Annotated in this window: 48 protein-coding genes; 20 read left to right on the top strand and 28 right to left on the bottom strand. The window is 72.2% G+C overall.

The window, feature by feature from the left end; genetic code table 11:
- The 9 genes from ABD844_RS12670 to ABD844_RS12630 form a co-directional block, all read left to right on the top strand.
- Positions 1-314: helix-turn-helix domain-containing protein (locus ABD844_RS12670; RefSeq protein ID WP_344876320.1), on the top strand; the 314-nt coding region annotated here is incomplete at its 5' end.
- Positions 315-450: 136 nt separating this feature from the next.
- Positions 451-1398 (top strand): DUF6772 family protein, encoded by a 948-nt coding sequence (locus tag ABD844_RS12665; RefSeq protein ID WP_344876318.1) that lies wholly within the window; start codon positions 451-453, stop codon positions 1396-1398.
- Positions 1399-1406: 8 nt separating this feature from the next.
- Positions 1407-1742 (top strand): hypothetical protein, encoded by a 336-nt coding sequence (locus tag ABD844_RS12660; protein WP_344876316.1) that lies wholly within the window; start codon positions 1407-1409, stop codon positions 1740-1742.
- A gap of 35 nt (positions 1743-1777) precedes the next feature.
- Complete coding sequence (locus ABD844_RS12655) at positions 1778-3292, top strand: ABC transporter substrate-binding protein (RefSeq protein ID WP_344876314.1); 1515 nt, start codon at positions 1778-1780, stop codon at positions 3290-3292.
- Positions 3285-4328 (top strand): LacI family DNA-binding transcriptional regulator, encoded by a 1044-nt coding sequence (locus tag ABD844_RS12650; protein WP_344876312.1) that lies wholly within the window; start codon positions 3285-3287, stop codon positions 4326-4328. Before ABD844_RS12655 ends, ABD844_RS12650 begins: the two co-directional genes overlap by 8 nt.
- Positions 4325-5251: an ABC transporter permease gene (locus ABD844_RS12645; RefSeq protein ID WP_344876310.1), complete on the top strand. Its 927-nt coding sequence runs from the start codon at positions 4325-4327 to the stop codon at positions 5249-5251. The genes ABD844_RS12650 and ABD844_RS12645 overlap by 4 nt, the downstream gene beginning before the upstream one ends.
- Positions 5248-6105, top strand: a complete 858-nt coding sequence (locus ABD844_RS12640; RefSeq protein ID WP_344876308.1) for an ABC transporter permease — start codon at positions 5248-5250, stop codon at positions 6103-6105. The genes ABD844_RS12645 and ABD844_RS12640 overlap by 4 nt, the downstream gene beginning before the upstream one ends.
- Positions 6102-7067: an ABC transporter ATP-binding protein gene (locus ABD844_RS12635; protein ID WP_344876306.1), complete on the top strand. Its 966-nt coding sequence runs from the start codon at positions 6102-6104 to the stop codon at positions 7065-7067. Before ABD844_RS12640 ends, ABD844_RS12635 begins: the two co-directional genes overlap by 4 nt.
- Positions 7060-8004: an ABC transporter ATP-binding protein gene (locus tag ABD844_RS12630; RefSeq protein WP_344876304.1), complete on the top strand. Its 945-nt coding sequence runs from the start codon at positions 7060-7062 to the stop codon at positions 8002-8004. Before ABD844_RS12635 ends, ABD844_RS12630 begins: the two co-directional genes overlap by 8 nt.
- Positions 8005-8070: 66 nt before the next feature.
- Here ABD844_RS12630 and ABD844_RS12625 read toward each other — a convergent pair whose 3' ends face one another.
- The 8 genes from ABD844_RS12625 to ABD844_RS12590 all read right to left on the bottom strand — a co-directional run bounded on the left by ABD844_RS12625 (position 8071) and on the right by ABD844_RS12590 (position 15699).
- Positions 8071-8994: an NAD(P)H-binding protein gene (locus tag ABD844_RS12625; RefSeq protein WP_344876302.1), complete on the bottom strand. Its 924-nt coding sequence runs from the start codon at positions 8992-8994 to the stop codon at positions 8071-8073.
- A gap of 27 nt (positions 8995-9021) precedes the next feature.
- Positions 9022-10356, bottom strand: a complete 1335-nt coding sequence (locus ABD844_RS12620; protein ID WP_344876300.1) for an NAD(P)/FAD-dependent oxidoreductase — start codon at positions 10354-10356, stop codon at positions 9022-9024.
- An 89-nt stretch (positions 10357-10445) separates the two neighbouring features.
- Entirely contained in the window at positions 10446-11390 is a 945-nt protein-coding gene (gene sigJ / locus ABD844_RS12615) for an RNA polymerase sigma factor SigJ (RefSeq protein WP_344876298.1), read from the bottom strand.
- A gap of 41 nt (positions 11391-11431) precedes the next feature.
- Positions 11432-12109, bottom strand: a complete 678-nt coding sequence (locus ABD844_RS12610) for an SRPBCC domain-containing protein (protein ID WP_344876296.1) — start codon at positions 12107-12109, stop codon at positions 11432-11434.
- A 119-nt stretch (positions 12110-12228) separates the two neighbouring features.
- Positions 12229-12672 carry a hypothetical protein gene (locus tag ABD844_RS12605; RefSeq protein WP_344876294.1) on the bottom strand — a complete coding sequence of 148 codons (444 nt, stop codon included), beginning with the start codon at positions 12670-12672 and terminating at the stop codon, positions 12229-12231.
- 208 nt (positions 12673-12880) lie between these two features.
- The gene (locus ABD844_RS12600; RefSeq protein WP_344876292.1) at positions 12881-13537 is read right to left on the bottom strand and encodes a maleylpyruvate isomerase N-terminal domain-containing protein; all 657 of its coding nucleotides are present in this window, start codon (positions 13535-13537) and stop codon (positions 12881-12883) included.
- A gap of 101 nt (positions 13538-13638) precedes the next feature.
- Entirely contained in the window at positions 13639-14265 is a 627-nt protein-coding gene (locus ABD844_RS12595) for a DUF305 domain-containing protein (protein ID WP_344876290.1), read from the bottom strand.
- A 261-nt stretch (positions 14266-14526) separates the two neighbouring features.
- A complete protein-coding gene (locus tag ABD844_RS12590) occupies positions 14527-15699 on the bottom strand; it encodes an MFS transporter (protein WP_344876288.1) in 1173 nt (390 codons plus the stop codon).
- Between the two features lie 81 nt (positions 15700-15780).
- On the opposite strand from ABD844_RS12590, the gene ABD844_RS12585 reads away from it, so the two are divergent.
- A complete protein-coding gene (locus tag ABD844_RS12585) occupies positions 15781-16326 on the top strand; it encodes a CGNR zinc finger domain-containing protein (RefSeq protein ID WP_344876286.1) in 546 nt (181 codons plus the stop codon).
- 59 nt (positions 16327-16385) lie between these two features.
- Here ABD844_RS12585 and ABD844_RS12580 read toward each other — a convergent pair whose 3' ends face one another.
- Entirely contained in the window at positions 16386-16766 is a 381-nt protein-coding gene (locus ABD844_RS12580; protein WP_344876284.1) for a nuclear transport factor 2 family protein, read from the bottom strand.
- A 62-nt stretch (positions 16767-16828) separates the two neighbouring features.
- The gene (locus ABD844_RS12575) at positions 16829-18043 is read right to left on the bottom strand and encodes a trans-sulfuration enzyme family protein (protein ID WP_344876282.1); all 1215 of its coding nucleotides are present in this window, start codon (positions 18041-18043) and stop codon (positions 16829-16831) included.
- A gap of 205 nt (positions 18044-18248) precedes the next feature.
- Here ABD844_RS12575 and ABD844_RS12570 point away from each other — a divergent pair, with 205 nt between their 5' ends.
- The 5 genes from ABD844_RS12570 to ABD844_RS12550 all read left to right on the top strand — a co-directional run bounded on the left by ABD844_RS12570 (position 18249) and on the right by ABD844_RS12550 (position 23285).
- Positions 18249-19772, top strand: a complete 1524-nt coding sequence (locus tag ABD844_RS12570; protein WP_344876280.1) for an alpha/beta hydrolase — start codon at positions 18249-18251, stop codon at positions 19770-19772.
- Positions 19756-20826 carry an acyltransferase family protein gene (locus ABD844_RS12565; protein ID WP_344876278.1) on the top strand — a complete coding sequence of 357 codons (1071 nt, stop codon included), beginning with the start codon at positions 19756-19758 and terminating at the stop codon, positions 20824-20826. The genes ABD844_RS12570 and ABD844_RS12565 overlap by 17 nt, the downstream gene beginning before the upstream one ends.
- Complete coding sequence (locus tag ABD844_RS12560; RefSeq protein WP_344876276.1) at positions 20823-21902, top strand: sensor histidine kinase; 1080 nt, start codon at positions 20823-20825, stop codon at positions 21900-21902. The genes ABD844_RS12565 and ABD844_RS12560 overlap by 4 nt, the downstream gene beginning before the upstream one ends.
- A complete protein-coding gene (locus ABD844_RS12555; RefSeq protein WP_344876274.1) occupies positions 21899-22576 on the top strand; it encodes a response regulator in 678 nt (225 codons plus the stop codon). The genes ABD844_RS12560 and ABD844_RS12555 overlap by 4 nt, the downstream gene beginning before the upstream one ends.
- A gap of 112 nt (positions 22577-22688) precedes the next feature.
- Positions 22689-23285 carry an NAD(P)-dependent oxidoreductase gene (locus ABD844_RS12550; protein ID WP_344876272.1) on the top strand — a complete coding sequence of 199 codons (597 nt, stop codon included), beginning with the start codon at positions 22689-22691 and terminating at the stop codon, positions 23283-23285.
- A gap of 206 nt (positions 23286-23491) precedes the next feature.
- Here the strand turns inward: ABD844_RS12550 and ABD844_RS12545 are convergent, their stop codons facing one another.
- A complete protein-coding gene (locus ABD844_RS12545; RefSeq protein ID WP_344876270.1) occupies positions 23492-24223 on the bottom strand; it encodes a serine hydrolase domain-containing protein in 732 nt (243 codons plus the stop codon).
- A gap of 175 nt (positions 24224-24398) precedes the next feature.
- Here ABD844_RS12545 and ABD844_RS12540 point away from each other — a divergent pair, with 175 nt between their 5' ends.
- The gene (locus ABD844_RS12540) at positions 24399-24728 is read left to right on the top strand and encodes a MiAMP1 family antimicrobial peptide (RefSeq protein WP_344876268.1); all 330 of its coding nucleotides are present in this window, start codon (positions 24399-24401) and stop codon (positions 24726-24728) included.
- Between the two features lie 81 nt (positions 24729-24809).
- Here ABD844_RS12540 and ABD844_RS12535 read toward each other — a convergent pair whose 3' ends face one another.
- Genes ABD844_RS12535 through ABD844_RS12525 form a run of 3 tightly spaced genes read right to left on the bottom strand, consistent with a single transcriptional unit; the run spans position 24810 to position 28494 of the window.
- Positions 24810-27299, bottom strand: a complete 2490-nt coding sequence (locus ABD844_RS12535; RefSeq protein ID WP_344876266.1) for an FtsX-like permease family protein — start codon at positions 27297-27299, stop codon at positions 24810-24812.
- The gene (locus ABD844_RS12530; RefSeq protein WP_344876264.1) at positions 27296-27988 is read right to left on the bottom strand and encodes an ABC transporter ATP-binding protein; all 693 of its coding nucleotides are present in this window, start codon (positions 27986-27988) and stop codon (positions 27296-27298) included. The genes ABD844_RS12535 and ABD844_RS12530 overlap by 4 nt, the downstream gene beginning before the upstream one ends.
- A complete protein-coding gene (locus ABD844_RS12525) occupies positions 27985-28494 on the bottom strand; it encodes a PadR family transcriptional regulator (protein ID WP_344876262.1) in 510 nt (169 codons plus the stop codon). Before ABD844_RS12525 ends, ABD844_RS12530 begins: the two co-directional genes overlap by 4 nt.
- A 284-nt stretch (positions 28495-28778) precedes the next feature.
- Between ABD844_RS12525 and ABD844_RS12520 the strand changes: the two genes are divergently transcribed.
- On the top strand, positions 28779-29126 hold the full coding sequence (locus ABD844_RS12520; protein WP_344876260.1) for a hypothetical protein: 348 nt from the start codon (positions 28779-28781) through the stop codon (positions 29124-29126).
- Positions 29127-29233: 107 nt separating this feature from the next.
- On the opposite strand, the gene ABD844_RS12515 is transcribed toward ABD844_RS12520, so the two are convergent.
- From ABD844_RS12515 to ABD844_RS12495, 5 genes are all read right to left on the bottom strand, one after another.
- Positions 29234-30115, bottom strand: coding sequence for a hypothetical protein (locus ABD844_RS12515; protein ID WP_344876258.1), 882 nt, complete (start codon positions 30113-30115; stop codon positions 29234-29236).
- On the bottom strand, positions 30112-30612 hold the full coding sequence (locus ABD844_RS12510; protein WP_344876256.1) for a SigE family RNA polymerase sigma factor: 501 nt from the start codon (positions 30610-30612) through the stop codon (positions 30112-30114). The genes ABD844_RS12515 and ABD844_RS12510 overlap by 4 nt, the downstream gene beginning before the upstream one ends.
- Positions 30613-30764: 152 nt before the next feature.
- The gene (locus ABD844_RS12505) at positions 30765-31094 is read right to left on the bottom strand and encodes a hypothetical protein (RefSeq protein WP_344876254.1); all 330 of its coding nucleotides are present in this window, start codon (positions 31092-31094) and stop codon (positions 30765-30767) included.
- Between the two features lie 116 nt (positions 31095-31210).
- Complete coding sequence (locus ABD844_RS12500; protein ID WP_344876252.1) at positions 31211-31888, bottom strand: response regulator transcription factor; 678 nt, start codon at positions 31886-31888, stop codon at positions 31211-31213.
- A 62-nt stretch (positions 31889-31950) separates the two neighbouring features.
- Complete coding sequence (locus ABD844_RS12495) at positions 31951-33723, bottom strand: phosphatidylglycerol lysyltransferase domain-containing protein (RefSeq protein ID WP_344876250.1); 1773 nt, start codon at positions 33721-33723, stop codon at positions 31951-31953.
- Between the two features lie 160 nt (positions 33724-33883).
- On the opposite strand from ABD844_RS12495, the gene ABD844_RS12490 reads away from it, so the two are divergent.
- Positions 33884-35245 carry an FAD/NAD(P)-binding protein gene (locus ABD844_RS12490; RefSeq protein ID WP_344876248.1) on the top strand — a complete coding sequence of 454 codons (1362 nt, stop codon included), beginning with the start codon at positions 33884-33886 and terminating at the stop codon, positions 35243-35245.
- A 22-nt stretch (positions 35246-35267) separates the two neighbouring features.
- On the opposite strand, the gene ABD844_RS12485 is transcribed toward ABD844_RS12490, so the two are convergent.
- The 8 genes from ABD844_RS12485 to ABD844_RS12450 form a co-directional block, all read right to left on the bottom strand.
- Positions 35268-36878 (bottom strand): helix-turn-helix domain-containing protein, encoded by a 1611-nt coding sequence (locus ABD844_RS12485; RefSeq protein ID WP_344876246.1) that lies wholly within the window; start codon positions 36876-36878, stop codon positions 35268-35270.
- Positions 36875-37963, bottom strand: coding sequence for an S-methyl thiohydantoin desulfurase family protein (locus tag ABD844_RS12480; RefSeq protein ID WP_344876244.1), 1089 nt, complete (start codon positions 37961-37963; stop codon positions 36875-36877). The genes ABD844_RS12485 and ABD844_RS12480 overlap by 4 nt, the downstream gene beginning before the upstream one ends.
- 40 nt (positions 37964-38003) lie before the next feature.
- Entirely contained in the window at positions 38004-38714 is a 711-nt protein-coding gene (locus ABD844_RS12475) for an SDR family oxidoreductase (RefSeq protein ID WP_344876242.1), read from the bottom strand.
- A complete protein-coding gene (locus tag ABD844_RS12470; RefSeq protein ID WP_344876240.1) occupies positions 38711-39805 on the bottom strand; it encodes an S-methyl thiohydantoin desulfurase family protein in 1095 nt (364 codons plus the stop codon). The genes ABD844_RS12475 and ABD844_RS12470 overlap by 4 nt, the downstream gene beginning before the upstream one ends.
- A complete protein-coding gene (locus tag ABD844_RS12465; protein ID WP_344876238.1) occupies positions 39802-40872 on the bottom strand; it encodes an S-methyl thiohydantoin desulfurase family protein in 1071 nt (356 codons plus the stop codon). The genes ABD844_RS12470 and ABD844_RS12465 overlap by 4 nt, the downstream gene beginning before the upstream one ends.
- A gap of 2 nt (positions 40873-40874) precedes the next feature.
- Complete coding sequence (locus tag ABD844_RS12460) at positions 40875-42437, bottom strand: hydantoinase/oxoprolinase N-terminal domain-containing protein (RefSeq protein WP_344876236.1); 1563 nt, start codon at positions 42435-42437, stop codon at positions 40875-40877.
- 28 nt (positions 42438-42465) lie between these two features.
- Positions 42466-43782, bottom strand: coding sequence for a purine-cytosine permease family protein (locus tag ABD844_RS12455; protein ID WP_344876234.1), 1317 nt, complete (start codon positions 43780-43782; stop codon positions 42466-42468).
- A 147-nt stretch (positions 43783-43929) separates the two neighbouring features.
- The gene (locus ABD844_RS12450) at positions 43930-45264 is read right to left on the bottom strand and encodes a serine hydrolase domain-containing protein (RefSeq protein WP_344876232.1); all 1335 of its coding nucleotides are present in this window, start codon (positions 45262-45264) and stop codon (positions 43930-43932) included.
- 194 nt (positions 45265-45458) lie between these two features.
- Here ABD844_RS12450 and ABD844_RS12445 point away from each other — a divergent pair, with 194 nt between their 5' ends.
- Both ABD844_RS12445 and cynS read left to right on the top strand, forming a co-directional pair.
- Positions 45459-46631 (top strand): NAD-dependent formate dehydrogenase, encoded by a 1173-nt coding sequence (locus tag ABD844_RS12445; protein WP_344876230.1) that lies wholly within the window; start codon positions 45459-45461, stop codon positions 46629-46631.
- 100 nt (positions 46632-46731) lie between these two features.
- A complete protein-coding gene (gene cynS / locus ABD844_RS12440) occupies positions 46732-47175 on the top strand; it encodes a cyanase (RefSeq protein WP_344876228.1) in 444 nt (147 codons plus the stop codon).
- Positions 47176-47213: 38 nt separating this feature from the next.
- Here cynS and ABD844_RS12435 read toward each other — a convergent pair.
- On the bottom strand, positions 47214-47623 hold a 410-nt coding region (locus tag ABD844_RS12435; RefSeq protein WP_344876226.1), incomplete at its 5' end, for a hypothetical protein.

Genomic DNA, 47623 nt, shown 5'->3' with positions numbered 1-47623 from the left:
CGGCGGGCCGGCGCGGGCGTGCCGGGCTGGCCGCGGCCGAGGCCGTCGCGCTGCGCGCCAGGTGCCAGGACGCGCGCACGCCTCTGCTCGACGACCTCGACCTCGGCGACGTGCTCAGCGCCAGGGAACGCCAGGTCGCCCTGCTGGCCGTCCGGCACACGAGCAGGCAGATCGCCGCCCGGCTCGGCCTGGCCGTACGCACCGTGGACAACACGCTGGCGCGGGTTTACACCAAGCTCGGGATCTCCGGCCGGGGCCAGCTCAGATCCCTGCTGACGGTCACCGACCAACCGTGGCTGGGCCGGGATTCTTGAGGTGTGTCCAGATGAAGCGTTAGATGTCCACTTTGTAACGAAGTATTGACGTCCCAGGATGTGGAGGGTTAACTTCCTTGGACCTTCAGGATTAACGTTCACGTGAACGTTAATTCTCTCGTTCTAGGAGGACGACTTGGTAAGCGATGATCTACGTCGCGCGCTGATCGCGGCCGATCCGAAGCTGTCGAAGTTCAACCCGCTGCCCCGCATCCTCGCCTTCGACGAGTTCAACACCGGCACCCACGGCTGGACCGAACTCATCGGCAACCACGACGGCCACGGCAACCTCGACACCGTCGACAAGCACATGCGCGACTTCCGCCCGCCGCAGCTCAGCTCGTGCGACTTCTTCGACACCGGCACGCACGGCGCGATGAGCGGCACGTACGCGCTCAAGGTGGCCACCAGGCCGGTCACCGGGCACACGGCGGTGGCCATCCGCCGGCTGACGATGGCGCAGCGCGGGATCGTGCAGTTCGAGACGTACTTCACCTACAAGAGCGAGGCGGCGACGGCGGAGTCGAGCCTCGGCAACACCTTCGGCGACATCGAGTGGGACGGCAACCTGCACCCGTCGGAGGCGCAGTTCGGCTGCTTCACGATCGCGACCGACCTGTGCGACGGCGACGGCATCCGCTACCACACGGTGATGCGCTACCAGAACACCGACCTGGACAACAAGCTGACCAGGCGCTGGGTGTACCCGGTGGTGCCCGAGCCGACGCCGCGGGAGAACCTGCACAACCAGGACAACCTGGTGGCGACCGAGGACTTCACCGCGCCGAACCCCGACGACTGGCACGCGCTCGACGAGGACCCGCAATTCCTCTGCTACAACGAGGTGCCGACCAAGGTCAACTGGCACTATCTGCGCTGGCAGTTCGACACCCGCTCGCGGACCAACGTCGAACTCCAGGTCAACGACCGGGTGATGGATCTGCGTAACGTTCCCGTGCCGCAATATCCGGACAAGTATGACGGCTTGGAGAACCTGCTGAACTTCTACGTCAGCGTGCGCACCCATTCTCCCGTCCGCAACTTCCTTTTCCTTGATTCCGCCCTGATCTCCGTGGATTGGTGAGCATCGGCATGAAGAACGCTCAGACCGCCGTACTCGAGCGGAACACCACTTTCACCGCAGATTTCACCACCGAACCGTACGAGTGCGGGTGGGCGGCCGAAGCCCGATGGTTCGTACGTACGCTGGAGCTCGAAGGCGAGCAGCCCAGCCTGCACCTCGTCACCCAGGTCTCCCCCGACGGGCTGCACTGGTGCGACGAGGAGACACCCGAGCTGGTGACCACCGAGCCGGGAATGGTGTCCTGGCGCGTACGCGAGTTCGGTCACTGGCTGCGACTGAGGGCTTCACTTCGCGGGGGCGATCCGAAGGCGAAAGTCCTGATCTACCTGGCACTCAAGAGCTGACAGAGCCTGACAGAGCTGACTAGAAGGTAAGCGACATGGACGATGTAGGCAGGCGCCAATTCCTCACCCTCCTCGGAGGCGCTGTCCTGATCGCAGGATGCGCCCCCGGCGGGCCCGGCTCGGGCTCCGGCCAGGACTCCCCGCTCAGCGCCGCGTTCAACCAGGCCATCAACGACCTGGACCCGCACGGCCCGAGCGCGGTCGACGAGGCGTCGCTGCTGGCCAACCGGCAGATCTACGACACGCTCGTGACCAGGAACGGCACCGAGCCGGCGCCGAGCCTGGCCACGTCGTGGACCCGGCCCGACGACAAGACGTGGGTGTTCACCCTCCGCGAGGACGTCACCTTCCACGACGGCAGCAAGTTGACCTCGGCCGACGTGAAGGCGTCGCTGGACCGGCTGGTCAAGTCGACAGGCCCGCAGAAGCCGCTGTGGGCCGCGGTCGACTCGGTCGAGGCGCCCGACGCGCGAACCGTCAAGATCACCACCACCGAGCCGCTCGGCGCGATGCTGGTGAACCTGACGCTGGCGTTCATCCTCCCCGCGGCCCAGATGGGCAGGTCGGGCTTCTTCCGCAAGCCGGTGGGCAGCGGGCCGTTCGCCGTGGAGTCGTTCACGCCGTCGTCGCAGCTCGTGCTCACTCCCGTGCAGGACTACTGGGGCGGCGCGCCCACGCTGCGGGGGCTGCGCCTGCCCTACATCCCCGAGGCGTCCACGCGGATGACCGCGCTGCAGAACGGCGAGGTGGACGTCACCTGGATCATCCCGCCCGACGAACTCCAGCGCCTGCGCCAGGTGTCCGGGATCTCCGTCGAGAGCACGCCGGGCCTCAACTACTTCCTGACCTGGTTCAACTGCGGGCGCAAGCCGTTCAGCGACCCCAAGGTGCGCCGCGCGCTGCACCACGCGCTCGACGTCAAGGGCATCGTCGCCAACCTGTACGGCGAGGCCGCCACGGTCATGGACGCGCCCATCCCGTCGTCGGTGTTCGGCCACGCCCCGCAGCAGCCCTACGCCCACGACCCCGACCTGGCCAAGAAGGAGCTGGCCGAGGCGGGATACGCCGACGGCATCCGTACCTCGATGATGTGGTTCAGGGACACCGGGCCGCTGGCCACCGAGCTGGCCCAGTCGTTCATCTCGGCCTGGGCAAAGGTGGGCGTGGTCGTCGAGCCGCAGCAGATCGAGAAGGCCGCCTGGATCAAGCGGTTGACCGCCCTCGACTGGGACATCGAGCTGCAGGTCAACACCGTGACCACGGCGGACGCCGACTACACGCTCGGCCGCCTGTACACCTCCGAGGCCAACCGCATGGGCTACGCCAACAAGGAGCTGGACGCGATCCTCGCCCAGGCCAAGTCCACCGCCGACCAGGAGCGGCGCAAGGCCCTGTACGGACAGGCGTGCGAGATCATCTGGTCCGACGCGGTCGGCGTGTTCCCCGCGTCGCTGGCCGCCACCTACGGCGTGCGCTCGACCGTCAAGAACTTCCGCCCGGCGGGCAACAGCCAGCCCGAGTTCAGGACGGTCTCCGCCGATCATGCCTGACGGACGCCGTACGACGCTGAAGGACATCGCCGAGAGCCTCGGGGTGTCGGTCAACACCGTGTCGCGGGCCCTGTCCGACAAGGACAGCGTGGGCGTGGAGACCAGGAACCGGGTCAAGGCGGAGGCGGCCAGGCTCGGCTACGTGCCGAACGTGACCGCCCGCTCCCTGGTACTGGGCTCCGCGACCACGCTCGGCATGGTGATCACGAACCCGTCCAACCCCTTCTACGCCCAGCTCATCAGCGGCGTGGAGCAGCACTGCCGCAAGCACGGCTACTCGCTGCTGCTGATGGCGACCGAGGAGTCCGTGGACAACGAGCGGCGGGCGGCCGAGGAGCTGCTGCGCCGCGGCGTCGACGGGGTCCTGGTGGTGGCCGTGCAGGAGGGCGCGGAGCACTGGCGGCCGTTCCGCTCCGCGGGGGTGCCGCTGGTGCTGATCAACCGTGACGTCCCCGAGCTGAACGCCGACCTCGTCGGCGTCGACCACGCCCGCGGCGGCTACGAGACCGCCAGGCACGCCATCGAGCAGGGCGCCAGGAAGATCTACTTCCTGGAGGAGGACCTGGGCGTCTCCTCCGTGGTCGACCGGGTCGAGGGCTACCGCCGCGCCATGGCCGACAGCGGGCTGCCGATGGGGCCCGACGCGGTGATCAAGGTGCCGACCAGGCGGTTGGAGCAGAGCGCGATGCCGTGGGACCCGAGCGAGGCGTACCGGCTGGCCCGCGAGGTGATCGCCACCGACGATCGGCCGCTGGCGTTCGTCGCGGGCAACGACTATTTCGCGCTCGCCACGTACCGGGTCGCGCACGAGGCGGGGCTGCGCATTCCCGAGGACGTGCTGGTCGTCGGCTACGGCGGCTACCCCTTCGCGCCTTACGTCATACCGTCGCTCACCTCGGTCGACCTGCCCGCCGCGGAGATCGCGGTGTCGGCCGTCGACCGCATGCTGCGGCGGCTGACCAGGTCGGCTACGGGGGCTCCGGAGAAGGTGCTCTTCCCGCCGGCGCTCACCGTACGAGGATCGAGCCGCCCATGACCCTCTTCCTCGCACGCCGCCTCGCCCAGGCGCTGTTGCAGATCTGGGGCGCGGTCACCATCGTCTTCGTCGCGCTGCGCGTGCTGCCCGGCGACCCCGCCGAGCTGATCCTCGGCAGCCAGGCCACCCCTGACCAACTGGCCGCGCTCCGCACCGAGATGGGCCTGGACCGGCCCCTGCTCGTGCAGTACTTCGCCCACCTGGGCGACGTGCTGCGCCTGGAGTTCGGCGAGTCCTGGCGGCAGGGCGGCAGCGCGCTGGACGCCACGCTGGAACGGCTCGGCCCCACGCTGAGCCTGTCGGTTTGGGCCATGATCTTCACCGTGGTGCTCGGCTTCCTGGCCGGCACGTTCGCGGCCAGGCGCGCGGGCACCGTGGCCGACCACCTGGTCTCCGTCTCGTCGCTGGTCGGGCAGGCCCTGCCGCCGTTCTGGATCGGCATCATGCTCTCCCTGATCTTCGCCAGGCTGCTGCAGATCCTGCCGAGCACCGCCGACGGCACCATGGCCAGCCTGCTGCTTCCCGCGCTCACGCTGGCGCTGCCGTTCGTCGGCTGGCTCGGCCGGCTGGTACGCACGGGGATCCTCGAGGAGATGAACCAGGACTACGTGCGCACGGCGCGGGCCAAGGGCCTGAGCAGGCGGGTGGTCTTCTACGTCCACGTGTTGCGCAACACGCTGGTGCCCGTCGTGACCATGCTCGGCCTGCTGATGGGCTTCTTCATCGCCAACGGGGTGATCGTCGAGGTGGTCTTCGCCTGGCCGGGGATCGGCTCGCTGCTCATCGACTCGATCACCTTCCGCGACTACTCGGTGGTCGAGGCCGTCCTCATCGTGGTCACCGTCTGCTACATCACGCTCAACCTGCTGGTCGACGTGCTCTACAGCTATCTCGACCCCAGGATCCAGTTGGAGAACGCATGACGCTCGACACCGCCGTCCTACGGCGGCTGCCCCTGCGCGGGCGGCTGGCCATCGGGACCGTGCTGCTGTTCGCGGTCGCCGGCGTGGTGGGGCCGGTCCTCGTCCCCTTCGACGCCGCGGTGACCAGCCCGCAGGACCGGTTGCTGCCTCCGGGCAGCCGGTTGTCCGACGGGGCCGTCGCCTGGTTCGGCACCGACCAGGTGGGCCAGGACCTGGTGGCCGAGGTGCTGTCCGGCATGCGTACGTCGCTGACCGTGGCGCTGGTGACCGTGCTGGTGGGCGGGTCGATCGGGCTGCTGCTCGGCCTGTTGTCCGGATATTTCGGTAGCTGGGTGGATGGCATCATCTCCCGCGTCGGCGACATCCAGCTCGCCTTCCCCAGCCTGCTGCTGGCGATCCTGCTCGCGGGCGTGCTCGGGCCCAGCATGGTCAACGTGATCATCGCGCTCGCGGTGACCCGATGGGTGATCTTCGCGAGGGTGGTGCGCGGGTCGGCGCTGTCCGTACGGCACCGCGAGTTCGTCGACTCGGCCCGCGTGCTCGGCGCCTCCAACGGGCGCATCCTCATCCACTACATCCTGCCCTCCTGCCTGCCGCCGCTGCTCGTCGCGGCGACCGTACAGGTCGGCCTGACCATGGTCGCCGAGGCGTCGCTGAGCTTCCTCGGCCTCGGCGTGCCCACCACGCAGGCGTCCTGGGGCGCCACCATCGCGCAGGGCCGCGACTACCTGGCCTCCGCCTGGTGGATCGCCGCCGCGCCCGGCCTCGCGCTGGCGCTCGTGGTGGTCAGCATCGGCGTGCTCGGCGACCTGCTGCGAGACCTGTCCGACCCGATGACGGAGCTGAGCGCATGAGCCCCCTGCTGGAGGTCGAGGACCTGGCCGTGGAGTTCGGCGGCACCCGCGTGGTGCGCGGCGTCTCGTTCCAGGTCGAGGAGGGCGAGACGGTGGCCGTCGTCGGCGAGTCGGGCAGCGGCAAGAGCGTGACCGCGCAGTCGCTGCTCGGCCTGGTGCCGCACGGAGCCCGGCTGGCGGGCGGCCACATCAGGATCGAGGGGCAGGAGGTCACCGGGCTCGCCGAGGAGCAGTGGCGGAAGCTCCGCGGCGAACGCATCTCGATGATCTTCCAGGATCCGCTCAGCGCGCTGAACCCGTCACTGACCGTCGGCTACCAGATCGGCGAGATGTTCCGCAGGCACCGCGGCCTGGGCAGGAAGGAGGCCCGCGGCCGGTCGGCCGAGCTGATGGCCCTGGTCGGCATCCCCGACGCCGCGCGCCGGCTGGACGAGTACCCCCACCGCTTCTCCGGCGGCATGCGCCAGCGCGTGATGATCGCCATGGCGCTGGCCCTCGACCCCCGCCTGCTCATCGCCGACGAGCCGACCACCGCGCTGGACGTCACCGTGCAGGCCCAGATCCTGCGACTCCTGCGCGAACGCCAGCGGGCGGAACGCCTCGGCATGATCCTCATCAGCCACGACCTGGGCGTGGTCGCCCGAGCCGCCGACCGGATCGCCGTCATGTACGCGGGCCGGATCGTGGAGACGGGCACCGTGCCCGAGGTGTACGAGCGCCCCGCCCACCCCTACACCCGCGGCCTGATGCGCGCCGTGCCCTCGCTGCGCGACGACCGTCCGCTGGAGATGATCGGCGGCGGGCCGCCCGACCTGAGCAAGCCGCTGACCGGCTGCTCCTTCGCCGCCCGCTGCCCGTTCGCCCGCGACGTGTGCCGCGAGAACGACCCCGAGCCCCGTCCGCTCGGACCCGGGCGCACCAGCGCCTGCCACTTCGCCGAGGAGGTGATCGCACATGCTTGAACTCGTCGATCTCGTCACCACCTACCGCACTCGCAGGGTCGAGGTGCAGGCGGTGGCCGGGGTGAGCCTCACCGTCGGCGAGGGCGAGACCGTGGGCCTGGTCGGCGAGTCCGGCTGCGGCAAGTCGACCGTGGCCAGGACCATCGTCGGTCTGGTCCGGCCCGCCTCGGGGAAGGTGCTCTTCGAGGGCAAGGACCTGGCCGCGCTGCCCGCCAAGGAGCTGCGGCGGCTCAGGCAGGAGATCCAGCTCATCTTCCAGGACCCGTACGCCTCGCTCAACCCGCGCATGACCGTGGCCGCGCTGATCAAGGAGGCCTGGCGCATCCATCCCGGCCTCGTGCCCCGCGAACGCTGGGACGACGAGGTACGCACCCTGCTCGACCGCGTCGGCCTGCGGCCCGAGCACGCCGACCGCTACCCCCACCAGTTCTCGGGCGGGCAGCGCCAGCGCATCAGCATCGCCAGGGCGCTGGCCGTGCGACCCCGCCTGATCATCTGCGACGAGGCCGTCTCCGCCCTCGACGTCTCGGTACGCGCCCAGATCCTCAACCTGCTGCGGGAGCTCCAGCGTGACCTGGGCGTCGCCTACCTGTTCATCTCCCACGACCTCGGCGTCGTCCACCACCTGTGCGACCGGGTGGCGGTGATGTACCTCGGCAAGATCGCCGAGATCGGCCCGAAGGACGCCCTCTATGCCCGGCCCGCCCACCCCTACACCCAGGCGCTGCTGTCGGCCGCGCCCGGCGTCGACGACTGGCGGGACACCGACCGCCAGGAGATCGTCCTGACGGGGGACGTTCCCTCGCCGCTGTCGCCGCCGTCCGGCTGCCGGTTCCGCACCCGGTGCTGGCTGGCCCAGGACCGGTGCCGCGAGGAGGAGCCCACGCTGATCGACAGGGGCACCGGCCACCCGGTCGCCTGCCACTTCGCCGCCTAGCTCCGCGCCGCGCCTCCCGGCCCGATGCGGCGCGGCGCCCGTGGTCAGCCTGTGGTCAGCCAGTGGTCACCGGTGTCCGTCGAACAGCTCGGCCCGCCGCGCGACGAACTCCTCGACCGTCTGGGCGGGTCGCCCGGTGATCTGCTCGACCGTGCGGGTGGAGCGGTCGTACCTGTTCTCGCGGTGCAGCCGGGCCATGGTCGCGATGTGCTCCTCGGTGTGCGGCCCCAGCCCGGAACGGGACAGGACGTCGTCCTCCCACACCTGCGCGGGCACGTCCTCGTAGGTCACCGGCCGGTGCAGCGCCCTGGCGTACTCCTGCGCGACGGCGGTCATCGGTTCCGACCTGGGCCCGGTCAGCTCCAGAACCTTCCCGAGGTGCGGCCCCGGGTCCCGCAGGATCGCGGCGACCACGCGGGCGACGTCGTCGGCCGCGACGGGCGACGTACGGCCGGTGCCGAAGGGCAGCCGGAGGGTGCCGCTGTCGGCGATGGACCGCGCGGCCAGCGTCGTGAACAGCGGGTTGTCCAGGAAGACGGTGGGCCGGACGTGCACGACCGGCAGCCCGCACCAGTCGAGCACCTGGTCCGACAGCCAGTGCAGGCGCTGCTGGTGCGACTCCTCGGTGCTGAGCGCGTCCATCTGCGACACGGTCATCTGGGACATCGCGACCAGGGCCTCGATCCGGCCGACCGCCCGCGCCACGCTCGCGACGGTGACGGCGGCCTCCAGGTACGACGGCGACACGCTCATGCTGAACAACATCCGGCCGACACCCTCGACGGCCCGCGCCACGTCGGCCGGGTTGGTGAGATCGCCGACGACCACGTCCGCGCCGAGCGCCCGCAGCGCCGCCGCCCGGTCGTCGTCGTGGTGCACCATCGCCCGCACCGCCAGGCCGCTCTCGCGCAGCAGCCCGGTGACGGTACGCCCCACTCCCCCGACGCCGCCTCCGGCACCCGTCACCAGCACCAGCTCGTTCTCCGCCATGGCCCTCATCACCTCACTGCGACCAGGCTAGAGTCCGCCTCTTGAGGCTTGTCCAACGTGCGGTTCAAGATTGCGCGCGGGGCCGGAGACACCAGCCGCGGCCCGATCCCGGGTGACGCGGCGGCGCCGGGCCGGCAGGCCGAGCAACGGGTTGGCGACACTCCAGGCCGCGCCCGTGCAGATCAGCTCCTTGTACACGGCGGCCGTCCTGCCGGTCAGCGCCGCCCGCACGGAACGGTCGTCGGCGGTGACGTACTGGATCAGCCCATCCTTGCGGCCCAGCGAGATGCACTGGTTGACGTAGCGGATCGGCGCGTTCGGGAGCTTCCCGCCGGTCAGCCGGGCCGCGATCGCGTCGGCGGCCTGCCAGGCGGCCGGAATGCCCGAGGAGCACGACATCCGCAGCGGCTTGTTCCCCGGGCCCATCGCCATGGCGGCGTCGCCGACGGCGTACACGTCCGGGTGCGAGACCGAGCGCATGGTCCCGTCGACCACGATCTGTCCGGTGCCGGTGACCTCCAGGGCGCTCGCCCGCGCGATGGGGTGGACCGCGAAACCGGCGGTCCACACGGTGACCGCGGCCGGGATGACCTCGCCGTCGGCGGTGACGATCCGGTCGGCTTCGACGCCGGTGACGGCGGCGTGCTCGTGCACGGTGATCCGGAGCCTGGCGAAGACCTTCCGCAGGTGCTCGCGGCCCCTGGGCGAGAGCCCGTCGCCGAGGTCGCCGCGGGTGGCGAGGGCGACGTCGAGGTCGGGGCGGGCCTCGGCGATCTCGGTCGCGATCTCCACGCCGGTGAGGCCGCCGCCCACGACGACCACGCTCCGCCCGGCGTCGAGACCGGCCAGGCGCCCGCGCAACCGGAGCGCTCCGGGACGGCCCGCCAGCTCATAGGCGTGCTCGGCGGTCCCGGGGACACCGTGGGCGTCCCAGGCACTGCCGAGGGCGTAGACGAGGGTGTCGTAGTCGAGTTGTTCCATTGCGCCGGACTCGGGCGCGATCAAACCGGCGCCGGACCCGGGCGCGATCAAACCGGCGCCGCACTCGGGCGCGATCAGACGGGTGGGGGACCCGATCGAGCTGGTCGTGTCGGTGGCGGTGACGGTCCTGCGGTCGACGTCGACGCCGGTGACCTTCGCGAGCCGCAGTTCGACGCCGGTGCCCGCGAACATCTCGCCGAACGGCCGGGGCTTGAGGTCCTGGCCGGTCGCCACCTGGTGCAGGCGGACGCGTTCCACGAAGTCGGGCTCGGCGTTGACGAGGGTGATGGCGACGTCCTCGCGGTGGAGCCGCCTGGCGAGCCGACCGGCGGCGATGGCTCCGGTGTATCCGGCCCCGAGGACGACGATGCGGTGCTGCATTTGCTGCCTCCTGTCGTGCGTTCGCCCCTTGAACCGGGCGGCCCGCCGTTTCCTGACAGGAACACGATGTGAAGCACCTCACACCGCCCTCAGAAGACGTTGTACAGGGGCTCTCCACGATCGTCGGCCGCCCAGCGCGCGGTCGCGCGTTCGAGCTTGTCGGGGTTGGCCTGGTTGCGGAACGCGACGATGCCCTCGGCGGTGACCTCCAGGCACATGACGGCGACGACCCGGCCACCGACGACGGCCACGACGGCGGGGTCGCCGTTGGCGGTCGAGGCGTAGAGGCTGAGTGCGCCGCCGACCAGGGCGCGCTTGGCCTCGCCGGGTTTGCACAGGCCCCACAGGAACTTCGCGACCACGACGGCGCCCACGAACGGCTTGGCGCGGGCCGGAACCTTCCCGCCGCCGTCGCCGACGGCGATGGCGTCGCTGGTGAGCAGGCGTACGAGCGGCTCGGTTCGGCCGCTGGTGGCGGCGGCGAGGAACTCCTCGACGATCCGCCGGGCGGCGGCCGCGTCGATCTCGGCGCGGGCCTTGCCGTCGGCGACGTGCTTCTTGGCGCGGTGGAAGAGCTGCTGGCTGGCGGCCTCGGTGAGGTCGAGGATCTCGGCGATCTCCCGGTGCGGGTAGTCGAACGCCTCCCGCAGCACGTAAACCGCCCGCTCGTTGGGCGAGAGCCGCTCCATGAGCGTGAGCACCGCGTACGAGAGCGATTCGCGCTGCTCGGCGGTGTCGGCCGGGCCGAGCATCGGGTCACCGGCGAGCAGCGGCTCGGGAAGCCAGCAGCCCACGTAGGTCTCGCGGCGGGCCCGCGCGGAGGTGAGCTGGTTGCGGCACAGGTTGGTGAGGGCCCTGGTCAGCCACGCCTCGGGGACCTCGATGCGCGCCACGTCGGTGGCCTGCCAACGCAGGAAGGTCTCCTGCACGGCGTCCTCCGCCTCACTCGCGGAGCCGAGGAGGCGGTAGGCGATGGCCTCCAGGCGCGGCCTGGCGGCCTCGAACCGGTCGACGTCGTTCGCGCTCAAGGGCACGGGCCGATCCTAGCCCGCGACGAGTTGACCAGGGCGCGCGCCTACGGCTGGCCGGCGGGGTCGAGATTGGCGTAGAACGCGGTGATACGCGCCTGCGCCGCCCGCGCGTCGGCCTCCGGCGTGCCGGTGGCGACGGACTTGTCCGCCCAGCGGCGACTGCTCTCCGCGATGAACCGCCTGCCGCCGACGCTCTCGGTCCACGCGTTGACGGCGGTGGCGACGGCGTCTCCCGTGGCCAGGTGGTGAGCCAGGCACAGCAACCAGATGTCCCAGCCGATGCCGGACTCGCCGGCGCCGTACTGTGCCCATCGTTGCGACGCTATGTCGGCAGAGTGGATCACGGTCAGCCGCGTCCCGCCCTCCGCCTCGGCGTCCTCGGCCTCCTCGGCGCGGAGCCGGACCTCGACCAGCGACGTGTCATCCCCGTAGTCCCAGCTCACGACGAAGGACTTGGGAGCGTGACAGCGCCGGACGACTCCGGCAGCGGTGTCCTCGAGCTGGTAACGCCCCTCCACCCGGAGATCACCGCTGACCGGCCCCAGCCACTGGGCCAGCCGCTCCTGGGTGGTGCACGCCGCCCAGAGGCTCTTCGGGTCCACGGGATACGACTGGCTCAGGGTCACCGCGGAGACGACCACGTCCTCGTCGGGGGTGGCGGTCAGCGACCGCTCCACCGCGTCGAGCTGGGCTTCGACGATCGATGACTCGAAATTGGCCACAACTACTCCATTCCGTACGGGCCCCGGCGGGTGCGGTCAGGGCCTGATGGCCGATGACCGCAGCACCTGATCACCGCATCACCACATCACCGCGTCCACCAGCAGCCCATGCGGGCACCTCACGTTCTGGCGCCCCACAGCGGCTTCCCGGCGGCACTGTAGATCACCACATTGCCATCGTCCTGGACCTGTAGGAACGCGCCGGGGTTGGGCGCCGTCCTAGTGCTCCAGAGCGGCTTCCTGCCGGGGGTGTAGATGGCGAAGTTGCCGTCGCTCTGCATCACCGCGAACGCGCCCGGGTGCCCGGCGGTCTTGCTGCTCCACAGCGCGGTGTTGGCGTGCTGGAGGACGAGGTTGCCGTCGTTCTGCATGAGCAGCACGTACTGGCCGTTGGCCGAACGGCGGGACTGACCTGCGTAGAGCTTCTGGCCGGGCAGCAGCTTGTTGCCCGCCGCGGCCTGTTCGGCCGTGGCGGGCGCGGACGCGGACGCGGCACCGGCCACGACGGGCAGAGGCGACAGGGCGGCGACGGCCACGAGTATGAGTACGGCAGCGGTCTTCATGGGACTCCGATTCGAGGTCTGGTTCAACGGCTCGGGCCTCCCGTCATCACCACGGGTCTCGGGCGCACGTCAGCGCCCGCCGGGAGGACCGCCCGAGCGATCAGAAGCCTGGCAGACCGGTCTGTCGTCTTCCTGTCGTGCCGATTTCACGAGCGGCTCCGCCGCCGAGGCCGCCGCCGTCGCTCAGCGGGCTCGTTCGGCAGGACGCTCACCCGACGACGAACGGGAGCCTCGCCGCCGCCTCCCCGAGTTCGGCCCGCTCCGCGTCGGTCGGCGCCCGCCGTCCGGTGCCCACGAGCAGCGCGTCCTTGTCGGAGAAGGACGCGGGGAACGCGAACCCGGCGATCTGCTCCAGCATCGCGCGGGTACGGGCGAGCCCTTCGGCGGGCGGCCCCGGCACGTCAGGCAGGTAGGCGACCAGGTCGAGGTGGTGCAGCGTCCACTCCAGGACGTACGCGGACAGGTAGTCGCCCGCGGTGAGGACCACGTCGCGGGTGCCGACCCGCAGGGCCGGGTCGGCCAGCTCGGCGGCGCGCCCGGCGGCGGAGCCGAGGTCGTCGAGGTGGAACTTGAGCAGCCAGGGCTCCTCGTACGCCGCGGCCAGCCGGACGATCAGCGCGTCGAGCGGGTCGTCGCCGGTCGGCGGCGTGTCGGAGACCTCCCAGTAGGTCACGGAGTCGCGCGTCGGTTCGGTGTCGGCGGGGGTCACCAGGGTGATCAGGACGTCCTGCGCGTCAATGATCAAATGGCACACCAGGTCTCGCACCCGCCAGCCCGCACAGCCCGACGGCTGCTCGAAGACCTCGTCGGGAAGCTCGGCGACCGCCGTGCGCAACGCCGTCCAAGAGGGTGAGAAGAGATTCATCCCGGCACGGTAGTGCGGCGCCGGGACGACCGACAAGCGCCGACCGCGCGGCACGCTGAATCGGGCCCGAGTCGCTCGGGCCCGATTCGGCTCAGCCCGGGTCAGAGCCGGTCGCGAATCTGCTCCAGTTCCTTCAGCTCCCCCTCCTGAGTGGTGATGATCTGCTTGGCGAGGTCTTTGGCCTGCGGGTTGGCCCCGTCGGCCTCCTCCGTGCGCGCCATCTCGATCGCTCCCCGGTGATGGGCGATCATCTGCTGGACGAAGAGCTTGTCGAAGTCCTTGCCCTGGGCCGCCGCGAGCTTGCGCATGTCCTCCTCCGACATGCTGCCGGGCATGTCGGGCGCCATGCCCGGCGTCGGGGTGGGCTGACCCCAGGAGGAGAGCAGGTCCTTCATCGTCTGGCTCTGCTGCTCCTGCTCCTTCTCGATCCTGGCGGCGAGCTGCTTGACCTCGGGGTCGGAGGCCCGGTGGGAGGCGAGTTTCGCCATCTCGATGGCCTGTTGATGGTGCAGGAGCATTTTTTGGGTGAACTTGACGTCCGCCGCGTCGAACGTGGGCGACGGGTGCCCGGCGGTCGCGGTGCCCGTCGGCATTTCGGTGGCGGTGCCCGTCGGCGTGCTTTCGTTCATCGCCTCGTACTCGGCTGTGGAGCCGCCGCCGCTGCACGCCGTCGACAGGGCGAGTGCGCTCGCGGCGATCGTGAAGGAAACCTTGCGATTGTTGCTCATGATTGCGTCGCTCTCTCGATTCCGTGCGGACTGCCGGCTTTTTTGCGGACAGCCTCGGAGTCCATCCGCGATGTTTCGCCGAGAGCAGGAAAGGGTTTCTGGAGCGGACAATCGCCTCGTGACTAACGCGTCAGCGCGCTTTCCGACGGTACGTCATTCATCGGCCCTCCTCGGGCTGGACGAACACCCACCTCCCCCATTACTGACCGGGTTCGCGCGATCTATTCGCTCATTCGTGGCAAATCCCGTCCGGGGTCGGGTTCAGCTCAGCGCGCGGGCGGGCCGGTTGGCGGCAACGGCCAGGACCGCCCCCGCCACGGCCGCGACCGCGGCGGCTCCGAAGGCGGCGGCGCCGGTGTCGAAGGGCCCGATGAGGCGACCGGCGACGGCGGTGCCGAGCCCGTACCCGGCCCACATGAAGGTCTGGAGCCAGGCGAAGACCTCGGTGCGGTAGTGGGCGGGGGTGTGGTCGGCGAGCAGGGTCGGCACGACCGCGTCCCGTGGCCCGGTCGCCAGCCCGACCACGGCGATCAGTACGGCGAGCGCCACGAAGCTCGGCGCCCAGCCTCCGGCCAGCAGCACGACGGCCTCCGCGAGCGACAGCAGCACGAGCAGGCGCACGCCGGTGACGGGCCAGGCGCGGGCGCCGTACCCGAGGGTGCCGAGGAGGGCGCCGGCCGACAGCAGGCCCATCAGCACACCGGCGGAGGCGGCGGAGCCGAACACGGTGGCCGAGGCGACCGTGGCGACGCGCAGGCAGCCGAAGGTGAACGTGCCGAGGGCGGCGATGCTCAGCAGCAGGACCGTACGCCGGTGGCCGAGCGGCCCGGCCGGCCGGAGCCTGCCCGGCGGAGCGGGTGCGGCCCGCCGGATCGTGGGGGAGGCCAGGAGCAGCGCCGTGCCGAGCAGGACGGCGGCGCCCGCGGCGGCCACCACGTCGTGCGCCGTCATGGCCAGGATCATGACCGGCACGAGCAGAGGACCGACGATGAACATCAGTTCGTTGACCGCGTTGTCCACCGCGTACGCGGCAGGCAGGGCGGCCTCGGGGACCAGTCGTGGCCAGGCGCTTCTGATGATCGAGGCGGCGGGCGGCGTGGTGGCCCCGAGCAGCACCGCCGCGCCGATCATCAGGGCGGGGGGTGCGAGCAGGAGCAGGGCGTAGGCCGGCGCGTGGGCGGCCAGGTAGCAGATGAGGGTGGGACGCGGGCCGTACCGGTCGGCGATGCGTCCGCCGGGCGGCGCGCACAGGGCCAGGGCCAGCGCGTGGCCGGTGAGCACGAGCCCGGCGGTGGCGTAGGAGCCGAGGCGGTCGACGGCGGACAGCAGCAGGGCGAGGCTGAGCACGGGCGTGCCCAGTTTGACGATGAGCCCCGCGACGAGCAGGTGAGGGACCCCGGAATGGGCGAGCAGGCGGCGGTAGGGGGCGAGCATGGCGACTCCGTTACCATCTAACAGGATTACGCCCATGACACACGAGAGATTGTTACCAGTCAAATGGAAATAGCCTGTAACGTGACTCGGCAGGCACCGCTGATCGCCGAGCTGGTCAACCTCGCCACGGCCCGCTGGTGGCGCGGCGCCTCCGTGCGGCCGCTGACGGGCGAGGAGCTGGCGACGACGTTCGCGGCCCGGCTCGGCGACCACATGAGCGCGGCCGTGCGCGCCGTCCCCGACGCCGGGGCGCGCCTGGCCGAGCTGGCGGCCGGGCTACGCCAGGCGCTGCTGGCCGAACGTCCCGCCGACCAGGCCGCCCACATCAACGCCATGATCCGCAGGTACGGCGCGCAGCCGTACCTGGCCGAGGACGTCGGCCAACCGTTCCACCTGCACTTTCACGGGTCGGGTGACAGCCAGGTGGAGGCGCTGGGCGGTGAGTTCGCCACGGCGCTGGCGCTCATCGTGGACGGCTACGGCCCCGACCGCTTCGGGGAGTGCGAGGCACACCAGTGCGAGGCGGTCTACGTCGACCTGACCCGCAACGGCTCACGCCGCTACTGCGGCACGGCGTGCACGGCGCGGGCCAAGACCGCCGCCTACCGCAGCCGCCGCCAGTCCTGACGACGGCCGCGACAGGTGGCAGGACCTGGGCGGGCCCGGTTCCCGACCTGGGGAGACCTTCACGTCTGGCCGAGGTCGCCGTGGACCCTGCGGTAGGCGTCCTTGACCCTGATCAGGTCGCCGTCGAACTCGTACAGGTCGCAGCCGTCCACTCGGTGCGTCCGTCCGTACGCGTCCGCGTGCGTGTAGGACCACTGCGCGGCGCCGCGGTCACCGACGACGAACGCGACGCCGTCGTGGGACTCGGACCCGGCATCGTAGGCGAGCATCAGCTCGAAGCCGCGGCGCACCTCGGCACGCCCGCGGAACGTCGCGCCCGGCTCCGGCCCGACCGACGACCGGAAGACGCAGTCGTCGGCCATGAACTCCATGAGCCGGTCGAGGTCCCGGTCGCGCCACGCCGCGCCGAACTCCGCCAGACGCTCCACGGTCATCGCCATGTCCACGATCCTTCTTTCGCTTTCGGCTGTCGCCGCGGGTGGGCGGCAGGTGGGTCAGGTGGCTAGCTCGCCGACAGTGCCCGTTCGAGGTCGGCGCACAGGTCGTCGGGGTCCTCCAGGCCGATCGACAGGCGGTAGAACCCGTCGCCGGCCCATTCGCGGTAGCGGCGCAGGTGCGCCTCGTCGAGTTTGAACGTCGTACGCCGCAGGTCCTCCGTACGCGCCTCCAGGATGAGGCTGCGCGACAGGCCCAGCGAGGCGGCGAAGTGGAAGATCCGCAGCTGGTCCTTCAGCCCGTCGCCGAATCGTTCGTGGTCGGCGACGGTGAAGGCGATCATGCCGGACGGCCCGCTCATCTGCCGCTGGGCCAGCGCGTACTGCGGGTGGGACGGCAACCCGGGATATCGCACGGAGCGAACCTTCGGGTGATCCTCCAGGAACCGCGCGACCTGAGTGGCCCCGCGCGCGTACGCGGCCATGCGGATCGGCAGGGTTTCCAGGCCGCGCAGGATCAGCCAGCAGTTGAAGGCGCTGAGCGTGCCGCCGAGGTGCACCCCGACCTCGCGTCGCAGGCGGTCCATCGGCTCGGCCCTCCCGAGCACCGCTCCCCCCAGCGCGTCACCGTGACCGCCCATGTACTTGGTCAGGGAGTGCACCACATAGTCGGCTCCGAGCAGCAGCGGGCGGGTGACCGCGGGGGTGGCGAAGGTCCCGTCGACGCACAGCTCCGCCCCGTGGTCGTGCGCCACCCGCGCGAGCGCCCGGATGTCCACCAGCTTGAGCACCGGGTTGCACGGCGTCTCGGCGTGGATCAGGCGGGTGTTCGGCCGCAACGCCGCGCGGACGTCGTCGAGATCGGACATGTCGGCGACGCTCACCTCGATCCCCATACCGGCCAGCAGGCCACGGGTGAACTCGGCGGTGCCCGCGTAACTGACGTCGCTGACCAGCAGGTGGTCTCCGGGTGAGAGCACCTGGGTCATCAGCCCGGAGATCGCCGCGATGCCCGTGGCGAACACCACCGCGGCCTCCGCGCCGTCCAGCAGGGCCAGCTTCTGTTCGAGCTGGGCGGCGTTCGGATGGCCCTCGCGGGCGTAGGCGAACGGAACCTCGTCCGCCACGGTCGCCTCGGCGCTGAAGCCGATGCTTCCGTACGCGGCCGCGAAGTTCGTCGAGGTCGCGATGTGCGGCCCGATGGCGCCCGTGGACGGGTCGAGGCTCACCCCGCCGTGCACGGCGATCGTGCTGAAGCCCATGTCGGCCAGGTCTCGTCCCATCGGCACGCCTCCTGAAGCTCTTCGCCCTATAGTGCATCAGAGTGCACTATATGGTGCATTCAAGCAAGCGGTGGTCTCGGCCGGAGGTAGCACCGCCATCAGGTCTCGGGTACCGGGGACGCCACGGGGCCGGGAGCCTGGTCCCGGAGGGAGATCGTTCCTCCCGTCGATGAACAGGGGCGCGGTCGCCAGCAGGCTGAAAGACATGTCCGGCATCAGCGATCGCCTGCATCGCCTGTTCTTCGGAGCCGTCTCACTTCTTCCCGCGTCCGTTCACGGGCGCCTGCTCCGCCGCTTCTTCGAGTGGGTTCATCACGTGCCCGACCCCTGGCGGTACGACACCGAGCCGTACGAGCTCGACAAGTACGAGACGACGTTGCGGCATCTCCCCCGCCGGGCCTACCGCAGGGTCCTGGACCTGGGGTGCAGCGAAGGGGCGTTCACCCGCCGGCTGGCGGGCGCCTACCCCGAGGCGGAGTGCTTGGGGGTGGACGTCTCGGATCGGGCGGTCAGACGGGCGGCCGCGAAGTCGGGCGGGACGGCGAGGTTCGTGGCGCTCGACTTCCTCAACGAGAGCCCCGGCGGCACCTTTGACCTGGTCATCTGCGCCGAGACGCTCTACTACGCGGGCCGCGGCGAACGGCTCCGCCTGGTGTTCGAACGGCTCCGCTCGCTGACGGTGCCGGGCGGTGTCGTGGTCCTGGTGCACGAATGGCCCGAGGCGCGTCACCTCTACCGGGACCTCGACGAGAACCCGTCCTTCCGCCGGGTGAGCGAGCACCCGTACGAGCACCCGGCGCGCTCCTACGCCGTCACCGTCTACGAACGCGTGGACCCCGGCAGGCCCCGGAGCCGTGGTCCCGTGGCGGGCGACCCGGGCGCGGTCCCCTCCCGTGCGCGCATGCGCCGCTTCCGTACGCTGCTGCCGGCCGTCGTGCTCGCCGCGGGAACGGCCGCCGCCGGCCGGCCGGTGATGGACGAGCTGCCCCTCCCCTCCGCCTTCACCGCCGACGTGCTCCAGGCCCGCTACGCGCCCCACGCGTGGTCGGGCCGCCAGTTCCTGGCCCGGAACAGCACGGGCGACGGCCAGGCGATCGAGGTCGTGGGCGATCTCGCCGCGGCGCGCAGGGTCATCGTCTACGTGCCCGGCTCGGGGCAGAGCCTGGCCGCCTTCGACGACTCTCCGGAAAGCCCGGGACGAGCGGCCCACGCGCTGCACGACGAGGCCGCCACGCTCGGGCCGGGAACCGCGGTGATCGGCTGGCTGGGGTACGACACGCCGGACCTCGTCAACCCGGAGATCGCCACCGTCTGGCCGGCCGACAGGGGCGCCCGGCGGCTGCGGTCCTTACTCGCCGCGCTGCCGCGAACCTTGCCGATCAGCCTGGTCTGCCACAGCTACGGCTCGCTCGTGTGCGCTCGCGCCGTCGCGGGGCTGCCGGTCCGCGACCTCATCGTCACCGGCAGCCCCGGCCTGGGTGTCACCAGGGCCTCGGACCTGCGTACCTCGGCGCGGATCTGGGCGGCGCTGGGCGGCAACGACGACGTCTCCCGTCCCGGTCTGCTGATCGGGCCGTTCGGGTTCGGCACCGATCCCGTGCGCCCCGAGTTCGGCGCGCGGGTCGTCGACGGCGGCGACGCCCGCCACCACACCTACCTGCGGCCCGGCACCCGGACGCTGGCGCAGATCACCCACATCGCGGTGACGGGGCGTGAGCGTGCGGCGTGAGCGGCGCATCGACGTGCTGCTCGCCGCGTCCGTCGCGGTCGGGATCCTCGGGCAGTGGCTCGTCACCTCGTACGTCGTCGCGGACGGCCTCCGCGTGGCCGGCCTGCTCGTGGCCCTGCCGGAGTGGGCGCCCGCCACCTGGCTGCTGCAGACCGTGCCCGTGTTCTTCCTCGCCGGCGGATATGCCCGTGGCGGCGAGCGAGCCCCCAATCCGCCGCGACTGCGCCCAGTGCTTGTCTTCCTGCTCGCCTGGGGCGCCGCCCTGGCCGTCCTGTCGGTCAACGGATTCTCCCTCGCCGCCATCGGGGAGATCGTCGGCCCGGTGCTCGCGCCGCTGGAGTTCCTGGCGCCTTACCTGCTGCTGACCGCCATCGCTCCATGGCTGCGCCGGGCGGTGGCTCGACACGGCTGGGTGGCGGCCCTCGTTCCCGCGGTCTGCGTGGCGCTGGTTGATGTCGTCCGCTTCACCTGGCCCACGCTCGGGTGGCTGGGGCACCTCAACACGATCGCCGTGTGGGCGGTGCCGTTCCTGCTGGGGCTGGCGTGGCGGCAGGGCCGGGTCAGCGGGGCGTGGCTGCTCGGCGGGGGCGGGCTGCTCGCGGCGGCGCTGATCGTCCTCGGCGGCTACCCCGTCGCCATGCTGGAGGTGCCCGGCGCACCGGTGTCGAACGTCGCGCCACCGAGCGCGGCGCTGCTCGCCTTCGCGTGCGCGCAGTGCGGGCTCGCCGTGCTGGCGGGCGACCGGCTCGGCCGCCGCGCCGCCGCGCCGCGGATCGCGACCGTGATCAGCGACGCGGCCTGCCCGCTCTACCTCTGGCACCAGACAGCGCCTGCGCTGATCTCGCTGGCCACGGTTCGGCTCGGTCCTGTCGCCGGGCTCACCAGCCCGCCGACCGACGCGTCCTGGCTGCTGCCCAGGCTGGCCTGGCTGCCGCTCTTCGCGGCGACGCTGGTCGGGCTGCTGGCGCTGGCCCGGCCGCGCCGGGGGCGCCCGCGAGATCGCGGAAAGGGCGATTGCCGTGCGGTCGCCACCTGTGATGCGGTGGAGGAATGATCGCCAGGAGCCGTCCCTGGGTGGGGGACGTCGCGACGGCCGTGGTGGTGCTGGTGGCCGAGCTGGCCGGCGTCCACTACTACGGACCGCACCTCAGGGAGGTGTCGATCGCGGTGGTGGCCGCGGCGTTGATGCTGGCACGGCGGCGGCATCCGATCGTCGTGGCCGCGCTCGTCGGCGTGCTCTACCTGGTGGGCACGCAGCCGCCCCGGTACGACGCGCCGGTCAGCGCCATGGTCATCGCTCTCTACGCCGTGGGCCGGCACACCCCGGCGCCGGTCTCGATCGCCACGGCGGCGACGGTCGTGGTCGGCGGCTGGTTCGTCCACGGCATGTCGTGGACGGCCACTCAGCCCGCGATGTCCCTGGCGCTCGCACTGACCCCGGCGCTGCCCGTCGCGGCCGGGCACATCGTGCGCCTGAGCACGGAGCTGTCCGAGCGGCGCAGCCAGCAGATCGCCGAGAACGCGGTACGCGAGGAACGCCGCCGCATCGCCCGCGAGTTGCACGACGTGATCGCCCACCACGTCAGCGTGGTCGGCCTCTACATGGGCGTGGCCAGGCGGACGATCCCCAACGACCCGGAACGCGCCCAGCTCGCCCTGCTCACCGGCGAGGACACCGCCCGCCGGGCGATGACGGAGATGCGCCGCCTGCTGGACGTGCTGCGTACCGACGGGGAGCCGATCGAGAACCAGGCGGACGTCGGGGTGGCCCGGCTGGGGGCGCTGGTCGAGGAGTCGGGCAACGCGACGCTGGAGGTCACCGGGCCGGCCGTCGAGCTGCCGACGACCGTGGACCACGCGGTCTACCGCATCGTCCAGGAGGCGCTCACCAACACGCGCAAGCACGCGGGCGGGGCCAGGACACGGGTGCGGCTGGCGTACCTGCCCGATCTGGTCGAGGTGGAGGTCGACGATGACGGGCGGTCGCGTACCGGGGTCGTCCGGCCGGGGTTCGGGCTGGCGGGAATGGCCGAGCGGGTGTCGCTGTGTGGCGGCGAACTCCGCGCCGGGCCCTCCCCTGAGGGAGGCTTCACCGTACACGCTCGCATCCCGCTGCCGGAGAAGACATGATCAAGGTACTGCTCGTGGACGACCACGCCGTGGTCCGCGTGGGCCTGCGCCTGCTGCTCGACACCGCGCCCGACCTGGCCACGGTGGGAGAGGCCGCCGACGGGCACGACGCCGTACGCCTCAGCCACGAGCTGCGTCCCGATGTCGTGCTGATGGACCTGCACCTGCCCGGCCTGGACGGCGTGGCCGCCACCGAACGGATCGTCTCCGAGCTGCCGGCGGTCAGGGTGCTGGCGCTGAGCACGTTCGACCTGGAGGAGCACGTGGTGGCGGCGCTGCGGGCGGGGGCGTCCGGGTTCCTGCCCAAGGACGTGTCGCCGGAGGAGCTGATCGAGGGCATCAGGATCGTGCACCGGGGCGAGGCGACGGTGGCGCCCCGGCTGCTGCTCGGCCTGATCGGCACGTTCGTCCGCCCGGCCCGCCCGCGCGCGGTCGTGCCGCACACCGAGCTGTCCGTGCTGAGCGAGCGCGAACTGCAGGTGCTGGAGCTCATCGCGCGCGGCCTGTCCAACGCGCAGATCGCGGAGGAGGTGGGGCTCTCGGTGTCGACGGTGAAGAACCGGGTGAGCGACCTGCTCGCCAAGCTCCGGATCCGCGACCGCGCCCAGGCGGTGATCGTCGCCTACGAGTCCGGGCTGATCAGGCCGGGCGACGGACGCGTTCGCCAGGACTGACCGCTGTCGCGAACGCCGCGCTCGGCGGCGGGCTCAACCCAGGCCGACGGGGTTACCGGGTCGCGTCGCGTCTCGCTATAGTGCAGAATGCAATATGGAGAGGAGCAATAAGATGAAGATCTTAGTGATCGGCGCGGCGGGCCGTACCGGCAGGCACGTCGTGGCGCAGGGCATAGAGCGCGGGCACGAGATCACGGCGTCCGCCCGCCACCCCGACCAGTTGCGGGACCTTCCGGGGGCGGTGGGCGTCCACCACGGCGACGCGCACGATCTCGACGCGGTGCGCAAGGCCGTACAGGGTCAGGACGCGGTGATCGCCGCCGTCGGCGGGAGCCTGATCGCGAGCACCCTCATCACGGCGATGCGCGAGTCCGGCGTGACGCGACTGGTGATGACCAGCAGCCGCTCCGTACCGGCCACGCGACCCCGGCTCGCGGTCACCCTGGCCTGGCTGTTCCTGCGCGCGGTCTACGTGGACCTCGCGCGGGCCGAGGGCATGCTGCAGGTCAGCGGCCTCGACTGGACCATCGCCCGCGGCACCATGCTCAACGACAAGCCGCCGGCCGGGCGCGTGCACATCGACTTCGAGGCCGACGCGACGGGAGGCGCGATGCAACTGTCCCGCGCCGACTACGCGATGGCGCTGCTCGACACCGTCGAAGACCCCGATCTCATCGGCAAGGCGCTGGGCATCTGCGGCCCCCGATAGAGACCACCTCGTCGAGCAGGCCGTTGAGGAGGCCCACCCGGCGTTCGGTGTGGTCGGCGGTCGCGACGAGCACCATGCTCAGGTCCAGATCGGGGATCCGGGCGTGCAGCGCACGCAGCCCCGGCCACCCTCCTCCGTGGCGATAGACGCGATGGCCCGCGTGCGACCGGACGCCGACGCCCCAGGCGTAGTCGAGTGGAGTCCCGTCATCGAGCCGTCCGGGGGTCTGGACGAGTGCCGCGAGGCCGAGTTCGTCGGCGTTGAGCGCCTGACCCCAGCGCAGGCAGGTCGGTGGCGGTGCTCCACACGCCTCCGTCCCCCAGGGACAACGGAGCGGGACGCGGATGGACGAGCGGAGCGCCGCCCGGCGGCGTCGGGCCGGGTCCCGGCCAGTAGCGGGTGTCGGTCATGGCCAGCGGGGCGAAGAGCTGACGCCGGGCGTGACCGGGCAGTGGCCCACCCGCCGCTCGTTCCACCACGGCGGCAAGGCAGACATATCCGGCGTTGGAGTAGACGTGCGCGGTGCCGGGCGGGCGGTCCAGAGTCGCGAACTGGGCGAGCGCCTCGATGATGCCCTCTGAGGTTCGGTCGGCGGCGCGGGCCAGGAGAGTCTCGATCTCGGAGTCGGCGGGGAGACCTGCCGTGTGGTGGACGAGGTGCCGGAGTCGCACGTCGTCCGCCCACGCGGGTAACCGGGGCAGCCAGCGCGACAGGGCCGACTCCGGGTCCAGCTCGCCCCGGCGGACGAGCTGTGCCGCGCACGCGGCGGTCATCTGCTTCGACAGCGACGCCGCGTAGACGAGCGTCGTCGGGCCCAGCGGGTCACCGCTGAGCGTCAGCCCCTGGGACAGCAGGACGGGTGGCCGTCGGCCGTGCTGTATCCCGACCACGATCGGCTCGTCACGGCGGTATCCAGATCGGTCGGCCAGGGCGGCCATTCGGTGTCGCCATTGTTCCCGGTCGCGGCGACCGGACGTCCGATGTCCGGTCAATGTCCTGCGGCCGTCCTGTCAGGGCCGATGTCAGCGGGGTGAAAATCAATTCGCGCAAGAGAAAGTCCCGTACCACGCCATTCCTGGCGAATCACCTCGCACCTCCAGAAAGGATCTGGTCATGAGGAACGTTCTTGCGGCATTGGCGATCGGAACCGCGGCGGTCACGCTGACCACCGCGACCCCGGCCGCCGCCACGTCCTCCGCGGCGACCTCCACCTTCGTCGCCTACTCGGAATCGAGCTTCGGCGGAGACTCGAGGTCCATCAGCGGCTGCGGGCTGCACACCATTCCCTACCGCGGATCGTACAAGTGGTACTCGAACGGGCAGAGCGGACACATGTTCAACAATTCGACCGGCAGCGGCGTGCCTCACACCCGCCTCAGCTCGGACGATGACGCTGAGTCCAGAAGCGGCTTCGGGTGGAGAAGCATTCTGATCGTCTGCTGACCGGATCGGAAGGCTCGCCGGGTGCCGGAGCGGATGGAGGGGAACTGCTCCGGCACCCGCTCCACGAAGGCCACAGCGACGTCAGGGGAACCGGCGCGTGGGCGACGGACTCGTCCGGGTGAGCAGCGCCACCGCGGTCGCCAGGACGGGCAGCCCCACCACCACGGCGACGAGGAACGGCCACGGGACGGCGATCGTGGCGACGTCCCCGGCGCCGCGCGTCGTCATCGGGCGGCTCAGCGCCACGCCCGTCGCCGCTCCCGCGGCCAGCCCCATCAGCGCGCCGAGCACGGAGATGTAGAGGGCCTGCCCGGCCACGACCACCCGCAAGGTGCTGGGCGAGGCGCCGATGGCCGCCATCGTCGCCCGTTCCGGCCGCAGGTCGGCGGCGGCCAGGCGGGTGGCGGCCAGCGTACCGCCGACGACGAGGACGAGAGCGCCGCCGAGCCAGCCCCACAGGCCGGGGTCGGGCAGGTTGCGATAGCCCTCCTCGGAGGCGACCGAGACGCGGGAGGCCACCTTGGCCAGATCACGCCACAGCGTGGAGTTCGCCGGCAGCCGGTGCATGGCGTAGAGCTGGCGCTCCACCGTCGTGAACCCGGCCGACTCCACCAGGGCGCGCGGCAACAGGGCGCCGCCCTGGTGCTCGTCGGCGGGGGTGGCGAGCACCGCGGGCACCTCGAACGTGCGCGCGGGGCCGGACGTCGAGCTGGCCCGCAGCGCGAGTTTGCCGTCACGCAGCGCCGCCGCGTCGAACACCACGGCCTTGCCGCTCGCCAGCGCCGCGGCGGCCCGGGGATCGTGGCGTCCCTGAAGGAGCCTGAGCAGGGCCTCGTCACCGATGGCCGCCGTACGACGCGTGCGGGTGCCGTTCCAGCGCACCGTGTACCGCAACGCGTACCGGTGGTCCTGGGCGTCTCTCGCGTGATAGCCGGCGGCCAGCGGCACGCCCGGCAGTTGGCGCGCGGCCTCGGCGCGCAGCCTGGTCCAGGCCGCGTCGCCGACGTTGCCGCCCCAGATCGCCAGCATGCCGGTCGGGCGGGCCGAGGTGTAGGCGTTGCGCCGGTCCATGTACTCGCTGTAGGCGCCGATGCCCACCGCCACGACGGTGGCCGTCACCGCCATGACCGCCGCCACCGCGCTCGCCGTACGGGATCGGTGGCGGACCGCGTCGCGTACGGATATCCGCAGCGGCAGCCACAACCGCGCGGCCGTCCATCCGGTGCGGCGGACCAGCCACGGCGTCAGCACCACCAGCCCGAACAGGACCAGCACCGCGGCGGCGAACACCCACACCGTGTCCTGCTGACGCCGCGCCACCACGATCGCCCCCAGCCCGGCCAGCACCAGCACGGCGCCCGCCAGCGGCCAGCCCGGCCGGTCGGTGACCTCGGGCGCGCGGCCGGCCAGCACGGTCGCGGTGTCCTGCCGAGCCGCCTGTATCGCGGGCACCAGCGCCGCCACGACCCCAGCGAGCAGGCCCAGCGCGGCGACGGCCAGAACCGGCGGCCACGGAATCTCCAGCGGACCGACCTGGCCGCCCCACCGCGCCAGGGTGTGGGCGGTGAGCGCTCCCGCCCCGATGCCCAGCGGCGTCGCCACGAGGGTGGCGGCGCCGCCGAGAACGAGTCCGTCGGCGAGCACGATCGTCCGCAGATGCCTGGGCGAGCCGCCCTGGGCCGCGATCAGGGCCAGCTCCCTGCGCCGCCGCTTGAGCCCGACCGCGAAGGCGGGCCCGGCCAGCAGCACGGTCTCCAGCACCACCATGATCACCATGGCGCCGATCCCGACCACGTGCTGGACGTTGAGGTACGTGTAGATGGCCCGGTCCGTCAGCATGGCGGGCATGGTGGCGTAGAGACCGGCGCTGTTCAGTTCGGGCACGTCGGCCCAGGACACGGGCCGGGTGGTGGCGGCGAGCCAGCCGGTGCCGTACTCGCCCATGGGCCCGGGCTCCTCCGCCGGAGCCAGCGGGAGATCGAGACCCGCGACCTTCAGAAGAGACGGCCGGTACGGGTGCTCGACCACGCCCACCACCGTCAGCGGCGCCGTGCCGGACGGCCGCAGGACCTCACCTGGCCGCAGGCCGAACGCGGAGGTCACCACGACCTCGTGGGCGGCCGCGGGCAGGCGGCCCGCGCTCAGCGTCAGCATCCCCCTGGTCAGGGGATCGCGCAGATCGGTCTGCAGCGCCTCGACCCGCTCGGCGCCCAGCAGGAGCACACCGGTGCTGAAAGGGAGCAACCGGGTGCCCGGGCCGAGCAGCGCCGCCACCTCATCGGCCGTGCGTTCCGGCGCGGTCGCTCTTTCGCCGTCCGTGTTCGACACGGCCCCGTTCGGCGTCTGGCGGAGCGTCGTGTCCTCGGGGACCAGGACGAGGCGGGCGTCGGCCGTGCCCAGCACGACCCCCATCCCTTCCTGGGGGCTGACCTCGGCGGTCATGGCGAAGGTGAGAAACGCCGTGATCACCAGGACGGGCAGGGCGATCATCGTCATGATGAGCGCGCTTCGCCCCCGGGAGCGCCACGCGTTGCGGCGGGAGATGCGCAGCGCGGCGCGTACGGCGCTCATCGGGCGCTCGCCAGCGGCGCCTCGGTGGCGTCGACGACCGTCCCGTCACGGAGGAACACCACCCGGTCGGCCCACGCGGCGTAACGCGGCTCATGGGTGACGAGCAGGACCGCCGCGCCCGCGTCACAGCGGGCGCGTAAGATCTGCAGGATCTCGTCCCCCGCGTGGGTGTCGAGCGCGCCGGTCGGCTCGTCGGCCAGCAGCAGACGCCGTTCGCCGACGAGAGCGCGGGCGATCGCGACCCGCTGGCGCTGGCCGCCCGACAGCTCGTCGGGGAAGCGGTCGGCCAGCTCCTCCCCGCCGATCTCGGTCAGCACCGCCAGGGCCTCCTCGCGGGCCGGGCGCGAGCGTACGCCGTCGAGCTCGCGGGGCAGCATCACGTTCTCCGCCGCCGTCAGCGACGGGATCAGGTTGAGGTCCTGGAAGACGTAGCCGACGCCGCGCCGCCGGAACGCCGCCGGATCGCGCACGGCGGCCAGGTCCTGCTCGCCGATCCACACCGTCCCCGACGTGGGCCGCTCCAGCCCGCCCGCGACGTTGAGCAGGGTCGACTTGCCCGACCCGGACGGCCCCTTGACCGCGACCAGCTCTCCCTCGCCGACCTCCAGGCTCACGCCCTTGAGAGCGTGCACGGCCGTCGCCCCCTCGCCGTGGACCCTGGACACCTCGGCCAGTCGTACGACCGTCATCTCTCCTCCTTGAGAACGGCCTCACAGTGGTCCAGCCACCGCTGCTCGGCCTCGGCCCGGAAAATCATCGAATCGAGCACCAGCCGCCGGGCCACGCCGTCCGTCGCGCCGCGCTTGGCCTTGGTCAACTGCTGGAGGGTGCGCATGGTGGCGGTACGTTGCCGGCGGATGACGTCGGCGACGTCCACCTCCTTGGCCGCCACAGCCATGGCCAGCTTGATGACCAGCTCGTCCCGCGGCCGGTCGGAGGGGACGATGGGGGTGCTGAACCATCGCGCCAGCTCCTCCCGACCGGCCGTGGTGATCGTGTGGACGACCCGGCCCTGCTCGTCGGACTCGCCCGGCTCGACCAGGCCGTCGCGCTCCATGCGGGACAGAGTCGTATACACCTGGCCGATGTTGAGCGGCCAGGTCGCCCCCGTGGACGCCTCGAACTCCACCCGCAGTTGGTAGCCGTGCCGAGGCCCTCTGCTGAGCAAGGCGAGCAGCCCGTGCCTGATCGACATGGATACTAAGTATGCATATTCAGTATGCACTCATCAAGCGGAGCGCGATATTCCCCAGGTGTGGCGGCCAATCCTGTCCTCCGCGTCTCGGCCTGGCCTGCCGAGCGGTGGCGGCGTACGGTGAGGGGGTGCCCGACCCGGCTCAGGCCCCAACGCATGCCCCGCGTGCCTCGGCGAGGGCGGTGAGTGGTCTGACCCCGACGGAGACGGGCCCGACAGCTCCGGGTGGATCGCGTGTGAGCAGTGCGACGGCACGAGGTCCCGACAGTAGAGAGGTGTCCCGGGTGAGCGATCGCATCACCTGTCCCGAATGCCGGGGTCTGCGCGGCGAGCAGGTAGGGCCGAGGTTCCTGGCGTGCGGGTTCTGTCACGGCCGGGGCCGGGTCGGGGGTCCCTTCGAGCCGGCCGAACGCGATGACCGGCCGCCGCCGAAGAAGCCACCGTCGTGGGAGCACGGCGGGTGGCGCTCCCCCGACATCGTCCAGGCGACCAAGGTCAAGTGCCTGCACTGCATGGACGCTCGCGAGGTCGTCTCGCTGCCGGGCGGGAGCGAGCGGGCCGGGGGCTCGCGGGTCATGGCGGTGGGCCCCTGCCCCGTGTGCCAGACCGGCGACGAGCCCTCGACCGACTGAGACCTGCCGGACCCGGGGCGTGCCCCGAGCCCGTGAGATCTACCTCAGGCCCCAGGGCGTGCCCCCGGGGCCGTGCGGGCTGCCCGGTCCCGGGGCGCGCTCCGCGGTCAGGGGGTGGTCTGCGGTGTGGTCTGCGGTGTGGTCTGACCGGGGTCGGACGTTCCGGGGGGCTCTGCCGTCGTTGCGTTGGCGGGGGACGGGCGTCCAGAGGAGTCTGCGGTCGTGGCGGGGCCGGGGGACGGGCTGTCGTAGATGCCGACCGCCCACTCGCCGGGCCGCTCACCGACCTCCGCCGAGAGGCGGTCGAGCACGTCCTGGTTGCGGAGCGCGCGACCGGCGGCCTGCTCGTCGCACGTCGTCGACTCCCCGGACGGCACGCACCGGCCGAGTTCCTCGGCGACCTTGACGACCGGGGCGTCCGCGGGGAAGACCCACACCTTGATCGACTGTGGGCCCTTGAGCCATCCGGAGGGCACGGACAGCTTGTCGTGGTGGCCGCCTCCCCCGCCTTCGCACCGTCCGGAGGTGCCTCCGTCTTCGCCGCCCTTGAGCGGGGACGAAATGACGATCCAGGCCCGGGGATCGCCACAGACCACCTCGTAGCCGGTGAAGTGGCTCGTCGGCGTGAACGTCACCGTACGGGCGGCGCCCGTCGTACTGAAGCGCTCGGAGTGGATGAGGGAAAGGGTGGAGCGCTCGGCCCCCAGCACCACGGGGAACTCCTCGCGCAGTTTCGGGGGCGCCTCGATCCGGGCCAAGGCGGGCGGCTGGGCCGCCTCACCCTGCCCCGTCCGGAGGGGGCCCGTCAGCAGGACGGTGGCGGTGGCGGCGACGGCCAGCGCGGTCCCGGCGCCCAGCGCGCGCCTGACCCTGCGTGTCCGGCGGCCCCGCCGGACGATCGCCTTCAGGTGGGGGACCGGTTGCCTGCCGGCCGGGTCGTGGGTGTACTCCTCCAGGAGCGTGCGCAGATCGCTCTCCGTGTGCTTCATCGCTGGAGCTCCTCCAGGTTCATGGTGCGGATGTCCGGATCGACCCGGAGACGGGTCAGGGCCCTGCCGAGCTGGCTCTTGACCGCGCCCAGCGAGCAGCCGACGATGTCGGCGACCTGGGTGAGCGTCCGCCCCTCGAAGTAGTGCAGGACGATCACCGCCCGCTGGCGCGGCGACAGGGCGCCGATGGCGTTCCACAGCACCGCCCGGTCGTCCGCCGCCGCGGCCTGGTCGTTCGGGTCGACGGTCTCGGGCAGGGCCTCGACCGGCACCTCGCCGCGCCACAGCCGGCGCCACCACGAGGCGTGGGTGTTCACGATGATGCGATAGACGTACGGATCGGGGTTGCCCTCGATCCGCCGCCAGGAGACCCATGCCTTGGCCAGCGCGGTCTGCACGAGGTCCTCGGCCGTGCCCCAGTCCCGGGTGAGGAGGTACGCCATCCGGCACAGCCGTAGATGGCGGTGTGCCACGTACTCGGCGAACCCGTCATCCATCTGTCATCTCCGTCGTCTCCGTCTCGTCGTCTCTGGCGATGACTACTACGTGGGAGGGGCGTTCGGATGACAGGCGTTCTCGTCGGGCTTCCACCATGCTCAGGCGCTCATGGGACAGGCCGGGCACCCGAGCGGGGTGCCCGGCCGGCGCCTCAGCCGTCCTCGGGCTCGGCGGCGTCGCCCTTGCCCTCCTGCTCGTCGTCCGCCTTGCCCTGCTTGTCCTCGTGCTCGCTCCGGTCGTCCGCCGTTTCCCGCTTGCCCTCCTGGTCGTCCTGGCCGTCCTCGACCTCCGTCTTCTCCTCCTTGGCGCCCTCGTCGGGCTCCGCGCTCTCCGTGGGCGTGGCGGCCCTGCTCTCGGGAGCCTGCCCGGTGGAGGTGGGGGCGGGGCTCTGGTGGGTGGAGGAGGCGTACGCGGCGGCTCCACCGCCCGCCAGCAGGACGGCGACGGTGGCGAGGCCGGGGACGATCACAGACTTGCGCATTGAGAATCTCCGATGCGTTGGCGTCGTTCTGACGCCCGCCAGTCTGCGGAAACGCGGGACAGCGGCAGGTTCGGCCGACCATAACGCGGAGTTAACCCTGCCCCGAGCACCGGTGGTCACGGCTCGTAGCGGTAGCCGCGCCCGCGTACCGTGACGATGCGCTCCATCCCCTCCCCGTGCGCGGCCAGCTTGCGGCGCAGCGCGAACACGTGCACGTCCAGCGTCTTGGTGGGGCCGAACCAGTTCACGTCCCACACCTCGTCCATGAGCTGCTCGCGGGTCACCACCTCGCCCGCGCGGCCCACCAGCACCGCCAGCAGGTCGAACTCCTTGGGCCGCAGCGCCAGCTCCTCCTCCCCCACGAAGGCCCGCCGGGCGGGCAGGTCGAGCCGCAACCGCCCGGCGGTCACCACGCGCTCCCCCTGCCCGGGGCCGCGCCGCCGCAGATGGGCGCGGATCCTGGCCATCAGCTCGGTCAGCCGGAACGGCTTGGTCAGGTAGTCGTCGGCACCCGCGTCGAGTGCCACCACCACCTCGAACTCCTGCGTACGAGCCGTGAGCACGACGATCACCGTGTCCGGCACCCCGGCGCGCAGCCGCCGGCACAGGGCCACGCCGTCGACATCGGGCAGCCCCAGATCCAGCAAAACGAGCTGCGGCTGGTGCCGCTCCGCCGCCAGCAGCGCCCCGGCCCCGTCGGCGGCCGACTCGGCCGCGTAGCCCTGGGCCGCCAGCGCCTCGACCAGCTCGGTCCGGATGACCAGGTCATCCTCCACCACCAGCACACACGTCATGCGCCCGATGCTACGGTCCGCACCGTCAGCGCGGGCACGGCCACGGGCCAGGGAGCCGCCGATCAGGACGTGCCCGAACGGTGAGGTACGCGGTGCCGGTGCCGTCTCGGGTGCGAGAGCAGAGACCGAAGCCCGGTGGGGAACAGGGTCCGGGGGATGAACGCCTCGGCCTGCAGCGCGGCGAAGCCGATCCGGGGAAGATCGCGGGTGCCGGGGAAGACCAGGAAGCGCGGCTCCCAGCGGGGCCGGAACTTGGCGTTGAACCGGTAGAGCGACTCGATCTGGAACCAGCGCGACAGGAACAGCAAGAAGGCCCGCCAGACGCGCAGGACCGGGCCCGCGCCCAGCCGTTCGCCACCGGCCAGCGCGGCGCGGAACATGGCGAAGTTGAGCGAGACCCGGCTCACGCCCAGGCCCGGCGCGGCCCGCAGCATTTCGACGATGAGCAGCTCGTTGAGCCCCGGGTCGCTGCCGGGGTCCCGGCACATCAGGTCGAGGGAGAGGCCGTCCGTGCCCCACGGGACGAACTGCAGGATCGCCCGCAGGTCCCCCCACGGGGGTCTGCCGGACGGAGCCGCCGCGGGGTCGTCGGTGCGGTGCGCGGTCACCACCACGCAGCCGGGATCGGCCGGGTCGCCGATGCGCCCCAGGGCCATCGAGAACCCCCGCGCGTGCTCCCGGCCGCGCCATGCCTGCGCGGCCTGCCGCATGCGGTCGCGTTCCGGCGGGTCGAGGTCCGTCACCCGCCGTACCCTGCAGACGGTGCCCGTACGCTCGATCCGGTGGATCATCTGCCGGACGTTGCGCATCTGCCTGCCCTGCAGCCCGAAGTCCGCCACCTCGACGATGGCCTCGTCGCCGAGCTCCAGGGCCGACAGCCCGGCCTCCCTGCACCACACCGTGCCGCCGGTCTGGCTGCACCCGATCACCGCCGGCACCCAGGCGTGCCTGCGTGCCTTGTCCATGAACTCCTTGATCGCCCCCGGCCAGGCCTCGACGTCGCCGATCGGATCGCCGCTGGCCAGCATGACCCCGGCCGTCACCCGGTAGGAGACCACGGCCTTCCCGGACGCGGAGAAGATCGCGCTCTTGTCGCTGCGCAGCGCGAAGTAGCCCAGGGAGTCACGTTCGCCGTGCTCGCGCAGGAGGTCGCGGACGGCTCGTTCCTCGTCGAGGGTCAACCCGGCGACCGGCCGCTCGGGGCGCAGCGCCAGGTAGAGGGTCGTCACGGCGGTGAGCGTGCCGAGCCCGAGCAGGGAGAAGTACACCAGGTCCGCCGTCCGCGCGGTGGCGAAAGCGATCGGCCCGTCGATCCCCACCAGGCCGAGCAGCACCTCCTGCCAGCGGTCGGACAGGCTCACCGTGCCGACCATGGCGTGGGAACGGGTGTTCACCACCGCCCATCCCACCAGGACGTCCACGACGCCGAGCAGCAGGAAGGCCCACAGGGACCGCCACCGCGTACGCGGGTCGGAGAGCGCGTAGAACTCCTTGCGGGCGGCCAGGAGCACCCCGAAGAGCGCGAACGTCACGGCGGCCGTGAGCAGATGTCCCCAGCGCAGCTCCCCGATCAACGCGTTCACCGGCAGCAGCACGATCACCAGCCGCCAGGCCCGCCGCTTGCGGCGGCGCAGCGCGTGGGCCAGCATGATGAGCAACATCCCCGCCACCAGAGACGTGGCAGCGGCCAGCGAGACCGCCGCTCCCGGCAGCAGGGCGGCGATCTCGGCCAGGCGGGTGTGCTCAAACCCCGGATGGACCACGCGCAGGATGTTGACGGCGCCGATCACCACCGCCAGGTAGCCTGCCACGGTGGGTACCGCCGAACGCGACATACCCCTTGTGCTACCCCTCCACCTGGCGTCGGGCCACGAAAACCCGCGTACGGACAGGCGGAGTTGTCGAATGCGTGAAGCATCCTTTCCCGATCACCCGTCGCCGCGGCGCGCTCGTCGGCGCAGGCCATCCCACATATCCCGCAGGTATAGTGGGTTTATGGCTCAACCATCGGTCGTCGTCGTCGGGGGCGGCGCGAGCGGCGCCCTCACCGCGATCCACGTGTTGCGACTCGCCCGCGCCACCGGGACGGCGGTGGCCGTCACGCTGCTCGACCAGTCCGGCCGGCACGCGCTCGGCCAGGCGTACGCCACCACCGACCCGCACCACCTGCTCAACACCCGCGCCGACCGGATGAGCGCCCTCGACGGCGAGCCGGACCACCTGCTGAGGTGGGCGCGCGCGGCGGGCCTGGCGGCGACCGGCTCCGGCTATCTGCCGCGCGCCGTCTACGGCCGCTACCTGCAAGAGACGCTGGCCGCCGCGGAGGACCCGCCCGCCCGCACGCTCCACCGCGTCACCGCCAAGGCCGTGGCGCTGCACGGCGACCACGCGGTCCGGCTGGCGGACGGCCGGCGCGTCGACGCGGACGCGATCGTCCTGGCCCTCGGCAACCGCGGCCCCGCGCCCGTGCCGGGCCTGGCCGCGCACCACCGGTACGTCGCCGACCCGTGGGCGGGCGGCGCCCTGTCCTGGATCAACGACGGCGCGTCCGTGCTGGTGCTCGGCACCGGGCTGACCATGGTCGACGTGGCGCTCACGGTGACCAGGGCGCACCCGGGCACGGTCGTGTACGCGTTGTCACGGCACGCTCTGCTCCCCCGCCCGCACCTGCCCCGCCCGTGCTCGCCCGCCCCCGTGGCCCTGCCCGACGGGCCGTTGCGGGTCGCGGATCTGCTGGCCGCCACGCGGCGGGCCGTACGCGAGAACGACGGCGACTGGCACGGCGTCGTGGACGGGCTACGGCCGCACGCCCAGGCGCTGTGGCGGCGGCTCGGCCAGGAGGAACGGCGGCTGTTCCTGCGGCGGGTGGCGCGCTACTGGGAGATCCACCGGCACCGCATCCCGCCCGCCTCCGCGCAGGCCATCGCCGACCTGCGCGCCGACGGGCGGTTGCGGCTGCTGCGCGGCAGCCTGGTCGCGGCCGAGCCCGGCGCCGACGGCCTGCGCGTCCGCGCCGACCTGGACGGCACCATGACCGACCTCGACGTCGGCTGGCTGGTCAACGCCACGGGGCCGGGCTCCGACGTCACCACCGACCCCTTCGTCGCGAACCTCGTCAGCGCCGGTACGGCCCGGCCCGACCCCCTCAGGCTCGGCCTCGACGCGGGTCCTGACGGCGCGCTGCTGGACGCGTCGGGACGGCCCAGCGCACGCCTGTTCGCCCTGGGCCCCCTCCTGCGCGGGACCCTGTACGAGACCACCGCCGTGCCGGAGCTCCGCGCCCAGGCGGCGGCCCTCGCCCCGCGCCTCGTCGAGGTGGCGGCCTCCCGCGCCACCCGCGCCCAACCGGTGGCGTGAGCGGCGACCACGGGGCGGCCCTTCACGGGGAGCGCGCGGGCGGCTGGGAGAGGGTGACCGCACGGCAGGCCAGGTGCAGGGCCAGGCGTTCGTCACGATGGCGCAGATCGACGTCGAGCAGCCGTTCGATCCGGTGGATCCGGGCGGCCACGGTGTTGCGGTGGACGCCCAGCACCGCCGCGGTCTCGGCGATCGACGACTCGGCGTCCAGGTAGGCCGAGAGCGTACGGATCAGGTCGCCCGGCTGGTCGCGCAGCGGGGCCAGGAGGGCGCGCGCGGCGGGTTCGAAGGTGTCGGTCCTGGTCCACTCCAGCAGCAGTTGCGCCATCCCGAGCTGGTCGACGTGCAGGAAGAAGCCGGCCTCCGGCCGGGTGGCGGCCAGCCGGGCCGCGTCGATGGCCTCGGCGACCGTGTCGATCAGCCCGCCGACCTGCGGGTGCGGGCGGCCCACCCCCATGTGGGCGCCGATCGAGCGGTGCAGCGGCCGGTGGGCGGCGCGCAGTGCCGCCGCCAGGTCCCGGACGCGGGCCGAGGTGGGTTCCTGGGAGAACGTCGTCCACCCGGTCCACCCGTCCCCGTGCTCGACGACGACGGCGTCGACGCCTTCCGCGCGCAGCAGGCGGGTGATCCGGGCCGTCCACGCCACGGTGTCGAACGCGGGCGGCGCGCCGATGCGGAGGCCGACGTGCCAGCCGCCGAGCTGCCAGCCGGCGTCGGCCACCCGCCTGCGTACCTGGGCCGACGGCTCGGCGTCCAGCCGGAGCAGGTCGCCGAGCAGCACCGACCGCGAGCGCGCGTCACGTTCCAGTTCGAGCCGCTGGGCGAGGAGCCAGCGCTGCACCGCGGTGGCCGCCACCGACAGCGCGACGGGAACGACGTCCGCTCGGGCGGCAGCCGTCCCCCGCAGCTCGGCCACCAGCCAGAACGTGGCGCGCGGCGTGTGCGGCAGCAGGGCCGGATGGGCCAGCAGCACCCCGTCGGCCAGCGGCACGCGCTGGGCCACGACCTCGTCGGTACGCAGCGCGTCGGGGGCGTCCAGCTCACCGGCCAGCGGCTGCCCACGGTCGTCGAGCAGGGCCGCAGGGACACCGAGCAGGTCACGCAGCCTGCGTACGACGTCCTCGGGGGCGAGGGTGCGCTCGTCGAAGGCCCGATGGGCGGCGAGCACCAGCCGGGCCCGGTCCAGCTCGGGCTCGGCCAGCGCCAGCCGGGCCGCGACCAGCAGGTCCAGCGGGTCGCCCACCGCGCCCAGCAGGGGCAGCCCGAGCCGGTCGGCGAGCCGCACCGTCCCGTGGGTGGCGAGCGAGGGGACGGGCTCCCCGGCACGCGTGGCGCCCTCGGCCGCAGGCGAGGGAACAGGCGTCCGCTGAGCGCCGTCGGCGGGCATGGGGACGAGCACGCCCTTTCCGCCCGCGTCCACGACGCGGCGCAGCAGGGCGTCGAGGCGCCAGTCGCCGGGTTCGACCGGCGTGGTGAGGATGACCAGTTCGCCCGCGGCGGCCGGGCGGTCGGCCCCGGGGTCGGCGAGCGGCCGGACCGCGCGTACCTCCTCGTCGAGCCCGGCCGCCCCGGCGAGCACGCGTACGCCGCCGCTCAGCTCGGGCAGCGCCAGCAGCCTGCGCAAGGTGGTCATCGACGTCCCCCCAGGAGCACGGGGTCGGTGTCGATGCCGTACGCGCGCGGCGAGAGGACGGCGATCCTGCCCGGTTCGCCGGGCTCGGTCCAGAACGCCGAGATCGCCACCTGCAACACCATCACCTCCATGCCCACCCGCACCGCGTCGCCCGCGATGGGCACGCCGGTGCGGCGGTCCAGCACGGCCAGCACGTCGGGGGTGGAGGCCACGACGCGCCCGTCGCGCTGCGCGAGGAGGTACTCGTTCTCCATCTCCAGCCGCACCAGCGCGCCCGAGGCGTGGTCGGCGACCGTGACGCCGCCTCGGGAGAACCCGGCGCGGCCGTGCCGCCGCGGCCCCGGCCGCCGGACGACCTCGACGACCCGCCCGAGCGCCAGGACGCGTCCACCGGTCGCCTCGGCCAGCCGGGCCGGGTCGGGCGACTCGCCCAGCGCGAGGATCTGCCGCCCCAGCCGCAGCGCGGCCGACACGGACGCCACCACACTGCACCGGGCCAGCTCACCCACCGGGATCGGGGCCAGCGCCAGCGCCGCCCAGCCGCCCCCGCTGGGCAGGAACGCCCGCACCGTACGCTCCAGGTCGGCCGGGCCGCCGGTGCCCTGGACGAGCACCTGCCCGCTGGGCTCGGCCAGCGCCGCAGGGGTGACCGGACGGCCGCAGGCGGACAGGGAGAGCTGGTCGAGCCGGGGCACGCCGCGCCCGGACAGGTCGGCGTCCACGGCGGGCAGCCCGAGGTCGCAGGCGGCGACCAGCGGCATCACGCCGTTGAGCCCGCCGATCTCGATGGAGACGACCGCCTCGGCGCGGGTGCCCGTCCAGCGCTCGATGGCGGCCACCGCCGCGACGAACTCGTGGCCTCCCGGCAGCTTCTCGGCGAAGACGGCCGTCGCGCCGACGACGCCCACCGGGACCACGGGCGTCTCGGGCGGCAGCTCGCCGAGAGAGTGCACGACGACCTCCGCGCCGGCGGCCAGGTGCCGCCGCAGCAACGTCGTGGCCGTGCGGGTGTCGCCGCCGCCCCCGGAGCCGAGCACGGCCACGCCCCGCTCCAGCGCCGGGACGTCCGGCGGGTCGATGCGCATTCCCCCAGCTTGCCGCACCCGGTCAGCTTGTCGCACCTGGTCAGCGCAGTGCGTAGCCGCCGTCCGGGTAGAGCGTCGAGCCCGTCGTATAGGTGGCGGCGAACAGGAACATGACGGCCTCGGCGACCTCGCCCTCCCTGCCGGGCCGCCCGAGCAGGTTCTGCGCCGAGTACTGGGCGAAACTGGCCTGCCGCACCTCCTCGGGCCGCTGCCGCCACAGGTTGCCGTCGATCGTGCCCGGCGAGACGACGTTCACCCGAATGGGCGCCAGCTCCACGGCCAGCCCTCTGCCGAGCCCCTCGATCGCGGCGTTGCACGCGACGTAGGCGGGCGCGGCGGCGGGCGGCCGGACGCTGGCCGCACCCGACATCAGCACGATCGAGGCGTCGGGGGCGAGCTTCGGCAGGGCCAGCCGTACGGCGTGGTACTGGCCCCAGAACTTCGACACGAACGGGCTGTGCGCCTCCTCGTCGCTCAGCTCCCGCATCGGCCCCACCGTGTACGAGGCCGCCGGGGTGAACAGGTGGTCCACCCGGTCCACGGCGGCGAAGAACGCGGCCAGCGACTCCTGGTCGGTGTTGTCCACGACGTGCCAGCTCGCGGCCTCACCCAGCTCCGCGGCGGCCCCCCTGAGCCGGGACTCGGTGCGTCCGCCCAGCACCACGCGGGCTCCCGCGGCCACGGCCCGGCGAGCGACCTCGAGCCCGATGCCCGAGCCACCGCCGACGATGACGACCGTGCGTCCGTTCACCCATCCTCCTCGACAGGCCGGAAGGGGTGCGGGAGACCGAAGGCGGCGGGCCCGAACACCGCCAGCGCCTCAGGGGTACGCATGCGCTCGGGCGTGGAGATGCCCACGACCGTGATCCGCTGTCCATACCGCAGGTTCTCGGTGGTGATCGGCTCGGCCTGCTCCGCCTCCAGCACGCACACCAGGTCGGGCACCACGCACCGCACCCGGCCGTCCACGAGCGCCACGAGGTGCTCGTTCTGGAAGGTCAGCTCCAGCTCGTGCCGCCCGTCGAACGACACCGCCGCCGCCCGCCCCCGGGCGAAGCCCGCCTCGGTACGCCGCTCCACGTCGGAGACCTTGCCCCGGAACAGCACCCGCAGGTGGCCGTACAGGGTGCCGCGCAGCGCCTCGGCGAGCGCGGCGACCGGGTCGGCGTTGCGCTCGCGGGCGAGCCTGATCGTGCGGCCGATGGTCAGGGCGAGCGACAGCGTACGCGGCACCGCCGTGCGCTTGACCTCGGCGCCGGTCATCGCGTACTCGGCGATGTGCGCCACGCCGCCCAGCCGCACGGTGATCCCGCGGGCCAGCCACTCCATGCGCTTGTTGTCCGCGCCGGTGTCGATGATCGCGGTCTCGCCGCCCTCCCCGGCCACGGCCATCGGCGAGCCGGGCACCCCGTACACGCCGAAGGTCTCCATCTGCAGCTCGGGGAAGGCCCGGCCCATGCCGTCGGCGTCCACCGCGGGCAGGCCGGTCGTGGCGGCCACCACGAGCGGGATCATCGAGTTGATGCCGCCGCACTCGATCGGCATGGTCGCGCCGGCCGTGCGGCCGAGACGCGCCTCCAGCGCGCGCAGCGCGGTGACCGGCTCGGTGCCGCGCGGCAGCTTCTCGTGCACCACCGTCGGGGCGCCCATCTGGGCGGTCGGGATGACCAGGATGTCGTCGTCGAGCTCGTCGGGGTCCAGCACGGTGATGGGCCCGTGCTCGCGGATCGCCCGGCGGACGAGCAGCCGCCCCACGTACGGGTCGCCGCCGCCGCCCGTGCCCAGGACGGCCGCGCCGCGGGCCAGGTCGGGCAGGTCGTCCTCGGTCAGCAGCCAGCTCACCGGGCCGCTCCCACCGGGTCGAGGTCGTAGCCGAAGTACCGTGGCCCCGCCAGCGCCAGGCCCTCCTCGGTGTGCCAGCGCGGATCGGCCGGGGCGTAGATCACGGACACCCGCTGCCCGAACCGCAGCGCCTCCGTGGTGACGGCCTCGCCCGACTCGCGGTCAAGGGTGCAGATCAGGTCCGGTACGGTCGCCCGCGCCTCGCCGTCGATCTCGGCGACCAGGTACTCGTTCTGGAAGCGCAGCACCAGCTCGCCGCCCGCGTCCTCGTCCATGCCGGACAGCGTCGCGGTGCCGCGGGCGAAGCCGGTCGTGGTGCGGCGTTCGACGTCGGTGACCTTGCCGGTGAACAGGCGGCGCCCGCCCAGCCGGGTCACCACGGCGTCCACCGGGTCGGTGTGCGCGGCGCGGGCCCGGCGCACCAGCTCGCCCAGCTCCGCGCACAGGCTGAGCGAGCCGGGCACGAGCGACTCGCGGGCCTGGTCGCCGGTCATCGCGTACGACGCGATCATCGCCGAGCAGCCCATGTCGATGGTCGCCGAGCGGGCCAGCCGTTCGGCCCAGTGGTTGTCCACGGCGTCCAGCACGACGCGGTTGCCCTTCTCGTCGGCGATCGACATGGGCGTGGCGCGCACTCCGTACAGGGTGGGCAGCACCATCTGGATCTCCGGGAACGCGCGGCCCATGCCGTCGGCGTCCACCAGCGGCAGGCCGAGCTGCGCCGCCGCGACCACGGGGATCAGCGAGTTGACCCCGCCCGCCTCCGCGCAGGCGATGTGGGTGAGCCCGCTGCTCAGGTAGCCGGACAGCGCCTGGGCGGCCTTGGACACCTGGTCGATCGAGGGCAGCTTCTCCACCATCACGGTCGGCGCGCCCATCATCGCCACCTGCAGCACGGCCGCGTCCCGCGGCAACTCGTCGAGCGGGCAGAGGGTGACCGGGCCGTACTCGCGCACGGCGGAGGCGGCCAGCAGGCGGCCGATGTGCGGGTCGCCGCCGCCGCCCGTGCCCAGGACGGCCGCGCCGCAGGCGAGGTCGTCCAGGTCGGTCAGGCTGATCTCGCGCATGGTCAGCGTCCCTTCACGTCGGTGAGCTGGAGCTCCCCGACGGCCTTGGCCCGGATACGCGTGGCGTTGCCGGGCAGGTACGGGATCGGCACCTCGTCGAAGTCCACGATCCGCACGCTCGACGGGGACGCGCCGGCCGCCACGGCCCGGTCCACGGCCTCCTGTTTGGCGGCGTCCACCACGGTGTCGCGGCGGCCGGGCTCGACGGCGTACACGCGGTCGACCTCGCCGCCGATCTGCGCGATGGCCGCGCCGATCGCGTTGGCGACCGCGTAGTGGGCGGGCCGGTGCACGGCGCCCGCGCCGGCCAGCTCGTCGGGCAGCAGCATCGAGCCGCCGCCGACCGCGACGACCGGCAGCGGCTCGGCGGAGGTGCGCATGCGCTCCACCGCGTCGGCCACGTCCCCGGCGATCCGCCGCAGCGCCGCCTCGACCAGCCCCTTGTCCAGGTGCGCCACCAGGCCGGGATCGCCGATCTCCGCCCGGCCCGCGGCCACCGCGATGTCGGTCGCGGTCAGCGTGTCGCCGCCGAACACCAGGGCCTTCGTGGTCAGCTCGTAGCCGACGGAGTCGGGGCCGACGGTGACGGACCCGGCCTCGCCGCGTACCCGGCTGCCGCCGCCGATGCCGATCGACAACACGTCCGGCATGCGGAAGTTCGTCCGGATGCCGGACACCGTCACGTCCGTCGTGGCCTCGCGGGGGAAGCCGTGCCGCAGCACGCCCACGTCGCTCGTGGTGCCGCCGACGTCCACCACCGCGCACGTGTCCAGCCCGGACAGAACGGCCGCGCCGCGCATCGAGTTCGTCGGCCCCGAGGCGAACGTCGCCACCGGGTAGCGGCGGGCGAAGTCGACGTCCATCAGCGTGCCGTCGTTCTGGCTCAGGTAGAGCGGCGCGGTGATGCCCGCCCCGCTGACCGAGGCCGCCAGGCCGTCCACGATGTGCGCGGCCAGCTCGCGCAGCGCGGCGTTGATGATGGTGGCGTTCTCCCGCTCCAGCAGGCCGATCCGGCCGATCTCGTGCGACAGCGAGATCTCCACCCCCGGCAGCTCCGCCTCGACGATCTCGGCGGCGCGCGCCTCGAACTCGGCGTTGACCGGGGAGAACACCGACGTGATCGCGACGCTGCGGACCCCCGCCTGGCCCATGTCCTCGGCGGCCTTGCGCACCTCGGCCTCGTCCAGCTCCGCGATGTGCCGGCCGTCGAACTCGTGCCCGCCGTGCACCAGGTAGCTGCGTCCGGACACCGCGTCGACCAGCCGCTGCGGCCAGTCGACCATCGGCGGCAGCGACGCCCCCGCAGGCAGGCTGAGCCGCAGAGCCGCGGTCGGAGCCAGCCGGCGGGCCTCCACGAGCGCGTTGATGAAGTGCGTGGTGCCGATCATCACGGCCCGCACGTCCGCCGGGTCGAACGCCCGCTGCCGCTGCAACTGCTCCAGCGCGCTGACGATGCCGGAGGTGACGTCGGCGGTGGTGCTGGTCTTGACGGCGGCGAGCACCTCCCGGCCGTCCAGGAGGACGGCGTCGGTGTTGGTGCCACCTACGTCGATACCGATGCGCACGAGATCTCCCATTCCCCTTTGTCGTTGTTCAGACGGCTACCGCGTCGGCCGTGCGGCGGGCCCCCACACCGCGGACGAGCCCCAGCTTCCCGGCCACCACGTAGAGCACGAACGCGACGACCAGGGCGTTGATGCTGCCCAGCCCCACCTCGACGAACCTTCCGACCAGGGCCGCGACCAGCCAGACCACCAGCGTGGCGGGCACCCAGTCAGGCGCCTTCTCGGGCAGGCCGCCGCTCGCCCTGGCGGCGTCCAGGTCGCCGCGCCAGCGCCGCACCACGAAGTACTCGGCCACCATGATCCCCGCGATCGGCGGGAACACCACGCCGAGCAGCGTCAGGAAGTCGATGAAGTGGCTCAGCACGCCCGCCGCGGCCAGCACGCTGCCCAGCACGCCGATGACGGCCGTGGCCACGCCGCGGTGCACCTTCCTGCCGAAGACCGTGCCGACGAAGTTCACCAGGCCCAGGCCGGACGAGTACAGGTTCCAGTCGTTGATCTTCACGGTGCCGGCGACGATCACCAGGATGCCGACCCAGCCCACCGAAGACGTGACGATCGTGGTGATCTCGCTGGTGCCGACGGCGTGCGCCAGCAGCACCCCGGCCAGGCCGATCACGTACTCGCCCAGCGTGACGCCCACCAGCGTCTGCTTGACCACGTCGCCGACGCTGCGGTTGAACCTGGTCATGTCGGGCGTGATGATCGCGCCCACGATGAACCCGCCCGCGACCAGCGTCGTCCCCTGCAGCAGGGTGAGCTGCGGGCCCGGCGGCGCCGAGGCGACGAGCGCGCCGACGTCGTGCCGGGACAGCTCGCTGATGATCGACCAGCCGACCAGGACGAGGAACGCGGGCACGGTCACGTACGCCGTCCACGCCATAGAGCCGAAGCCCCACAACACGATCGCGGTGACCACCAGCCCGAACACCAGCGACCAGCCCCACTCGGGCAGGACCCCGACCAGGCTGGCCAGCCCCTGCGCGGAGACCGCCGACTGGATGCCGAACCAGCCGATCAGGCTGATCCCGATCGCCAGCCCGATCACCGCGGAACCGGCCCTGCCGAACCCCGTCCAGCGGGCCAGCATGGAGGTGGACAGCCCCTCCCGCACTCCGATCACGCCGACGAAGACGGCGACCACCTCGAGGATGACGGCGCCGAGCGTCAGCGCCAGGAACGCCTGCCAGAACCCCATCCCGAAACCGAGAGTGGCGCCGAGCAGGAACTGGCTCAGCGCCGAGACCTGGCCGAAGCGTTGTACGGCGACCGAGAACCATGAGTAGCGGGCGCTCTCGGGCACCCTGGAGAGCGCGTAATCGTCGACACCGACGCCTGAGGCCATGTCGACCTCCCTTACCAAGCGGAACCTGTGGTTGGACGCTTACGGTAGGCAGTCGAGGGCGAGGTGTCAGTGTGGACATTCCACAGTCGGCGGCCGGTGGCTGTGCACCTTGCACTGCCAACAACGGCGGCGGCCCGAAGGTGAAGCCTAGCCTCCTTCGGTGGCGAGCGGCGCCGAGCGGGTGATCAGCTCGCGAGCCTTGAGCACGATCGGGGTGATCGGGTTGTCGTAGTTGCTCAGGACGACCACGGCCCAGTCGAGGCCGGGGAAGACGTCGAGGTTGGCCGCCACGCCCACGGCGCTGCCGGAGTGTCCCCAGGTGCGGTGGCCCCCGGTGACGGTGTCGCGGAAGCCGTAGCCGTAGAAGCGGGCGTCGGCGGGGACAACGGGCCTGTCGGCGGGCGACAGCAGGACCTTGCCGCTCGTGAAGGCCGACGCGTAGGCCGGGCTCAGGAGCCTGCCCCTGGTCAGCGCGTCGACGAAGGCGAGCAGGTCGGGCGCGCAGGCGTACACGCCGTCGGCGGGTCCCCCGACGTGGCCGAAGAACTCACTGGTGGTGAAGTCGGCACGCTCTCCTGACTGCTGCGTCCAGTACGGGTGGGCGATCTCCCGGCTTTCGAGGACCTGCGGCCGGGTGTACAGGCCCGAACGCCGCATGCCCGCCGCGGCGATCACGTGCGCGCGCACGTAGTCGTGGTACGGCACGCCCGAGGCCGCCGCGACGACCGCGCCGAGCACGAAGTAGCCGCTGTTGCTGTAGACGTGCCGGGTGCCCGGGGTGAAGGCGGGAGCCGTCTCCTGCTTCCTGATGAGGGCGAGGACGCCGTCCATCAGCTCCCGCTCGCTCGCCCACTCCTTGAGCCCCTGGCGGTACTCGGGGGACTGCGCGTACTCGCCCAGGCCCGCGGTGTGGGTCAGCAGGTGGTGGACGGTCACCTTCGCGGTCTCCGCCGAGAAGCCGTCCAGGTAGTCGCCCAGGGGCGCGTGCAGGTCGACCTTGTCACGCTGCACCAGTTGGCCCAGCGCCACGGCGGTGAGGCACTTGCTCACGGACGCCAGCTTGAAGATCGTGTCCGGGCCGTTCGGGATCGAGCGGGCCTTGTCCGCCATGCCGTACGAGCGGGCCAGCACCGGGCGCGAACGGTGCCGGAGCAGCACGGTCCCGGAGAACTGGTCGGCCTGCGCCAGGCGGGCCACGTACGCGTCGAACTCCCCGCCCGGCCGCAGGCTCGACGGCACGGGCTCGGCGCGGTCGGCATGGGCGGGTGCCGTGCCGGTCGCCATGTCGCTCACCGCCAGCGACGCGGTGGCCGCGGCGCCGGTGAGCAGGGTGCGCCGGGTGGGGCCGGCCAGGCCGCTCGGGCTCGTCGGGCGGCTCGGGTTCGTCTGGCCGCTCGGGTTCGTCTGGCCGCTCGGGCTCATCGGGGCGCTCGGGCTCGTCGGGCCGTCTTCGGCGGGCCGGTGGTGGTGAGGCGCGGTCATGGCTGCCTTTCCTGGTTCGCCCTGCTGACGATCACGGCTGTCCGCCGGCGGCCGAGACTAGGCGGACCGGTGTTTCCTCCCCGTTACCGAACGGCATAGAAGGCCCCTATCACTCGATAGATACAAACGCTTTGACCTGCGAAGACACCCGGGACGACAGTAGAGATCACCCAGACCGACAAGGAGCCGGAACCATGGCCAAAGTGTTGTGCGTGCTCTACGACGACCCCATCGACGGATACCCGACCACCTACGCCCGCGACGACCTGCCCGCCCTGTCCGAGTACCCCGGCGGGCAGACCCTGCCCACCCCCTCGGCGGTCGACTTCACCCCAGGGCACCTGCTCGGCAGCGTCTCCGGCGAACTCGGGCTCCGCCGCTTCCTGGAATCGCGCGGCCACACCCTGGTCGTCACCTCCGACAAGGACGGCGACGGCACCCCCGGCGGCTCCGCGTTCGACCGCGAGTTGGCCGACGCCGACGTGGTCATCTCCCAGCCGTTCTGGCCCGCGTACCTGACCGCCGAGCGCATCGCCCGCGCGCCCCGGCTCAAGCTGGCCATCACCGCCGGAATCGGGTCCGACCACGTCGACCTCGACGCCGCCATCTCCCGTGGCGTCACCGTCGCCGAGGTCACCTACTGCAACAGCATCAGCGTCTCCGAGCACGTGGTGATGATGATCCTGTCGCTGGTGCGCAACTATCTGCCGTCGCACCAGACGGTGCTGGACGGCGGCTGGAACATCGCCGACAGCGTCGCCCGCTCGTACGACCTGGAGGGCATGCACGTCGGCACCGTCGCCGCAGGACGCATCGGGCTGGCCGTGCTGCGCCGGCTCAAGCCGTTCGACGTCCACCTGCACTACACCGACCGGCACCGGCTGCCGGAGGAGGTGGAGGCCGAACTCGGGCTCACCTGGCACCCCGACACCGCCTCCATGGTCCCGCACTGCGACGTGGTCACCGTCAACGCCCCGCTCCACCCGGAGACCGAGGGCCTGTTCAACGACCGGCTGCTGGCCACCATGAAGCGCGGCGCGTACCTGATCAACACCGCCCGCGCCCGGATCGCCGACCGCGACGCCATCGTCCGCGCGCTGGAGAGCGGGCAGCTCGCCGGTTACGCCGGAGACGTCTGGTACCCCCAGCCCGCCCCCGCCGACCACCCCTGGCGGACCATGCCCCACCACGGCATGACCCCGCACATCTCCGGCTCCTCGCTGTCCGCGCAGGCCCGCTACGCCGCCGGCACCCGCGAGATCCTCGAAGCCTGGCTGGACGACAAGCCCATCCGCGACGAGTACCTCATCGTCGACGGCGGTGCCCTGGCCGGAACCGGAGCCCACTCCTACAGCACCCGGACTTGACCGAACCTGTCCCTTCGGTCCCGGCCGTTGCCTCCGGGACCGAGGGGACAGCCCGTGCGTGTGCGTGCGCCCGGCAGCCCTCGACCTCGATGGAGTAACAGTGGTCACCAAGCAGGAAGCAGCCCAGGCCGTTCGCCATGCCAAGGAGGTGACCGGCGTGACCTGGGAACAGCTCGCCCAGGCCGTCGGCCGGCCCTTGGCGTGGACCACGGCGGCCCTGCTCGGCCAGCACCCGATGAGCAAGGACGAGGCGGCGACGGCGGCGGCCCTGCTCGAACTCGGCGACGACGTCGCACTCGCCCTCAGGATGCAGCCCACCCGTGGCGGGCTGGAGTCCGCCGTCCCGGTCGATCCGACCATCTACCGGCTCTACGAGGTGATCCAGGTCTACGGACCGGCCATCAAGGAGCTGATCCACGAGCAGTGCGGCGACGGCATCATGAGCGCCATCAACTTCCGTCTCGACGTCAGGCGGGTCCCCGACCCGGCGGGCGACCGGGTCGTCATCACCCTCGACGGCAAGTACCTGCCCTACCAGTGGTGACCGTTCCCGCTTTCGCGGGGGCGGGCTCTCCTGCCCGATCAGACGCCGTCGGGGGCCGGTGGTGGCGTCCCTTCTGCGGTGCCGTCCTCGTCCTCGTCCTCGGCGTCGTCCTCGTCCTCGTCGTCGTCGTGCGGGGTGAAGGCGTCGAACGGGGTCGTCGCCGGGGGGATGACGATGCGTTCGAAGGGGCCGGTGTCGACGAGTGACTCCAGCGACTCGGTGGGGGTGACGACCTCCAGCGGCTCGGTCAGGGCGTCCTCCTCCTGAGTGCCCGGTTCGGAGTCGGGGTGCTCCTGCTGGGCGTGGGGCGGGTCGTCGTCCTCCTGACCGGGTGCGGTGGTGTCGAGCGGCAGGACGGCCGCGGCCTCGATGGCCTCCAGCAGCTCCCGCCGCCACGTCGAGCCCTCGTCGGGCTCGGTGACCCCGTGACGTGGGGCCGGGGCCGGGG

Source organism: Nonomuraea antimicrobica (genome assembly GCF_039536965.1).
Lineage (GTDB): Bacteria > Actinomycetota > Actinomycetes > Streptosporangiales > Streptosporangiaceae > Nonomuraea > Nonomuraea antimicrobica.
Note: the sequence above shows the minus strand (reverse complement) of the source record. Positions and strands in the feature narration are given on the sequence as shown.

Excerpts from the sequence above, each read along its gene's own strand:
- ABD844_RS12660 (WP_344876316.1), top strand. The coding sequence starts at position 1,407 with ATGAAGAACGCTCAGACCGCCGTACTCGAGCGGAACACCACTTTCACC.
- ABD844_RS12655 (WP_344876314.1), top strand. The coding sequence starts at position 1,778 with ATGGACGATGTAGGCAGGCGCCAATTCCTCACCCTCCTCGGAGGCGCT.
- ABD844_RS12650 (WP_344876312.1), top strand. The coding sequence starts at position 3,285 with ATGCCTGACGGACGCCGTACGACGCTGAAGGACATCGCCGAGAGCCTC.
- ABD844_RS12645 (WP_344876310.1), top strand. The coding sequence starts at position 4,325 with ATGACCCTCTTCCTCGCACGCCGCCTCGCCCAGGCGCTGTTGCAGATC.
- ABD844_RS12640 (WP_344876308.1), top strand. The coding sequence starts at position 5,248 with ATGACGCTCGACACCGCCGTCCTACGGCGGCTGCCCCTGCGCGGGCGG.
- ABD844_RS12635 (WP_344876306.1), top strand. The coding sequence starts at position 6,102 with ATGAGCCCCCTGCTGGAGGTCGAGGACCTGGCCGTGGAGTTCGGCGGC.
- ABD844_RS12630 (WP_344876304.1), top strand. The coding sequence starts at position 7,060 with ATGCTTGAACTCGTCGATCTCGTCACCACCTACCGCACTCGCAGGGTC.
- ABD844_RS12625 (WP_344876302.1), bottom strand. The coding sequence starts at position 8,994 with ATGGCGGAGAACGAGCTGGTGCTGGTGACGGGTGCCGGAGGCGGCGTC.
- ABD844_RS12620 (WP_344876300.1), bottom strand. The coding sequence starts at position 10,356 with ATGCAGCACCGCATCGTCGTCCTCGGGGCCGGATACACCGGAGCCATC.
- ABD844_RS12605 (WP_344876294.1), bottom strand. The coding sequence starts at position 12,672 with ATGAAGACCGCTGCCGTACTCATACTCGTGGCCGTCGCCGCCCTGTCG.
- ABD844_RS12600 (WP_344876292.1), bottom strand. The coding sequence starts at position 13,537 with ATGAATCTCTTCTCACCCTCTTGGACGGCGTTGCGCACGGCGGTCGCC.
- ABD844_RS12595 (WP_344876290.1), bottom strand. The coding sequence starts at position 14,265 with ATGAGCAACAATCGCAAGGTTTCCTTCACGATCGCCGCGAGCGCACTC.
- ABD844_RS12590 (WP_344876288.1), bottom strand. The coding sequence starts at position 15,699 with ATGCTCGCCCCCTACCGCCGCCTGCTCGCCCATTCCGGGGTCCCTCAC.
- ABD844_RS12580 (WP_344876284.1), bottom strand. The coding sequence starts at position 16,766 with ATGGCGATGACCGTGGAGCGTCTGGCGGAGTTCGGCGCGGCGTGGCGC.
- ABD844_RS12575 (WP_344876282.1), bottom strand. The coding sequence starts at position 18,043 with ATGGGACGAGACCTGGCCGACATGGGCTTCAGCACGATCGCCGTGCAC.
- ABD844_RS12570 (WP_344876280.1), top strand. The coding sequence starts at position 18,249 with ATGTCCGGCATCAGCGATCGCCTGCATCGCCTGTTCTTCGGAGCCGTC.
- ABD844_RS12560 (WP_344876276.1), top strand. The coding sequence starts at position 20,823 with ATGATCGCCAGGAGCCGTCCCTGGGTGGGGGACGTCGCGACGGCCGTG.
- ABD844_RS12555 (WP_344876274.1), top strand. The coding sequence starts at position 21,899 with ATGATCAAGGTACTGCTCGTGGACGACCACGCCGTGGTCCGCGTGGGC.
- ABD844_RS12550 (WP_344876272.1), top strand. The coding sequence starts at position 22,689 with ATGAAGATCTTAGTGATCGGCGCGGCGGGCCGTACCGGCAGGCACGTC.
- ABD844_RS12545 (WP_344876270.1), bottom strand. The coding sequence starts at position 24,223 with ATGGCCGCCCTGGCCGACCGATCTGGATACCGCCGTGACGAGCCGATC.
- ABD844_RS12540 (WP_344876268.1), top strand. The coding sequence starts at position 24,399 with ATGAGGAACGTTCTTGCGGCATTGGCGATCGGAACCGCGGCGGTCACG.
- ABD844_RS12535 (WP_344876266.1), bottom strand. The coding sequence starts at position 27,299 with ATGAGCGCCGTACGCGCCGCGCTGCGCATCTCCCGCCGCAACGCGTGG.
- ABD844_RS12530 (WP_344876264.1), bottom strand. The coding sequence starts at position 27,988 with ATGACGGTCGTACGACTGGCCGAGGTGTCCAGGGTCCACGGCGAGGGG.
- ABD844_RS12525 (WP_344876262.1), bottom strand. The coding sequence starts at position 28,494 with ATGTCGATCAGGCACGGGCTGCTCGCCTTGCTCAGCAGAGGGCCTCGG.
- ABD844_RS12515 (WP_344876258.1), bottom strand. The coding sequence starts at position 30,115 with ATGAAGCACACGGAGAGCGATCTGCGCACGCTCCTGGAGGAGTACACC.
- ABD844_RS12510 (WP_344876256.1), bottom strand. The coding sequence starts at position 30,612 with ATGGATGACGGGTTCGCCGAGTACGTGGCACACCGCCATCTACGGCTG.
- ABD844_RS12505 (WP_344876254.1), bottom strand. The coding sequence starts at position 31,094 with ATGCGCAAGTCTGTGATCGTCCCCGGCCTCGCCACCGTCGCCGTCCTG.
- ABD844_RS12500 (WP_344876252.1), bottom strand. The coding sequence starts at position 31,888 with ATGACGTGTGTGCTGGTGGTGGAGGATGACCTGGTCATCCGGACCGAG.
- ABD844_RS12495 (WP_344876250.1), bottom strand. The coding sequence starts at position 33,723 with ATGTCGCGTTCGGCGGTACCCACCGTGGCAGGCTACCTGGCGGTGGTG.
- ABD844_RS12490 (WP_344876248.1), top strand. The coding sequence starts at position 33,884 with ATGGCTCAACCATCGGTCGTCGTCGTCGGGGGCGGCGCGAGCGGCGCC.
- ABD844_RS12485 (WP_344876246.1), bottom strand. The coding sequence starts at position 36,878 with ATGACCACCTTGCGCAGGCTGCTGGCGCTGCCCGAGCTGAGCGGCGGC.
- ABD844_RS12480 (WP_344876244.1), bottom strand. The coding sequence starts at position 37,963 with ATGCGCATCGACCCGCCGGACGTCCCGGCGCTGGAGCGGGGCGTGGCC.
- ABD844_RS12465 (WP_344876238.1), bottom strand. The coding sequence starts at position 40,872 with ATGCGCGAGATCAGCCTGACCGACCTGGACGACCTCGCCTGCGGCGCG.
- ABD844_RS12455 (WP_344876234.1), bottom strand. The coding sequence starts at position 43,782 with ATGGCCTCAGGCGTCGGTGTCGACGATTACGCGCTCTCCAGGGTGCCC.
- ABD844_RS12450 (WP_344876232.1), bottom strand. The coding sequence starts at position 45,264 with ATGACCGCGCCTCACCACCACCGGCCCGCCGAAGACGGCCCGACGAGC.
- ABD844_RS12445 (WP_344876230.1), top strand. The coding sequence starts at position 45,459 with ATGGCCAAAGTGTTGTGCGTGCTCTACGACGACCCCATCGACGGATAC.